Below are 55282 nucleotides of genomic sequence, written 5' to 3' on the forward strand. Positions count from 1 at the left end.
AGACCCGCGCCGTTCCCGTTTCGGCCACCCGCTGATACGGATGCCGCGGCACCAGTCTGCCGGGCCTCGCGGAGAGGCGAGGGATGAGCGACATTCCCGATTTCGACGCGGCCTTCCAGCGGCGTCTGGAGGACCTCTTCGTCTGGCGCCGGGATGTACGGTCCTTCCGGCGCGAACCGCTCGAGAGCGGCGCGCTCGATCGCCTCATCGGAATCGCCTGTCTCGCACCGTCGGTTGGGCTCAGCGAACCCTGGCGCTTCGTCGTCGTCGACGATGCCGAGCGCCGCCGCGCGATCCGGGATAGTTTTTTTCGTTCGAACGAGGCGGCCCTGGCGGCCCAGCCCGCCGATCTCGCACCGCTCTATGCGGCACTGAAACTGGCCGGGCTCGACGACGCCCCTTGCCAGCTGGCGATCTTCGCCGAGCGCGAGACGCTGCAGGGTCACGGCCTCGGCCGGGCCACCATGCCCGAGACCCTGGACTATTCCGCCGTAATGGCCGTGCACACGCTCTGGCTTGCGGCGCGGGCCGCCGGGATCGGCGTCGGATGGGTCTCCATTCTGGAACCCGGGATCGTGCAGGCCGCGCTCGATGTGCCGGAGACGTGGCGGCTCGTCGCCTATCTCTGCATCGGCTATCCGGCCCGCGACGAGGATGCCCCCCTTCTCGAACGGGCCGGCTGGGAGCAGCGTCGCCTGACGGCCGGCAAGGTCTTGAGGCGCTGAGCCGACCTGGACGGCGGGAATTGCCTAATCCGGCTCTTTGCGTCTATAGCCTCGCCATCGGGCAGAGCGACACCCTTGGAGGTCGCATGCCGTGCGTGGCCGGACGAGAGGTCCGGCCAGCCGACGGACAGGCCGCCCTCGAGGGCGGCCTTCGAATTTTCGGAGAGATGCCATGAGTGCTGTGAAGGAACTCAGGGCCGTGGCGCGTGACCGGGTCGGCAAGGGGGCCGCCCGGGCCGTGCGTCGAGGCGGCCAGATACCGGCGGTGATCTACGGGGGCGGCGCTGCGCCGGCTCCCGTGGCGCTCGACGCCAACGAGATGCGTCGGCTGATCTTCGCCGGACATTTTCTGACGACGATCTTCGAGGTCGACGTCGATGGCCGCAAGACGCGCGTCATCCCGCGCGATTATCACCTCGATCCCGTCAAGGACATGCCGATGCATGTCGACTTCCTGCGCGTGACCGCGGGCCAGACGCTGACGGTCGAAGTGCCCGTGCACTTCCTGAACGGCGACACGGCGCCCGGGATCAAGCGCGGCGGCGTGCTCAACATCGTGCGCCACACGATCGAGCTCGAAGCCCCGGCCGATGCCATTCCGGAATCGGTCGAGGTCGACCTCGCCGGGCTCGACATCGGTGATTCGGTCCATATCTCGAGCGTGAAGTTGCCCGACGGCGTCACCACCACCATCGACCGCGACTTCACCATCGCGACGATCGCGACGCCGGCCGGTCTCGGTGCCGAGGTCGAGGCCGAGGAAGCCGCCGTCAGCGAAGCCGCCAAGGCGGAATCGGAAGCCGCCAAGGAGGGCTGATCGGCGCCGGGCTTTGCCCGGCCCGACCTGCGCCTCTCCATGCGGCTCTTCGTCGGCCTCGGAAATCCCGGTTCCCGCTACGGTGGCAACCGGCACAATGTCGGCTTCATGGCCGTGGACGCGATCGCCCGTGCCCATGCCGCCCAGCCCTGGCGCCGACGCTTCCAGGGTCAGGCGGGCGAGGCATTGCTCGGCGGTGAGAAGGTCGTGCTGCTCAAGCCCGAGACCTTCATGAACGATTCCGGCCGGGCGGTCGGGGAGGCGCAGCGCTTCTTCAAGCTCACGCCGGCCGATACCGTCGTCTTCCATGACGAACTCGATCTCGCGCCCGGCAAGCTGCGGGTGAAGACGGGCGGCGGCAATGCCGGCCATAACGGCCTCCGGTCGATCACGGCGCTGTGCGGCAACGAATATCGGCGCGTGCGGATCGGCATCGGTCATCCGGGCCACAAGGACCTGGTCCACGGCTACGTGCTGCGGGACTTCGCGACGGACGAACAGCCCTGGCTCGACGATCTTCTCCGTGCGGTGGCCGACCATGCCGTCCTGCTCGCCGCCGGCGACGATCCGGGCTTTCAGAACAAGGTCCACCTCGCCATGGAGGCGAGAGGCTGGGGCGAGGCGAAGCGCGAGGCCAAGTGAGGCCCGCCGGGGCCGAGACGGCAATTCAGCTTTGACGCCGGCCACAGCGCCGCCGTCGGGATAGGGTGGGATCATGGGTTTCAAATGCGGGATCGTCGGGCTGCCGAATGTCGGCAAGTCGACGCTGTTCAACGCGCTGACGCAGACGGCGGCCGCGCAGGCCGCCAATTATCCCTTCTGCACGATCGAGCCGAATGTGGGCGAAGTTGCGGTGCCGGACCCGCGCCTCGACCAGCTGGCCGCGATCGCGGCCTCGAAGGAGATCATCCCGACGCGACTCACCTTCGTGGATATCGCTGGGCTCGTGCGCGGCGCCTCGAAGGGGGAGGGGCTCGGCAACCAGTTCCTGGCCACGATCCGCGAGCTCGATGCGGTCGCCCACGTGGTGCGCTGCTTCGAGGATGACGACATCACTCACGTCGAGGGTGCGATCGATCCCCTGGCCGACATCGAGACGATCGAGACCGAACTGATGCTGGCCGATCTCGACAGCCTCGAGCGTCGGGTGATCGCGCTCGAGAAACGCTCCCGCGGCGGCGACAAGGAGGCCAAGGAGAGCCTCGACCTCGTGCAGCGCTCGCTCGTGCTCCTGCGGGAGGGCCGGCCGGCCCGGCTCGTCGCCCGGAAACCCGAGGAGGAGCGCCTCTTCGCCACGCTCGGGCTCCTGACCGCGAAGCCGGTCCTCTACGTCTGCAATGTCGAGGAGGGAGCGGCCGATGCCGGCAACGCCCGTTCCGCGAAGGTGCTCGATCTCGCCGCCCGGGAAGGCGCGCGAGCCGTCGTCGTCTCGGCCAAGATCGAGAGCGAAATCGCCGTCCTGCCGCCCGCCGAGCAGCGCGAGTTCCTCGAGGCGGTCGGGCTGGAAGAGCCCGGGCTGAACCGCGTCATCCGAGCCGGCTACGACCTCCTCGGCCTCGTCACCTATTTCACCGTCGGGCCGAAGGAAGCCCGGGCCTGGACGATCACCAAGGGCACGCGCGCTCCGCGGGCGGCCGGCGTGATCCACACGGATTTCGAGAAGGGCTTCATCCGGGCCGAGACGATCGCCTACCCGGATTACGTCGCGCTGAAAGGCGAAGCCGGCGCCCGCGATGCCGGCAAGCTGCGGCTCGAGGGCAAGGACTACCTCGTCGCGGACGGCGACGTGCTGCATTTCCGCTTCGCGAACTGAGCCTCAGCCTGCTGGCAGAGCGAAGATCTCGCGAAGTTCGGCCACGCCGCGAAGCCGATGGCGGCCGAGGCTCACGGTAGCGCGGCCGCAGGAGCGGGCGAAAGGCTCCGACATCAGGATCGCGTGGCCGAGGGTCCCGCACAGGGTCTCGAGCCGCGCGGCCTCGTTCACGGCAGGCCCGATCACCGTGAAATCGAGCCGACTTCCGGCGCCGACATTGCCGTAGAAGACCTCGCCGCGATGCAGGCCGACCTTGAGGGCGAGAGACGGCGCATCGGGGTGGTGGCGATTGACCTTGTCGTTCTCCGCGATCGCGCGGCAGGCGGCGTTCAGCGCCTTGACGCAGGCGAGTTCCGGGTCGGCAGACAGATCGATCGGGAAGGCGGCCAGGATCCCGTCTCCCAGGAACTTCAACACCTCCCCGCCCTCCCGTTCGACGGGCTCGACCATGGCCGCGAGATGCTCGCCGAGACGCTCGATCAGCCCTTCCCCGCCCGTTTCGGAGGCGGCCGTGAACCCGGCGAGGTCGGCCATCATCAGGGCAGCCGGAACGCTCTCGCCTTTTCCGCGCCGGGTCTCGCCGTTGAGGATGCGCAGCCCGGCATCGTGGCCGAGATAGGCGCCGAGCACGTCCACGGTCATGTCGAACAGCGCAAGCCGGTAGGCCGCGAGCGCGAGCACCGGGACGAGCTCGTTCAGGAGGGCCAGGTCATCGTTGCCGAAACCCTCCGGGGCGTCGCTGCAGGCCGTGAGGGCAACGCCCTGGACGGCGAAGACCGCGCTCGCCCCGAAGGCGACGATGTGGGCCGCGTAATCCGTATGGCCCTCCTGCCGGAGCGCCTCCAGGAGACGGTACCCTTCCGTGCCGCCTTCGGCTGCGATCCGCCAGCGATGGCGCATCTTGCCGCTCTCGAGGAGGTGTTGCACCGGACTTCCGGCGAAGTCATTCGGGAAACGATCGTGCTCGATCGTCTCCCGAACAGCGTTTTCGCCGCGCCGCCAGGTCAAGTTGATGGCGCGCCATTCCGGGCTGATGGTCGGGAGCGCCATATACGCTCGCGACAGAGACAGGCCTCCGGCCGAGAGACGTTCGGCGAAGCCCTGCAGCAGTTCGGTCAGGCTGCCGCCCTGGAGCCCCTGGCCGACGATCCAGGACCGGATCTCGGCCACGAGGCCGTCGGTGGGGTCGCTCAAAACCCGCCGGGCCGCGTCGAGCCGCCCCGTTCGGAGAACAGGCCGGCGAGTCCATCGCGGCTCGCCGGAGCGACACCGCGCTCGGTGATGATGCCGGTCACGAGCCGGGCCGGCGTCACGTCGAAGGCAGGGTTCGCGGCAGGGCTGCCCGGGGCGGAGATCTGCACGGTCACGATCTCGCCCGTCTGGCTCCGGCCGGTCATGTGGGTGACTTCGTCGGCGCCACGTTCCTCGATCGGGATCTCGGCCACGCCGTCCTCGAGCGCCCAATCGATCGTCGACGAAGGCAGCGCCGCATAGAACGGCACACCGTTGTCATGCGCGGCCAGCGCCTTGAGATAGGTGCCGATCTTGTTCGCGACGTCGCCCGTGGCCGTGGTCCGGTCGGAGCCGACGATGCAGAGGTCGACCCGGCCATGCTGCATGAGGTGGCCGCCGGCATTGTCGGCCACGATCGTGTGGGGCACGCCGTGCTGGCCGAGCTCGAACGCGGTGAGCGCGGCGCCCTGGTTCCGCGGCCGGGTCTCGTCGACCCAGACATGCAGGGGCACGCCCTCGTCATGGGCGACGTAGACCGGCGCGAGCGCGGTGCCCCAATCCACGGCCGCGAGCCAGCCCGCGTTGCAATGGGTGAGGACGTTCACGGTTCGCCCGGTTCGCTCGTGCGCCGCCCGGATCAGGGCAGCGCCGTGCCGGCCGATGGCCTGGCAGGTCGCGACGTCTTCCTCGGCCATCTCGGCCGCGAGACGGGCGGCGGCGGCCACGCGGTCGTTCACCTCGGGGCGGCGCAGCTCCGCCGCCATGCGGTCCAGCGCCCAGCGCAGGTTCACGGCCGTCGGCCGCGTCGCGGCGAGCGTGTCGACAGCATGCGCGATCCCCTCGTCGGAGGCATCCTCCCGCATCGCGAGCGCGACCCCGTAGGCGGCCGTGACGCCGATCAGCGGCGCGCCCCGCACCACCATGGTCCGGATGGCCAGGGCCGCATCGTCGAGCGTCGCGAGAGGCCGGACGACGAAGTCGTGAGGCAGCCGCGTCTGGTCGATCACCTCGACGGTGTGACCGTCGTCGGCGAGCCAGATTGTGCGACGGGGTTGGCCGGCGACGTTCATGGGACTCTGCTACCGCCGTTGCGCTCCCGGCCGCTCACGGCCGGGGCCGGGCGAAGCGATCGAGCGTTGATGCGCCGTGGGCCGGGACATCGCGCACGTTCCGGGTGACTAGGGCCGCCATCCAGGCCAGGATCGCCCCGTGCGGCCGCAGCCTGGGTAACTCCGACACGAACTTGCCGCCGAGCAGGTACATCCCGCTACGCCGAGGGCTCGGGCCGACGTCGCCGGAAAGCGCCGCGAGGTGGCGTGGACAGCTCCGTCCGAGGTGCCTCGGCCAGAAGCAAGTCCTTGAGCGTCTTTCGGGTGAAGCGGTCGCCGAAGCGGGCCTTTGCATCTTGAACCGGGCAATCGGGCATGACGCACTCTTTCCCAACTCGTCAGCAACTAGTCTTCTGTCAGGCTGGACGCAACGAGTCAGGACCACGCGCGCGCCGGCTCTCAATGCCCCTCGAAGCTGATCAGGCTGCGCACCTCGACGCCGTCGGCCCGGAGCTTGTCGGCACCGCCCAGCTCGGGCAGGTCGATGACGAAACAGGCGGCCACGATCTCGGCGCCGATCTGGCGCAGCAGCTTGATCGCGGCGCCCGCCGTGCCGCCGGTCGCGATGAGGTCGTCGACCAGGATGACGCGCTCGCCCCGGACGAGCGCGTCGGCATGCATCTCGATCACGTCCTCGCCGTATTCGAGCAGGTAGGAGACCTGCACGGTCGTGTGGGGAAGCTTGCCCTTCTTGCGGATCGGCACGAAGCCGGCCGAGAGCTGATGCGCCACCGCGCCGCCCAGGATGAAGCCGCGGGCCTCGATCCCGGCGACCTTGTCGGCCTTGCCGCCCGCGAAGGGCTGGACGAGTTCGTCGACCGCCCGCCGGAAGGCGCCGGCATCCCCGAGCAGGGTCGTGATGTCCCGGAACATGATACCGGGCTTCGGATAATCCGGGATCGTGCGGACGATGTCCCGAAGGCTTCTCACCACATCTTGGCTCATGCGATTTCTCTCGGCCGGGAGGATAGACCGGCGACTGGGGGCCGCACCGTGCGGGCGGCGCGCAAAATCGGGGCCGCGGAGCCGTTCAGGCGACCGACGAAAGGGAGGGCGACAGCACCCGGCCGGCCACGGCGTCGAGCTTCGCGACGACGGCGGGATCGCGCGCGGCCGGCGCGGTCATCACGGCGTGTTCGAGCGCCCGGTGCGAGCCGGCCGGGCAGGGCTCGCGCTCGGCCGGGAGGTCGCGGGCGACGCGCGCAACGAGGCGGGCGGCGTTCCCGGCATTGGCACGCGCCACCGCGATCACGTCCGAGACCTCGACCGCGTCATGGGCCGGGTGCCAGCAATCGTAATCGGTCACCATGGCGACGGTCGCGTAGGTGATCTCGGCCTCGCGGGCGAGCTTCGCCTCCGGCATGTTGGTCATGCCGATGACGTCGTAGCCCGCCGCCCGGTAGGCCAGCGATTCCGCGAGCGAGGAGAATTGCGGCCCCTCCATGCAGACATAGGTGCCACCGCGATGCACCTCGATCCCCTCGGCCGCCGCCGCTTCGGCGAGGCGCTGCTGCAGTCGGGGCCCGACCGGATGCGCCATCGAGACATGGGCGACGCATCCCGCGCCGAAAAAGGAACTTTCGCGCCGGCAGGTCCTGTCCACGAATTGGTCGACGAGCACGAAACGTCCGGGCGGCAGCTCCTCCCGGAAGGAGCCACAAGCCGAGATCGCGACCAGGTCGGTCACGCCGGCCCGTTTCAGGACGTCGATATTGGCCCGGTAGTTGATGTCCGAGGGGGACAGCCGGTGCCCGCGTCCGTGCCTGGGCAGGAACACGACTCTGGTCGAGCCGATCCGGCCAATGCGGAGGAAGTCGGAGGGCTCGCCCCAGGGAGACGCGATCCGCTCCTCGGCAACGTCCTCAAGACCCGGCAGGTCATAGACGCCGGAGCCGCCGATCACGCCGAGTATGGCCTGGGTCATGTCACTCTCTCTTCGTCATGGCCGGGCTTGTTCCGGCCATCCCGCTCATAGCGGCGACGCGACATGATCGGGGGTGGCCGGAACAAGCCCGGCCATGGCGCATGACGGAGAGAAGGCTCAGCCCGTGGGCCCGAGCGGTGCCGTGCCGGGCAGGCCTTCGGCCTCGCCGCCGACCTTCGCCCAGACCTTCTTTTTCGCGTACCACATGCCGGCGGCGAAGACGGCGAGGAAGATCAGCACCATGAAGCCGATGCGCTTGCGAGCCTCAAGGCTCGGCTCGGCCGCCCACATCATGAAGGCCGAGACGTCGCGGGCATATTGATCGATCGTCTCCGGGACGGGCGACTTGCCATCCGGCCCCTTCGGGTATTCGACCTGCCCGTCAGCCGAAAGCGGCTTCGGCATGGCGATGACGTGGCCCGGGAAATACTTGTTGTAGTTGCCGCCCGCCGGCACCTCGAATCCCTGCGGCGGATCCTCGTACCCCATCAGGAGCGCCCGGATGTAGTCGACCCCGTGCTCCTGGTAGGCGAGGAACGGTAGCGCGTCGAAGACGAACCAGGGGAAGCCGCGCTCGAAGCCGCGCGCCTTGGCGAGGAGCTGCATCTGCGGCGGCGCCTTGCCGCCATTCGCGACCGCGGCCGCATTTTCGTTCGGGAAGCTCCAGGGGATGGTGTCCGAGGGCCGGGCCGGCCGCTCGAACATCTCGCCGGCATCGTTCGGGCCGTCCTGCACCTTGTACTCGGCGGCGAGCGCCGTGATCTGGGCGTTCGAGAATTGCGGGCCGCCATTCTGGGCCAGCGTCCGGAACGGGATCTTGAGCCAGTGGCAGCCCTGGCAGGATTCGCGGTACACCTTGAAGCCGCGCTGAAGTTGGGCCCTGTCGAAGGTGCCCGTGATGCCGGAGAAGGTCCATTTCTCGCGCGGCGGCTGCGGCGTCTCTTCCGCCGCACGGGCCATCGGGCTGCACGCCAGACCGAGGGCCAGGGTCGCTGCGACCGCGAACGCTCGTATCATCGTCATATGTCTCGGATCCACGCGCGTCACGGTCAGCCCTTGATCGACGGTTCGGCCGTCGCGCCGGCCGGCAGACCGGCTCCGCCCTTGCGACCGAGCACCGTCTCCAAGATCGAGGACGGCAACGGCTTCGGCGTTTCGAACAAACCGAGAAGAGGCAGGACGACGAGGAAGTGCAGGAAGTACCAGGCCGTGCAGATCCGGGCCGCGATCACGTAGCCACCTTCCGGGGGCTTGGCGCCGAGCCAGCCGAGCAGCACGCAGACGATGCAGAAGACCCAGAAGAACTGCCGGTAGAGCGGCCGGTAGCTGGCTGACCGTACCCGCGAGGTGTCGAGCCAGGGCAGAAAGGCCAGGATCACGATTGCGCCGCCCATGGCGAGCACGCCGCCGAGCTTGTCCGGGATGGCGCGCAGGATCGCGTAGAAGGGCAGGAAGTACCATTCGGGCACGATATGGGCCGGGGTCACGGACGGGTTCGCGGGCACGTAATTATCGGCGTGGCCGAGATAGTTCGGCACGTAGAACACCCACCAGGCGAAGAACATCATGAAGATGATCGTCGCGAACACGTCCTTGATCGTCGCGTAGGGGGTGAATGGCACGGCGTCGCGGCCGGACTGGATCGGCACGCCGGTCGGGTTGTTCTGACCCGTCACGTGCAAGGCCCAGACGTGGAGGACCACGACGCCCGCGATCATGAAAGGCAGCAGGTAATGCAGGGCGAAGAAGCGGTTCAGGGTCGGGTTGCCGACCGAATAGCCGCCCCAGAGGAGCGAGACGATCATGTCGCCGACGATCGGGATCGCCGAGAACAGGTTCGTGATGACGGTCGCGCCCCAAAAGGACATCTGGCCCCAGGGCAGGACATAGCCCATGAAGGCAGTCGCCATCATCAGCAACAGGATGATCACGCCAAGGATCCAGAGGATCTCGCGCGGCGCCTTGTAGGAGCCGTAATACATGCCCCGGAAAATGTGGATGTAGACCGCGATGAAGAACATCGAGGCGCCGTTGGCGTGCAGGTAGCGCAGCAGCCACCCGTAATTCACGTCGCGCATGATGTGCTCGACGGAATCGAAGGCCTTGGTCGCCTCCGGCACGTAATGCATCGCGAGCCAGATGCCGGTCACGATCTGCACGCCCAGCATGAAGATCAGAATGGCCCCGAAGGTCCAGAAATACGTCAGGTTGCGGGGAACCGGGAAGGCGATGAACGACGAATGGACGAGGCCGCCGATCGGCAGCCGACTTTCGAACCACTTCGCGAAGGCGCTCTTCGGGACGTAGGTGGTGGCATGCTCGCTCATGACGTCGCCTTGATTGTCTTCACGCGGCCTTCGCAGCAGTCTTTGTTTCCTCGCCGATCCTTACCTTGGTGTCGGAGACGAACGTATAGGGGGGAACCGGCAGGTTGATCGGTGCCGGCCCGCCCCGGACACGGCCGGACGTGTCGAAGATCGAGCCGTGGCAGGGGCAGAACCAGCCCTTGAATCGCTCGGTGTCCTGGTTCGGCACGCAACCGAGATGGGTGCAGTTGCCGTAGACGACGAGGAAATTCGCGTGGCCTGCCTTGACGCGGGCCGAGTCCGGCTGAGGGTCTGGCAGGGAGGCGAGATTGACATCCTCGGCGGCCTTGATCTCAGCGTCCGTGCGATGGCGAACGAAGATGATCTTGCCGCGCCAGAACACCTTCACGATCTGACCCGCGGCGATCGGGCCAAGGTCGACATCCACGGGCGCGCCGGCCGCGATGGTCTCGGCATCCGGCGACAGGGCGGCGACGAACGGCCACGCGGCGAAAGCCGCTCCAACCGCACCTGTCGCGCCCGTCGCGATGAGAAGGAAGTCGCGTCGCGTCGCGTGAGGGGCTGCGGCGGCGGTCGTGGCCAAAATTGACGCTCCAGACGGTCCGAACACGAGCTTCCCGCTGGACCGAATGGACCGCTCGGAAGCCTGAAAAAGGCATCTCCGTCAGACCACCCACCGGCATCGTGGCGCAATGCGACGGAGGGTCGCCCGGCGCGGTCTTTGGCATGGTTCAAAAGCAGTGTCCACGCCGGCGCCAGAGCGCGAGGCGAGTCTCGCACGGGTGTTGCCAGGACCGAACGCCGCGGTGTGCCGTCGTCGTCGCAGAGCCCGTTCTGGACGCCGCCCATCGGGCAGGGACGGCCGCTGCGATCGACCCTAGTATCGCTGCAGGGGCGGAATCGGCTCCCGCCCCTTGGACGATCCGTCAGTTGGCGACGGCCCCGGCGGCCTTCAGCACGGGGGTCCAGCGCGCGACCTCGGTCTCCACCAGCGTCTGCAAGGCCTGCGGACCCTGGCCCTTGGCGTCCGGGATCACGGCGCCGAGATCGAGGAGGCGCTTCCGCGTGGTCTCGTCGGCGAGCGCCGCCCTGAGCGCCGCGACGAGCTTCGCGTTGACATCGGCCGGAAGGCCCTTGGGGGCAAAGACCGCGTTCCAGGCAGACACCTCATAGGCCGGAAGGCCGGCCTCCTTCGTGGTCGGGACGTCGGGCAAAGCCGGCGAGCGCTCCGGCGTCGCGATGGCGTAGGCCTTGATGTTGCCGCCCGTGATCTGCGGGGCGACGTTGACGATCTGGTCCGTCATGAAATCGACCTGGCCGGACATGAGGTCGTTCAGGGCCGGGCCGGTGCCCCGATAGGCGACGAGCGTCGGCTTGATCCCGACCACCGAGTCGAAGAGGACGCCGGTCGAGTGCGAGACCGATCCGACGCCGGCCTGGGCCTGGTTCATCTTCTCGGAATTCTTCTTGAGGTGATCGAGGAAGCCCTTGAGGTCGGCGGCCGGAAAGTCCTTCCGGGCGACGATGACGATGGGCGTACCGGCCGCGAGGCCGATCGGGTCGAAGCTCTTGGCCGGGTCGTATTTGAGGTTGGGATAGAGGGCCGGGGCGGCGCCGTGCGTGCCCATGTGGCCCATCATCAACGTGTAGCCGTCCGGCGCGGCCTGCGCGCCCCGGATGATGCCGGTCGTGCCGCCTGCGCCGGCAACGTTCTCGATCACCACCTGCTGGCCCATCGTGCGGGACATGTGGTCCCCGACGATCCGGGCGATCACGTCCGTGGGTCCACCGGCCGCGAACGGGACGATCATGGTAACGGGGCGCGCGGGATAACCCTGGGCCAGCCCGGCACCCGCCATCGACACAAATCCGACGGCCGCAATCAACGCTCGCTTCAAACCCGTTCCTCCCGAATCATTCTCGCTTCAACGTGGGATGGATCGCGCGAGGAACAAGCCGCGCGGGGGCAATAATGCCTTCGTCTTTCGGGTAAGCCGTCAGGCTTCGGTAAAGACCTCGTCGCGGCTCTTCCGGATGGAGGGCAGGAGCGCGATCGCCAGCAGGACGATAGCGACGAGGAGGAGGCCGGCCGAGACCGGGCGCTCGATGAAGGTCATCATGTCGCCCCGCGAGATGATGAGCGCCCGCCGCAGGTTCTCCTCCATCAGCTTGCCGAGCACGAAGCCGAGAAGCATGGGCGCGGGCTCGAAGCCGAACTTGATCAAGGCGTACCCGACGACGCCGAAGCCCGCGATGAAAAACACGTCCGTCGGGAGCGAATTGATCGAATAGATCCCGATGCAGCAGAACATCAGGATGGCCGGGAACATCAGCCGATAGGGCACCTTGAGGAGCCTCACCCAGATCCCGATCAGCGGCAGGTTGATGATGAGCAGCATCAGGTTGCCGACCCACATCGACGCGATCATGCCCCAGAACAGGTTCGGGTTCTTGGTCATGACCTGCGGACCCGGCACGATGCCGTGGATGGTCATCGCGCCGACCATGAGCGCCATGACGGCGTTCGGCGGAATGCCGAGCGTCAGCAGCGGGATGAAGGAGGTCTGCGCGCCCGCATTGTTGGCGCTTTCGGGGCCGGCCACGCCCTCGATCGCGCCCTGGCCGAAGCGGCGCGGGTCCTTGGCCAGCTTCTTCTCGACCGTGTAGGACGCGAATGGCCCGAGCACGGCGCCGTTCCCGGGCAGGATACCCAGCGTCCCGCCGATGAAGGTCCCGCGAAGGATCGGCATGGCCGAATCCTTGAAGTCCTGCAGGTTGGGCAGAAGCCGCCCGATCGTCTGCTTCACGACGTCCCGCGTCTCGGTGTGATCGAGGTTGCGCAGGATCTCGGCGATGCCGAAGAGGCCCATGGCCAGGACCGCGAAGTCGATCCCGTCCGACAGGAATTGCAGACCGAAGGTCATGCGCTCCTGCCCGGTCTCGAGATCCGTCCCGACGGTCGACAGCAGGATGCCGAAGAAGATCATCGCGCCGGCCCGGAGGATCGAACCGCGCGCCAGCACGACGGCGAAGACGAGGCCCATCACCATGAGCGAGAAATATTCCGCCGGGCCGAAGATCAGCGCGAGCTTGGTCAAGGGCGCCCCGAGCGCCGCGATGGTCACCGTCGCCACGCACCCCGCGAAGAACGAGCCGATCGCCGCGATCCCGAGCGCGACGCCGGCCCGGCCTCGGCGGGCCATCTGGTGGCCGTCGAGCGTCGTCACCACCGACGTCGCCTCGCCCGGAATGTTGACCAGGATCGCCGTCGTCGAACCCCCGTATTGGGCGCCGTAATAGATGCCGGCCAGCATGATCAGCGCGCCGACCGGATCGAACTTGAAGGTGATCGGCAGCAGCATCGCGATCGACGCGACGGGGCCGACGCCGGGCAGGACCCCGATCAGCGTCCCGACCAGGCAGCCGACGAAGCACAGGAAGATGTTCATGGGCAGCGGTACGACGCCGATCCCTGGAAGATCGACCGGCACCATCGCGAAGACGACGCTGAAGCCGAGGCTCAGGTTGCTGATCAGATCGCCCATCGCACCATTCCGAACTCGCGAGGATGTCTTGGCTCGAGCATCAAACCTGGCCGGAATGCTCGTGCGCGACGACGTCGACCGGCTCGCGCGCCGGGTGGCGACGGTGCCCGACGAGCCAGACCAGGATCGCCGCCGCAAACAGCGCCGCGGAGGTCGCCCTGAGGCGATCGTCGCTCGACCAGCCGCTCGGATAGAGATCGGCGAAACGTTGCGGATACATCGGGATCGGCAGGTTCAGGGCATCGCCGAACAGCATCATGCAGGAGCCCGTCAGCGCCAGGGCCAGGATGAGGAGTTCCCGGGGGCGAACCTCGGGCGTGGCGAAGCCCGAGACGAAGATCGCGAGCGGTCCCGCGATCAGGAGGCCGAGGGTCGGGATGTTCACGAAGCCAAGATCGTAGCCCCGGATGGCGATACCGAAGGCCGTGATCGCAAGGACGACGACCCCCGGACCCCTGAGCGAATAGGGTTCCAGACGACTACCATGGCGAAGCAGGCCCGCCAGGACGAGGGCGATCCCGCAGAGCCCGACCGCGATGGCCAGCCAGCGGGGCAGCATCGCGGGCCCCATGGACCGGAGCGTCCCCTGCGGGAGGTCGCGCGTCAGCCAGATCGCGAAAGCCGCGAGCGCGACCAGGATGAGCCCTGAAACGAGGCTTTGCGGGCCGCGGATGGGACCCGGCGGCGAGCCGGTGCGGTCGGCATCTGCCGTCATCTCGTGCTCCTCCCGGCCGTCGTGCTGTGTTCAGCCCGCCTTGGCGCTGCGGGCATCCGGACGCTCTTGTGCACGATGTCTCAGCCCGATCAAGAGGAGCGGTCTCGCGCCCCGGCTATTCGAGCCGTGCTCCCGCGGCCTTGACGGCCGCTGCCCATTTCACGTGCTCCGCCCTGACGAAAGCCGTGAGCTCGTCCGGGCTCATGAGCTTGATGTCCCCGCCGAGATCGGCGAAGCGCGCTTTCAGCTCCGGCGTCTCCAGCACTTTCCGGACCTCGGCATTGAGCTTCGTGACGATCTCGGGCGGCGTGCCTTTCGGCGCGAACAGCGCGAACCAGCTCGTGGCGTCGAACCCCGCGAGGCCGCTCTCCTGCAGCGTCGGCACGTCCGGCAGCGCAGGCGAGCGCGTCGCCGATGTCACGGCGAGCGCCCGCAGGTTGCCGGCCTTCGCCTGCTCGATGCTGGACGGCAGGTTGTCGAACATGACGTCGACCTGACCGCCGACGAGATCGTTGATGGCCGGACCCGAGCCTCGATACGGAACATGCGGCATCTCGACCCCGGTCACCTGTTTGAACATCTCGCCCGAGAGGTGGATCGAGGTGCCGTTGCCGGAAGACGCCATGTTGAACTTCCTCGGCGTCGCCTTCGCCTCCGCGATGAAATCCTTGACCGTGGTCGCCTTCACGTTCTTCGGGTTCACGACCATCAGGTTCGGCACCCCGGCCGTGTAGGCGACCGCGGCGAAATCGGTGAGGGGGTCGAACGGCATGCGAGCGTAGAGGCTCGCATTGATGGCGTGGGTCCCGACCGTGCCCATGACGAGCGTGTAGCCGTCGGGCGCCGCTTTCGCGACGGCGTCCGCCCCGATATTGCCGCCGGCGCCGCCGCGGTTGTCGATGATGAATTGCTGGCCGAGGCTCTGGCTCAGCTTGTCTGCGACCAGACGGGCGAAGATGTCCGTCGTGCCGCCGGCCGCGAAGGGCACGATCACCCGCACGGGACGGCTCGGATAGGTTTGCGCCTCGGCCGCCAGCGAGGCGAGCAGCACCAATCCGCCCGCAATGATCGACACGACAGCCTTCATAAGGATCCTCCCTGGAGCGCCGCCGTCACGGACGCGGTGCTCGGTTCCGGCGACACTGGCGAATGGCATGCGCCGGCGCAATCCTACATTCGGCGGTCGCGCGCCCCGCGCCGCCTGCGCCAGCCCGCGACCGCGATCGGCACGAGGGCCACGATCCCGAGCGCGGTCAGCGTCGCGTAGATCCGTGGCGAGGCGAGGTCCGCGATGCTGGTGACACGACCGATCTCCTCGCCCAGGCTCACATAGACGAAGGTCCCGGGCATGCGCCCGATCAGCGTCGCGAGGACGAAAGTGCGGAGCGGCAGCCCGAAGAGGCCGGCCGCGACGTTGACGGCGAAGAAGGGGAAGACCGGAACGAGCCGCATCGCCAGCAGGTAGCCGAAGGCGTTGCGGCGGAGATCCGCCGAGATGGTTTCGTAGATCGGGCCGAGCCGGGCGCGGACGCGGTCGGCAAGGCTCGTCTGGGCCGAGAGCCGGGCCAGGCCGAAGACCACGACCGCGCCGGCCGTCGCCGCCAGCAGGATCGCGGGCGTGCCGACCCAGCGGCCGAACAGGAAGCCCGCGATCAGGCTCATCGGCGGGCCGACAGGCAGGGCAGACGAGATGATCGCGAAATAGACGGCCATGAAGAGGACGAGCGACAGGAGCGGCTGCGCCTCGACGACGCCCTTCAGGGCGTCGCGCCGCGCCAGGATCGCGTCGGGCTGCCACAGCTCGGAGCCGGCCACGAGATAGGCGGCAAGGCTGGCGACGAGCGGGATCGCGAGGAGCAGGAGAGGGCCGAAACGACGGATCACGCTGTTCGCGCCCCGCGGCGGTTTCGGACTGCGTCGCCTTCTACGCGGTCCGGTGACGGATCGGCAACGACGTTCCTCAACCGTTCCTGAGGCCCGGCCCGATATCAATGCGAGCGTCAAACGACAGGAGCGCTCATCATGGACCCGGCCACGTTCCCGCAGGCCGATCCGCTCCTGATGGCCGCGCTCGTTCTTGCCGCCTTCGGCACTGCCGCCGCCCTTCTCCTCCTCCGCAGCATCGGCCCGTTCCTCAACCTGACCTGGTCATCGCGATCCGGCAACGGTCCGGCGGATCATGCGCCCTCTTGTCTGCCGGAAGAGGCCGCCTGCCGGGTAATCCTCGACAACCTGCCCGACCCCGTCGTCCTCCGCGATCTCCGGGGCCGGATCGTCGGCGCCAATCGAAGCTACACGCGCCTGTCGGGCGGCCCGCATCCTGCGGCTGCGGCCGAGCCGGTGCGGGTTACGGAGGAGGCGCTCGAGACCTGCGAGGGCGGTCGCTGGATCTCCTGGTCCGAAACCCCGATCGAGATCGAGGGTCGCCGCCACCGGCTCCTCACCGGCCGGGAGGTAAGCGAGAGCGTTCGGGTCCGGCACCGGCTCGAAGAGGCGCGCGCCCGGGCGGAATCGGAGAGCGAGGCGAAGTCACGCCTCCTCGCGACCGTCAGTCACGAGTTCCGCACGCCGCTGAACGGGATCCTGGGCATGACCCGGCTCCTCGTCGAGACCGGGCTCAACGCGGAGCAGACGACCTACGCCAATGCGGTCCGCAGCTCGGCCGAGGCCTTCCTCACCTTGGTCGAGGAGATCCTCGACTTCTCGCAGATCGAGGCGGGCCGCATCGACTTGGCCGACGAGCCTTTCGAGATCGCGGCGCTGGTCCAGGGCATCGTGGAGCTGCTCGCGCCGCGTGCGCAGGGCAAGGGCACGAATATCGCGGCTTTCGTCGCGACCGACGTGCCCCGGACGGTGAGGGGTGACGCCGACCGGCTGCGGCAGGTCCTCTTCAACCTCGCCGGCAATGCCGTGAAATTCACGGCCGAGGGCGGGGTCGGGATCGCGGTGGAGCGCGGAGCCGGCGATCTGATCCGCATCGTGGTCGAGGATACGGGCCCGGGCATCGCGGCCGAGCGTGCTGCCATCGTGTTCGAGGAATTCGAGACCGGCGAACACCGCGGCTCGGGCGAAGCGGGGTCCGGCCTTGGTCTCGCGATCACCCGGCGCCTCGTCGACCGGATGGGCGGCCGGATGGAACTCGACAGCGTCGTCGGAGAAGGTTCGCGCTTCCGGGTCGAACTCGCGCTTCCGGCCGCCTCGGATGAGGACGGGCCGGCGCTGGCCAAGGCCGCCTCTTCGCAGCCGGAGCGGAGCCCTGGAGCGGTCCTCATCCTGTCCGGCTCTCCCTACGAGGGCCCTTATCTCGCTCGGACGCTTCGGGAGGCCGGGATCGAGGCCGTCGTGGTGACGGAGCTCGAACAGGCGCTCGCCCGGATGGCGGCACGCAGTTTCGCCGTCCTGATCGCGGACCACGCCTTGCCGGATACGGATGCCCGGGTGGCGGCGAGCGAGGCCCACCGGCACGGGATTGCGCGCAGCATCGTCCTCCTGTCCCCCTTCGAGCGGCGCGATGTGGGATCCCCGCACGCGGCCGGGTTCGACGCCTACCTGGTGAAGCCGGTGCGGCCCCGATCCCTGTTCGAGCAGCTCGGCCCGCGCGACCTCGCGCCGGTCGCGACCCGACCCGCTCCGGCGGCCACCGACGCTGCAACGTCGCGAGGACGCGCCGTCCGGATCCTTCTCGCCGAGGACAACGAAATCAACGCGCTCCTGGCTGTGAAGGCGCTGGAGCGGCTCGGCGCCCTCGTCGAATGGGCCCGCGATGGCCGGGAGGCCTGGGAACGGGCCGAGGCCGCCATGGCCGGCACGGACCTTCCATACGACCTCATCCTGATGGACGTTCGGATGCCCGGGCTCGACGGCATCGAGGTCACGCGCCGGATCCGGGCGCGAGAGGCCGAAGCCGGGCGTCCGCGCGGGCGCATCGTCGCCGTGACGGCGAGCCATGTCGGTGCGGCCGAGGCCGAATTGCGGCAGGCGGGTTTCGATAACGTCCTGGCGAAACCCTTCACCTTCGAGGACCTGGCCGCGGAACTCTCGAGCTGCGAGGCTGTCGCTCCGTTAGCCCAAGCGTCCTGACAAGGACCTTCCGTCACACGATTGTTCTGCCCCGTTGCGATAGGGAGCAGAGTTCGCCGGATTCGGGGTCCGCTGGACCAGGTCCGATCGGCTGGAGAATAGAGGTTATGCCGCAGACGAGGCGAGTGGACGCGGAGGGCGTCGCGGCTCGCTTGCCTGTGATCCCGCCGCTTGCAGGCGGTTCAGCATGGTGGACTCCGGGTATACGGGTACGGGGCACCTTCCCGACCAATCCGGCCGGGCCGCTCGGCCGGTCGGGTTCGCTCGAAGTCCGGCTCGCGACGAGCGCGAAAGAGATCCGGCGTGCGCAGCGGCTTCGCTACAAGGTCTTCTTTGAGGAAATGTCGGCCGTACCGGGGCCGCTCGCCCGCCTGTCGCGCCGCGACACCGACGCCTACGACCCGATCTGCGACCATCTCGTGGTCCTCGATCATGCCGTGCCGAGGAAACCGTTCCGGGCACCGAAGCCGAAGGTGGTCGGGACCTACCGCCTGCTGCGGCGCGACGTAGCGGATGCGCATGACGGCTTCTACTCGGCCGGCGAGTACGACATCGAGCCGCTGCTGGCCGCCCGGCCCGGCGCGCGGGTGCTGGAACTCGGCCGATCCTGCGTGCTCCAGCCCTACCGGACGCGGAAGACGGTCGAGCTCCTGTGGCAAGGTCTCTGGGCCTATGTCCAGGCGCACGACATCGACGTGATGATCGGCTGCGCGAGCCTCCCGGGCACCGATCCCCGCCGGCTTGCCTCCGAGTTGAGCTATCTCCACCACCACGCCCGCTCCCCCGAAGCGTGGCGGGTGCGGGCGCGGGCCGATCGGTTCACCCGGATGGATCTCGTCCCGCGCGACCTCCTGGACGCGAAGGCCGCCTTCAAGGCGCTGCCGCCGCTCGTGAAAGGCTATCTTCGCGTCGGCGCGACCTTCGGCGAGGGCGCCGTCGTGGATCTGGAATTCGGAACCACGGACGTGTTCGTGGTGATGCCGGTCGCGGCCATCCAGGGACGCTATGTCGACCATTTCGGCCCGGCCGCGAACCGGCGCGCCGCCTGATCCACATCACCCCTGCGCGGCCGGGTCTCCCGGTCGGAGTCCGCGCAAGCCTTCGCGGTAGGTCGGAAAGGCGAGAGCGACGCCGAGTTCGTCGCGAATGAGGCGGTTTCGGACGCGCTTGTTCTCGCCCCAGAAGCTTCGGGCCATCGGCGAGAGCTGAGTCTCGTCGAACGGCGTCTCCGGGGGCGGCGCCACGCCGGCGAGGTCGGCCGCGTATGTGATGACATCCTGCGGCGGAGCCGGCTCGTCGTCCGTCACGTTGTAGATCGCCCCGGCGCGCGGGCGGTCGAGCGACGCCTCGAGCACCGCCGCGATATCCTCGACATGGATGCGGTTGAAGATCTGACCGGGTTTCACGAGCCGCTGCGCGGTGCCGGCCGCGAGCTTGTCGAAGGCGCTCCGTCCCGGCCCGTAGATGCCGGCGAGGCGGAAGACCTGCACGGCCTTGCCGCTCTCGCGGCCGAGACCGAGCCAGGCCTCGTCCGCCGCGAGCCGCCAGCGCGAGCGCCGGCTGACCGGACGTGGCGGCGTGTCCTCGTCGATCCAGGCGCCGCCGTGGTCGCCGTAGACGCCGATCGTCGAAAGATAGCCGATCCAGCCGAGGCGCGGCGCCGCGGCGATCTCGCGCCGGAAACGCCGCAGCACCGGATCGCCGTCCTCGTCCGGCGGGATCGACACGAGGAGCGCGTCCGCCCGGGCGATGTCGGCCGCTAGCGCGTCCTCCTCGCCCGGTAAGAGCCGGACCGCGAGACCGTCTCGGGAGAGATCGCCGGCTTTGCTCCGAGACCGAACCGTGCCGACGATCGTTTCGAATCTCGGCCGGACGCGAGCGACGAAGGCCTGTGACGAATAGCCGAGGCCGAAGCAGAGAAGGTTCATCGGAATATCGTCGTCTCCGCCTTCAGGTCGCGTCCGCCGTATAGAAGTCGCAAGATCTCGACCTGCTCGGCATTCACTCGGAACGCGATGGTAACCCGCCGCCTGAAGCCGATGATCCTAAGACCCGGCAACAGGTCGCTCCGCGTCGTCCCTTGCTCCGGCACATCGGCGAGCCGTTCACACCGGTCTCGCAGACGTGTGACATAGCGGAGAGCGATAAGGGGCTGGCCGGTGCTTTCCGCGATGTACCGGTAGAGTTGGGCGAGGTCTGCGGATGCGGCAGGGTTCAGGATGACCCTAAGCGTCACGCCCGAGCCGCTTCATGTCCTCGCGGTAGAGCGCCTCAACTGCCGCAAAGGCTTCCGCGAGCGGCACGCCCGGGCGAGGATCGTCCAGCGCTTCCTGAAGCTTCTCTCGAAGCTTCGCGTCGAATGCCGAGTCATGGTAGTGGCGAGCGATGACAAGCGCGGCGTCCGCCTGCTCTTCCAATCGATCTCCGGCCCCATCTATCGCTGGCCCGGATTCGCCCGGCACCAGATCCGTCTCGATCTCGACCGCAAGTTTCGACGGCACCGTCGCATCTCCTGTGTGCCCCGACGCTACACCGACGCCGATGCCACGTGAACCGACAGCGAACAGGCTCGTCCACTCGTCGCGGACCTGCGGGTCCTGCTCCATCTCGCGTCGTGGGCGCCCAACCTCCTCGATGCGATCCGCCGAACAGAGCCGTCCGACCGCCCAGACGGCCATGGCCCGGACGAGCGGCGAGGGATCGTCGAGCAGCCGCTCCGCCTCTTCGGCCAGCGCCACTTCGCCGGAATTGCCGATCGCGATCAACACGTTGCGGATTACGCGGTCGCGGCCGGTCCGTTTCACCGGCGTGCCGGCGAAGCGGCTGCGGAACGCGGCATCGTCGAGCCGGGCCAGGTCGCGCAATGCCGGGGCGGAGAGGTCCTCTCGAAACGCCATGCGCGTGTCACGCGCCGTCTCTGCGAACTTGTTCCACGGGCAGATCGCGAGGCAATCGTCGCAGCCGAAGACGCGGTTTCCGATGGCCGGGCGGAACTCCACTGGAATGTGCCCCGCATGCTCGATCGTCAGGTAGGCGATGCAGCGCCGGGCATCGAGACGGTAGGGGGCGGGAAAGGCGTCGGTCGGGCAGATGTCGAGGCAGCGGGTGCAGGAGCCGCAATGGTCGGGCTCCGGCGCATCGGCCGGAAGCTCGGCCGTGGTGAAGATTGCGCCGAGCAGAAGCCAGGATCCGTGCTCGCGCGAAACCACGACCGAATGCTTGCCCGTCCAACCGAGCCCTGACGCGGCCGCGAGCGGCTTCTCCATCACGGGCGCGGTGTCGACGAAGACCTTCACGTCGGCGCCGCCGCGCTGCGCCAGGAGGCCGGCCACGTCCTTCAGCCGCCCCTTGATCACGTCGTGGTAATCGCGGCGCGCCGCGTAGGCGGCAACGAGGCCGCGGTCGCGTCGGGCCAGTCCCTCCAGCGGATTGCCGGGCGGCGCATAGCTGAGGCCCAGCATGACGATGCTGCTTACCTCGCCCCATAATTGCCGCGGGTCGGCGCGGCGGCCCGGATCCGCCTCCATCCAGCCCATCGAGCCGTGATGGCCTTCGCCGAGCCAGGCGGCGAGGCGCACTGCCGCTTCGGGTGTTGCGTCGGGCGTGGTCGTGCGGACGAGGTCGAAGCCGAGCGCATGGGCGCGCTCGACGACGACCCGCTTGAGGTCGGCGCCGGCTAGAAGTCGAGATCCGCGTAATGGCTGGGCGGCGTCATGCCGGGGACCCGGTCGGCCAGGAGCGAGCGGAAGGCCGGACGCGATTTCACTCGGGCGTACCATTCCTTGGCCAGTTCGTCCTCGTCCCATGGCACGTCGCCGAGGTAGTCCGCACAGGACAGATGGGCGGCCGCCGCGAGATCCGCATAGGTCATGTGGTCGCCCGCGAGCCAGTTCCGGTCGGCGCACAGGAAGCCGATATAGCGCAGGTGATAGCGCATGTTCGAGCGCGCCGCCCGAATCGCGCCGGCATCGGGTGCCTCGCCCGAGAAGCGCTTGATGATCTTCTCCGTGACGAGATAACCCGTGACCTCGTCGTAGAATTTGGAATTAAACCATTCGAGCAGGCGGCGAACCTCGACCCGGCCGGCCGGATCGCCGGGCAGGAGCCGCCGGCCGTTCATGCCGAGCCCGCGGGTCTCGTCGAGATATTCGGCGATCACCCCGGCGCCCGGGATGGCGATGTCGTTCTCGAGGAAGACCGGCGTCGTGCCAGAGGGGTTCATGCGGAGAAAGCCCTCCTCGCGCGCCCATGGCCGCTCCTCGGAGATCTCGGGCTCGAGGCCCATCTCGCCCATGGTGAGCCGGACGAAACGGGAATGCGGACAGAACGCGTAATGGTGGAGAATGGCCATATCGGAGTGGTTCTGGGCTCGGCTGAGGCGCGACTAAGGGGGCGGCGGGGTTAACGGCCGGTAACTGTACCGCACCGACGCCCGCCGCGCTTAACGTCCCGCTAACCATGCGGGCTTCATGGGGGGCAGCCGCCCGCAGCGGCCCGCGCCTTCATCGACTGGGCGCACGCGAAGCTGACAGGACGGACAGATGGGCGCGACGCAATGGTGGCAGGCCCTCTTCCTCGGCCTCGTCGAGGGCGCGACCGAGTTCCTGCCCGTGTCGTCGACCGGGCATCTGTTGCTCGTCCAGCATTTCTTCGGCCTCGACGGCGAGGCCGACAAGACCTTCGCGATCCTGGTCCAACTCGGCGCGATCCTGGCGATCCTGCTCGCCTATTTCACGCGGCTCCTGCGGATCGCCATCGATCTGCCGCGAAGTCCGACGGCGCGCCGCTTCGTGCTCGGGGTCCTGGTCGCCTTCCTGCCGGCGGCGGCGATCGGGGCCCTGGCCCACGGCTTCATCAAGGGCGTGCTGTTCAATCCCCTGATCGTGTGCGTGTCGCTCGTCGTCGGTGGGCTCGTTCTTCTGGTGGTTGACCAGTTGCCGTTGAAGCCGAAACATGACGATGCGACCGCATTTCCGCTGCCGATGTATCTGGCGATCGGATTCATCCAATGCCTCGCGATGATTCCGGGCGTATCCCGCTCGGGCGCGACCATCGTGGGCGCCATGCTGCTCGGGGCCGACAAGCGTTCGGCGGCCGAATTCTCCTTCTTCCTCGCCATGCCGACCATGGCGGGCGCCTTCGCCTACGACCTCCTGAAGAGCTACAAATTCCTCGCCGTGAACGATGTCGCGATGATCGCGATCGGCTTCGCGGCGGCATTTGGCGCCGGCCTCCTCGTGGTTAAGACGGCGCTCGACTACATCTCCCGCCACGGCTTCGCGCCCTTCGCCTGGTGGCGCATCCTGGTCGGCTCGGCCGGGCTCGCCGGGCTCTTCGTCTACGGCTGATCGGGTCGACCGCGGGTTGAACCCGGCGGGGTGCGGCCTTAACTGCGGTGCAGTGAGGCTCCCGGCCTCGGCGGGGACCGCTGACGCCCGATGCGCGCCTTTCTGGATTTCGAAAAACCCGTCGCCGAGCTCGAGGCCAAGGTCGAGGAATTGCGTGCGCTCGGCGAAGAGGGCGACGCCGTCTCGATCGCCGACGACATCGCCCGGCTTGAAGCCAAGGCGAATGCGGCCCTCAAGGAACTCTACGGCGCGCTCACGCCCTGGCAGAAGACGATGGTCGCGCGCCATCCGGACCGGCCGCGCTTCGTCGGCTATTGCCAGCGCCTCCTGACCGAGTTCACGCCGCTCGCGGGTGACCGCCGCTTCGGCGAGGACGAGGCGATCGTGGCCGGGTTCGGCCGCTTCCGCGGCGAACCGGTCTGCATCATCGGCCAGGAAAAGGGCCACACGACCGAGACCCGCATCCGGCACAATTTCGGCATGGCGAAGCCGGAAGGCTACCGGAAGGCCGTGCGGCTGATGGAGACGGCCGACCGGTTCGGGCTCCCGATCATCGCCTTCGTCGACACGGCCGGGGCCTATCCCGGGATCGAGGCGGAGGAGCGCGGGCAGGCCGAGGCGATCGCGCGCTCGACCGAGGCCTGCCTCGCGCTCGGCGTGCCGAATGTCGCGATCGTCATCGGGGAGGGCGGCTCGGGCGGCGCCATCGCGATCGCGACGGCGAACAAGGTCCTGATGTTGGAACACTCGGTCTACAGCGTGATCTCGCCCGAGGGCGCGGCCTCGATCCTCTGGCGCGATCCCACCCGCGCCCAGGACGCGGCCACGGCGATGAAGATCACGGCACAGGATCTGCTCCGGTTCGGTGTGATCGACACGATCGTGCCGGAACCGGCTGGCGGCGCCCACCGCGATCCCGACATCCTCGTCCAGCGAGCCGGCGATGCGATCGAGGCGGCTTTCGCAGGCCTTGCCGGGATGTCGCCCGAAGAGCTCCGCCAGCATCGGGCGGAAAAGTTCGAGGCGATCGGCCGAACGATCGGCTGACGACCTCTCAGGCCACCCGCTGGCGCTCCGGGCCCTCGGCTCCGCCATGGGCTACGACCCGGTTCCGGCCCGTCCTCTTGGCTTCGTAGAGCGCGCCGTCGGCCGCCTTCAGCAATTCGTCGATCGTCCTTGTCTCGGCGCCGAGCTGGGCGCAGCCGATGCTGACCGTGAACCCGACCGGGCTGCCGTCGACGGATGCCCGGATGGCGCTCGCGCCGCCCCTGAACAACTCCGCCAGGAGCTTCGCGCCCTCGACATCGATCGAGGGCAGCAGCACGGCGAATTCCTCGCCGCCCAGCCGGCCGACGAGATCGATCGACCGGAGGGTCGTTCGGAAATGCTGCCCGAGTTGCCGGAGCACCTCGTCGCCCCCGGCATGCCCGAAGGTGTCGTTCACCTGCTTGAAATGGTCGATGTCGACCATGAGGGCGGAGAGGGTGCTGCCAAACCGCTGGCAGCGCACGATCTCGGCCTCTGCAAGCTCGAAGAAGTGGGCCCGGTTCATCACACCGGTCAGCTTGTCGGTCGTCAGCAGCCGCCGGATCTCGTCGCCGCTCGTCTTCTGCTCGGTGACGTCGCGCAGCACCACGGAATAGCCGCTCACCTCGCCGGTCTGTTCTTCGAGCGCCGAGACGAGGCTCTGGCACCAGAACCGCGTGCCGTCCTTGCGCTTCCGCCAGCCCTCGTCGATGTGCCAGCCGTCGCGTCGCGCAAAATCGATCTGCTGCAGAGCCCGCCCTTGGATCGCCTCGGCGGGTGGGTAGAGCACGTTCAGCGTATGCCCCTGGATGTCCCGGGCCGAATGGCCGGTCAGGCGCTCGCCACTCTTGTTCCAGGACTGCACCCGGCCGTTGGCGTTGAGGGACAGGAGGGCGAAGTCGTTGACGCCCGACAGCATGATCGAGAACCAGGACTCGGCCTGCTGCAGTCGGCGCTCCTGGAGAACCTGCGCCGTCACGTCGTTCAGGACGCCCATGATCCGCTGGTTGTCGATCTTGATCAGCGAGCAGGCCAGGATCTGCGGCTCCGCGGAGTCGAGCGACCGAATATGGATGCGGCGGGCCTCGCAGATCGTTCCGCGCTCGCCCGCGAAGCTCGACACGAAATTCCGAAGATCGGGTGCGTGCGAGCCGAGCGCGTCGAACAGATTCGAGATCCCACCCGCGCCCGCCACCGGCAGCAGAAGCTGCGCCCCGAGCGGGTTCATCATCGAGATCGCGCCGCTCGGGTCGATCTCCAACAGGCCGACCGGCGCGACGTAAAGGAACGAGAGGAGGGCCTCGTAGTCGGCTTCCACGTTGGTGGCGTCTGACACAGAATCGAAAGACGGCATCAGCGCTGGATCAGGATGTAGCGGCGGGGGGAACCCGGGCTTTTCAGCATCCGCAGCTTCACCGGCGTCGGCCTCATGCGCAGCGTCAGCACGTAGTCGATCGTGGCGTCGAGTTCGCTTTCGTCGTCCATCCGCTGCGACACCATGAAGTTGTTCATGCAAGGTGCCACGGCGGTGAAGAAATGCTGCCCGACGACGCGTTCGGGCGACAATCCGGCGAGCCTCGACTCGGTTCTGTTGTAGGTATCGACGATGCCGTCCGGACTCAGGCCGATGATGCCGAACGTGGCCGCGTCGGCAGCCTCCGCCCCGGCCGTGTCCAGATCAGCAACCGTTACCGTGTCGAATTTCATCTCTGGCTCCTGAGTGATGTCTAAGCAAGCTTCGTGGAGGATCGGTGAATCGTCGCTGGCCAAGCGGGCTGCCTTAACCCTTCAACATTCGGGCCGCGACCGATACCCGCCAGGCGCGACGGCTCACATGCGGCCTGCAATGCTCTCCGCGACTGCAACGGTGCGGGCGGCCATCTCGGCATGCAGCCGCTCGACCATCCGGCCGTCGAGCGAGATGACGCCGCGGCCGGCATTTTCGGGACGCTCGAAGGCGGCGATGATCCCGCGCGCTGCCTCGATCTCCGCGGGGGACGGGGCAAAGGCCTCGTTTGCGGCTGCGATCTGGTTCGGATGGATCAGCGTCTTGCCGTCGAAGCCGATATCGCGCCCCTGTTCGCATTCGGCCCGGAATCCGTCCGCATCGGAGAGGTCGCTGTAGACACCGTCGATCGCGTCGAGGCCGTTGGCCCGGGCCGCCGCGAGCGCGGTGAGAAGCCACGGCAGCATGGTCCAGCGGCCCGGCACCATGCGGGCCCGGGTGTCCTTGGCAAGATCGTTCGTGCCGAGGACGAGGCAGGCGAGTCGTGCTCCGGGCCCGGACGCCGCGGCCGCGATGGCGTCGAGCCGCAGGATGGCGAGCGGCGTCTCGATCATCGCCCAGAGCCGAATGCGATCGGATGCGCCCGCGGCGGTGAGCCTGGCCTCGGCAGCCCTGATCGCGCCCGGATCCGACACTTTCGGCAGGAGGATCGCGTCCGGACCCGCTGCGATCGCGGCGGCGAGATCGTCCTCCGCCCAGGGCGTATCCGGTCCGTTGACCCGGACCACGACCTCGCGGGCACCGAAGCAGCCCGCCCGGACGGCCGTCGCGACCTGATTGCGCGCTTCGGCCTTCGCCTCGGGCGCGACCGAATCCTCGAGGTCGAGAATGATGGTGTCGGCCGGCAGGGCTTTGGCTTTTTCGATCGCACGCGCATTCGAGCCCGGCATGTAGAGCACGCTGCGGCGTGGCCGCATGGCGGTCATTGCGGATCCCTCGGCGGATCCCTCGGGGGCAGCACGGAAGAGGACGGGCCCGGGCCGCGCGCCGCCTCCAGCATGGCTCCGATCCTGTCCGCGAGCGCCGCCGACGTGAAGGGCTTGGTGATGACCGGGAGAGCCGGATCGAGCCGTCCCCCCGGCCGGGGATCGTCGGAGCCGTAGCCGGTCATGAACAGGACCGCCATGCCCGGGCGAATGCGGCGCGCAGCCTCCGCGAGCGCGCGGCCGTCGAGGCCGGGCAGGCCGATATCCGTGAACAGGAGGGCGACCGGCTCGTCTTCCACGATCCGGAGCGCGGCCGCGCCGTCGGCCGCCTCATGGACGACATAGCCGTCGTCCCGGAGCGTCTCCGCACTCGTACGGCGGACCTGCTCGTGATCGTCGACCACGAGCACGACCTCGCCGCCGGCCACACGCTCCCGGTCCGCTCCCGCGTTTGCGGCCTCGCCAGCAGCGCCAGCCTGCGGACGCATGCGGGGCAGGAACAGGCTGATGCGGGTGCCGGACCCCTCTTGGCTGTCGATCGCGACATCGCCCAGGGATTGCTTGACGAAGCCGTAGACCTGGGCGAGCCCGAGCCCGGTTCCGACGCCCGGCTGCTTCGTCGTGAAGAAGGGCTCGAAGGCGCGGCGAACGACCTCCGGCGTCATGCCGGATCCGGTATCGGCGACCACGATGCTCACGAAGTCGGTTCTCGACGGAGGTCCCGCGCCGCCCTGGTTGCGGGTCTCGATCGTCACGGTGCCGCCGCCCGGCATCGCATCCCGGGCGTTGACGACGAGGTTGAGGAGAGCCGCCTCGAGCTGGTTCGGGTCGGCGAAGGTCCGATCGACGTCCGGGGCGAGGTCGAAGGTGAGGGTCTTGTTCTCGCCAAGCGTCTGGCGGAAGAGATCGGCCATGCCGCGCACGAGCGCATTCACGTCGACGGCCTGCGGTTCGAGCGCCTGCCGGCGCGAGAAGGCGAGGAGGCGCTGCGTCAGGCCGGCGGCCCGCTCCGCTCCACCTCGCGCGCCTTCCACGTGACGTCGCAGCTTCTCGGCCTCGGGCGGCAGGCGACGGGACAGGAGGTCGAGATTGCCGATCACGACCGTGAGCAGGTTGTTGAAGTCATGCGCAACGCCTGAGGTGAGCTGGCCCATGGCTTCGAGCTTTTGAGACTGGCGAAGCTGCGCCTCGACCTCTTCCCGGCCCGTCACGGCCGTGGCCCGTTCCCTCACGGCCTGGGCGACCTCCTCATACGCTGCGAATTGCCGGGCAAGCGCGATCATCACGGAGAGGACGGCCAACGCGACCAGTGCGCCGGAGAGCCCGACGACGAGAGCCTGCCGACGCCACTCGCGAAGGATGTTGCCGAGCGTTCGGGAGGCCGTCGCCAGCACGGCAAATTCAGGAATGGACCGGCTCGCGACGATGCGGGCCTGCCCGTCGGACCCCGACGCAACTTCGAAGACGAGCGGTACACCCGGCGGTTGCTCGGTCCGGAAAGCCGGCTTTTCCGATCGGCTGCCGATGTCCAAGCTCGGGTGACGGACGAGCAGGGTCCCGTCCCGGTGCCAGAGCGCGAGCGCCGCACCCCGTCCGAGATCGAGCGAGGCGTAGAAGTCCCGAAAGTAGCGAAGCTCGACCGCACCATAGACGATCCCGATCAGCGCGCCCGTGGAGGTCGAAAACCGCCTGGCCAGATAGACGGTCCAGTCGCCCGTTCCCCGGTTCTGCACCGGCTCGCTGACGAAGCTCTCCGCCGCGCCGGCCCCCGTTTTCAGGGCGCTGAAATGCGCGCGGTCCGCCAGGTCGATCGGCGGGACGGGAAAGGCGCGGGAGAAGTTCACGACCCGGCCATCGTCCCCGACCAGGCTGATGGCGTTGAGCTGCGGCAGCCCGGAGACGCGGGCCCGCAGGGCGTCGTGGGTGCGCCGGTCGGACTTCTGCCTGCGGAAATCGTCAGGGGTCTCGATGCCCTCGGCCTTGAGCTCGTCGAGGACGCTGCCGAGGACGAGATCGACGCTCTGCAACGTGCGAGTGGCGGCTTCCGCCAGGACGGTGTTCAGATTGGCGAGGCCGCGGCGGGCGTCCTTCATCTCCCGCGCGCGCATCTCCAGCACGAGCAGGACGGTGGCGAGAAGGACGAGGCCGAAAACGACCGTCCCGACGGCCAGGACCGTCCGGAGCGGCCGGCTGGTGCGCCACCTCTCGACCCAGGTCCCGATGACCGTCATCGGGCTGCCACCGCTGGGACGGCGCGACCCGATCAGGTCCGTCGCCATCTGCCCCCCAGGAGGTTTACCTCCTGCCTCCTTGAATTCAGCGACAATCGTAGCCGGCCTGTGCCGAACAGGGAAGCTGAGCTGGGAGCGGCGTCAGGCCGCGACCGTCCGGCGATCGATATGCGACCGGTAGGAGATCGCCTCCGCCAGGTGGATACGCCGCACCAGCCTCTCGCCGTCGAGATCGGCCAGCGTGCGGGCCACCTTGAGGATTCGGTGGAAGCCTCGGGCCGAGAGCCGCATCGCGTCCGCGGCCTCACGGATCAGCCGCATCCCGTCCTCATCGGGCTTGGCGACCTCCTCCAGGACCGAGCCGGGGCAGGCGGCATTGCTGGTGACGCCATCGAGCCCGAGCGCGAGGTAGCGCCGTGCGCCGATCTCGCGCGCACGGGCCACCCGGGCCGCGACCTCGGTCGAGCCTTCCGAGGCCGGTGGCAGGATCAGGTCGGCGGCGGTGACGGCCGGGACCTCGATCGCGAGATCGATGCGGTCGAGAAGCGGGCCCGAGATGCGGGAGGCATATTGCGCCATGCAGCGGTCGTTCGGCTGGCGGCGGCAGGCATAGCCGGGCTCCGTCGCGTGGCCGCACCGGCATGGGTTCATGGCGGCCACGAGCTGCACCCGCGCCGGGTAGGTCGTGCGGTGGTTGGCGCGCGCGATCATCACCGAACCGGTCTCGAGCGGCTGCCGCAGCGCGTCGAGGACGCCGGGCTGGAACTCGGGCAGCTCGTCCAGGAAGAGCACGCCGTGATGGGCGAGCGAGATCTCGCCCGGCTTCGCATTGATGCCGCCGCCGACGAGCGCCGCCATCGAGGCGGAATGGTGCGGCGCCCGGAACGGCCGCCGGCTCGACAGCGCCCCATTCGCCAGCAGGCCGGCGACGGATTGCACCATCGAGATTTCGAGGAGCTCCTGCGGGCGGAGCGGCGGCAGGATCGAGGGCAGCCGGGCAGCCAGCATCGACTTCCCGGCTCCCGGCGGCCCCGACATCAGGAGGTTGTGGCCGCCGGCCGCCGCGATCTCGAGCGTGCGCTTGGCGCTTTCCTGTCCGCGGATGTCGCGCAGGTCCGGCAGCGGGCCCGAGGCCGGCGCCACGGCTGGTTCGGGACGGGCGAGCACCTGGTCGCCCTTGAAGTGGTTCGCGAGCTGGATGAGCGAGCGCGGCGCCAGGATGTCGGCGTCGCGCGAGGCCCAGGCGGCCTCGGGGCCGCAGGCGGCCGGGCAGATCAGCCCATGACCCCGGCCATTGGCGGCGATCGCGGCCGGGAGGACGCCCGCCACCGCCGTGATCGATCCGTCGAGCGCAAGTTCGCCCAGCACCGTGTAGCCCGCGAGCGCGTCCGACGGGATCGCCCCGATCGCCGCCATGATGCCGAGCGCGATCGGCAAGTCGTAATGCGAGCCCTCCTTCGGAAGGTCGGCCGGCGCGAGGTTCACGGTGATGCGCTTCGCCGGCAGGGCGAGGCCCGAGGCGAGCAGCGCCGCCCGCACCCGCTCCTTCGACTCGCCCACGGCCTTGTCCGGCAGGCCCACGAGCACGAAGGCCACATTGCCGGCCGAGATCTGCACCTGAACGTCGACCTCGCGCCCCTCGATTCCCTCGAAGGCGACGGTTGAGACGCGTGTGACCATGAGGGGGTTCCGGCAGCCGCACGCCAGAGTGTCGCGCGGGACCGGGCCCGTCAAGAACAAGCCGTGAACGAGGAGAGCAGGCGAATTCGTGCTGGATTGGAGGCGTCACGGAGAGACGGTGGAGCCATCCCAGGCCAGAACGGCACCGCTGTCCCGGGGCGTCGCGGCCTCGATCACCTCGAGCAGCCGGTCGGCGGCATCGTCCGGGGTGAACAAATGCTCGGCCGGAACGCCCGCCTGAAATGGACGGCTCAGCCCGGTATCGACCGTGCCCGGATGAAGCCCGATGCAGATCGCGTCCGGCCGGCTGCGCGCGAGTTCCACGGCGAGCGTGCGGATGAGCTGGTTCAGCGCCGCCTTGGAGGCCCGGTACCCGTACCAGCCGCCCAGGCGGTTGTCCCCGATTGACCCGACCCGGGCCGAGAGCGCCGCGAACACGGCCTTGCCGCCACGGGGCATGAGGGGCAGCAGGTGCTTGGCCACGAGCGCCGGCCCGATCGCGTTGACCCGGAAGCTCTCTGCGAGCCGGTCGGCATCGAGCTCGCGCCATGCCTTTTCGGGACGGAGCTCAGGCCCGTGGAGGAGCCCCGTCGCGACGATCGTGAGGCCGACCGGAATGCCCGCCGCGCCAATCCGGGCGGCGGTCGCCGCGATGCTGGCCTCGTTCGTGATGTCGAGCGTGCCGGCTCGGGTGCCGGGCCCGAGATCGGTGCCGCTCCTCGACAGGACATGGACCACCTCGAATCCAGCCTTCCGGACGAGATGGGAGACCAAGGCCCGCCCGATGCCCCCGGAGGCACCGACCACCACGGCACAGGACGGCGGAACGATGCTGAGGGTCATGGAGGCGAAGGCATCTCTGCAAGCCCGCCTTTGCACCGACGATCATTGCCCGGGACGGGCGAAATCCGACATGACGGCGAGAGAGGATCTATCCCATGCAACTCACCGGCATTCATCACCTCACCGCGATCACGGCCAGGCCCGCCGACAATCACGGCTTCTATACCGGCACGCTCGGGATGCGGCTCGTGAAGAAGACCGTGAACCAGGACGACGTCTCGGCCTACCATCTGTTCTACGCGGATGGAGAGGCCTCGCCCGGTTCGGACCTCACCTTCTTCGACTTCCGGGTCAGGCCGGAGCGGCGCGGCACCCACAGCATCACCCGGACGGGGCTCCGGGTCGCGGGCGAGGCGAGCCTGCGCTGGTGGGCCGAGAGGCTCGCATCCGAGGAGGTCCGGCACGGCGCCATCCACGAGCGCGACGGGCGGCTGACGCTCGACTTCGAGGATGCGGAAGGCCAGCGCCTCGCCCTCATCGACGATGGCGGCGCGGGTGACGCCTATGCCTGGGCGAAGAGCAGCGTGCCGGCCGAACACCAGATCCGAGGGCTCGGCCCGATCACGATGAGCGTGCCGAAAAGCGCCCCCACCGACATGGTCCTGCGCGATCTGATGGGGATGCGGCAGGTGCGCGACTATGACGGTCCGGATGCCACGAAGACGCTCGTCTACGAGATAGGGGATGGCGGGCCCGCGGCGGAACTCCACGTCGCGATCGAACCGGGCCTGCCGGTCGCGGAACAGGGCGCCGGCGCCGTGCACCACGTTGCCTTCCGGATCCCGGATCAGGATTACGGCGCCTGGGCGGACCGGCTCAAATCCGTCCGGAACCGGGTGCCGTCGAGCGGGCCGGTGGACCGCTTCTACTTCCGGAGCCTTTATTTCCGGGAGCCGAACGGCATCCTGTTCGAGATCGCGACCGACGGCCCAGGCTTCGCGGCCGACGAGCCCAAGGAGACGCTGGGCGAGCGGCTCGCGTTGCCGCCCTTCCTCGAACCCCGTCGGGCCGAGATCGAACGGGGCCTGAAGCCGCTCGCGACGATCCCGTAGGGGTCAGCCGACCACGTCGGTCGAGGGCCGATCGCTGCCCGGCGCCGTCTCATCGTGCCACCGGCCCTTTTCGTCCTGGTACTGGATCGCCTCCGTCTCGCCGGGCGCACGCTGCTCCTGCGCGACACGGTCCGCCGCCGCCCGCGCCGCGTCGTGGCTCGGGAAGGTCTCGGAAAACACGTCGCCGAGCTTGTAGGCCCAACCGCCGTCATGCTCGACGACCTTGTATGTCACGTCCGTCATGGCGATCCTCCCGGGTTGCGCGGTCTGAACGATGGGCGGGGACGCCGGTTCCGGTCTGGCGGTCAGGCGTCGCGCTTCAATCGGTACAGCGCCTCAAGAGCCTGGCGGGGCGTGAGTTCGTCGGGGTCGATCGCGGCCAGCGTCTCCCGGAGCGGGTCGGGAGGCGGGGGCGAAGCGGGCGGGTTCGTGGCCGGGCGCGCGGCCGCGAAGAGGGGCAGGTCGTCGAGGAGCGCGGCTTTCGGGCGCTCGCGGTCGCTGCGTTCGAGCTCGGTCAGGATCACCTTCGCGCGCGCCACCACGGCGGGAGGCAGGCCCGCGAGGCGGGCGACCTGGAGGCCGTAGCTCCGGTCGGCGGCGCCCGGCACGACCTCGTGCAGGAAGACGACGTCGCCCTCCCATTCCGTCACCCGCAAGGTCGCGTTCGAGAGGCGGGGGAGCCGGTCGGCGAGCGCCGTCAGCTCGTGGTAATGCGTGGCGAAGAGCGCGCGGCAGCGGTTTTGCTCGTGCAGATGCTCGATCGCCGCCCAGGCGATCGACAGCCCGTCGAAGGTCGCGGTGCCGCGTCCGATTTCGTCGAGGATGACCAGCGAGCGCTCGGTCGCCTGGTTCAGGATCGCGGCCGTCTCGACCATCTCGACCATGAAGGTCGAGCGACCGCGGGCGAGGTCGTCCGCCGCGCCGACGCGCGAGAACAGCCGGTCGACGATCCCGATCCGGGCCGAGCGGGCCGGCACGTAGGCGCCGATCTGGGCCAGGATCGCGATCAGCGCGGCCTGGCGCAGATAGGTCGACTTACCGCCCATATTCGGGCCCGTGACGAGAAGGATGCGGCCCGGCCCCGCCCCATCCCCCAGCCGGCAATCGTTGGCGATGAAGGGCGCGCCTCCCTCCCGCAAAGCCGCCTCGACCACCGGATGCCGGCCGCCCTCGATCGCGAAGGCGAGGTCGGTCCCGATCTCGGGTCGGGACCATGAGGCTGCGGCGGCGAGTTCGGCGAGCGCGGCCGTGACGTCCAGCGTCGCGAGCGCCTCGGCCGCGGCCGCGATGGAGGGCGCGTGGGCCGTGGCGGCGGCCGCGAGGCGCTCGAAATGCCCGAGTTCGATCGCGAGCGCGCGCTCGCCGGCGGAGGCGATCTTCGCCTCGAGTTCGCCGAGTTCCAGCGTCGTGAACCGCATGGCTCCGGCCATCGACTGGCGATGCACGAAGGTCTGCCGCAACTCGCCACGCAGGAAATCCTCGCCGGCCGCGCTCGGCACCTCGATGAAATAGCCGATCTGGTTGTTGTGCTTGACCCGGAGCGTCCGGCAGGCGGTCTCGGCGGCGTAGCGCGTTTGCAGGGCGGCCACGACCCTGCGGGAATCCTGCGCGAGCGTCCGGGCTTCGTCGAGCGCCGCGTCGAAACCCTCCCGCACGAAGCCGCCATCGCGGCGGTTCAGCGGCAGCGTGTCCCCGAGCGCGTCCGTGAGGGCTTGGCCGAAAGCCGGGTCGAGGCTGCGTAGCGAGGCCGTCGCCGCTTCGATCTCGGCCGGCGCCTCGCCCAAGGCGCCGAGCGCCGTCGCGACCGCCGCGGCAGCCGCGAGCCCGTCGCGCACGCAGGCAAGGTCGCGCGGTCCGCCGCGGCCGAGGGTCAGCCGCGCGAGGGCCCGGGTGAAATCCGGAACGCCGCCCAGCATGTGGCGCAATTCGGCCCGGAGATCGCTCGCCTCCAACATGAGCGCGACCGCGTCGTGACGCTGCCGGATCGCCGCGATGTCGGTCAGCGGACCGGAGAGGCGCTCGACGAGGAGCCGGATCCCGCCCGCCGTCACGGTCCGGTCGATCGCCTGGAGCAGGCTCCCGGCGCGCTCGCCGCCGAGCGTGCGGACGAGTTCGAGGTTGGCGCGCGTGGCCGGGTCGATCAGGAGCTTCGTCCCGCCCGCCTCGCGGGTCGGCGGCGAGAGCGCGGGCCGGCTGCCATATTGCGTGCGGAGCACATAGGCGAGGGCGGAGCCTGCGGCCGCGATCTCGGCCCGGGTGAAGGTGCCGAAACTGTCGAGCGTCGCGACCCCAAAGAACTCCTTCAGCCGGCGCTCGGCCGAGTTCGGGTCGAGGCCGTCGCGGGCCACGGGCGTCAGCGCGGACCGGCATTCGCGCCAGAGCGCCTTAAGGTCGGGATCGTCGTGGATCGTGTCCGGCAGCACGATCTCGCGCGGATCGAGCCGGGCGAGCTCGGCCGCGAGCCCACCGCCATCCGTCTCGGAAACGGCGAACCGGCCGGTCGAGAGGTCGAGGCTCGCGACCCCGTAGCACCAGGCCGAGTCCGAGATGCGCCGGCGCGCGACCCCCGCGAGGAGGTTCGGCCGGGCCGGGTCGAGAAGGCGCTCCTCTGTCAGCGTGCCGGGCGTGACGAGCCGGACCACGTCGCGGCGGACCACGGACTTGCCGCCGCGCTTGCGGGCCTCCGCCGGATCCTCCGTCTGCTCGCACACGGCCACCCGGTGGCCGGCGCCGATCAGGCGGGCGAGCGCGTCCTCGCCCCGTTCCAGCGGCACCCCGCACATCGGGATGTCCTGGCCGAGATGCTTTCCGCGTTTCGTGAGCACGATGCCGAGCGCCCGGCTCGCAAGCTCCGCATCCTCGAAGAAGAGTTCGTAGAAATCACCCATCCGGTAGAACAGGAGACAGCCCGGATTGGCGGCTTTGATCTCGATATACTGCGCCATCATCGGCGTCGCGGGCGCCGCGGGCGTCGCGGGCGCCGGTGCCGCCTCGGCCGTGGGCCGGCTTGGCGATGCGCCGGTCTCGCTCAGGTCTGGGGTGACGCCGCTCTCCATCCTCTCCGGTTATCAGAGTAGCCGGCACGAGGCATCCGGCGCGGGGCGAGACTCGAGGTCCAGGTGCTCCCGGCGGAGCTGAGCATCCTACCGGCTGGTTTGGAACACCATGCTGGCGACCGAGTAGGGGCCGACACGAGTCCGGCCCGGCAGCGTGCCGGGCCGGATGTCATGTATGAGTACGACCCGGCAAGGTGCCGGGCCGGGTTTCGTTCAGCGTCAGACCGCCGGGTAGACGCGCGTGCGTCCACCGCTCCGCATCCCGCCGACCTCTTCGCCCGCGAGGGGCGCTCCGGTGCCGAGGCCCGTGGTGGTGGAGGCGGCAGCGCCGACAGGGCCGCCCGAGAGGGAGCCGGTCGTGCCCGGCGCGTAATCGGTGCCGGTGTCCCGTCCGGTCCAGCCTTCCGACTTCCAGCTGGCCTCACGCTGGTTCATGTCGACCGTGCCCTCGTCGTCGAGGATGTCGACGACCTTCGCATAATGCGCGTCGTCGGCCCGTACGGTCAGGAGCGTGCCGCCGCGCCGGATGCCTTCCGCGTAGGAATGCGCGCCGGCTTCGTCGATGCCGGCACCCGTCAAGGCGCCGACGATGCCCCCCGTGGCCGCGCCGACACCGGCACCGACCAGCGTCGAGGCGAGCCAACCCGCCGCCACGACCGGGCCGAGGCCCGGGATGGCGAGAAGCCCGAGGCCCGCCAGCAACCCGGCGCCTGCGCCGAGCGCGGTGCCGACGCTGGCGCCGGTCCCCGTACCCGTCTCGGCCGACGGATGGTCCCGGCCCGTGACGCCCGTGCCGGAGGTCGTGCCGGACGCAGTGTCGAAGCGGGACCGCTCGGTCTCGTCATTCGAAACGAGGCTGATGTTGTCGTGCGGGATGCCGGCCGTCTCGAGCCGGGTGACCGCTGCGGTCGCGTCGGCGTAGCGGTCGAACATGGCAGTGACTGTTCTGGTCGTCATTGGAAATTCCTTTGATGTGCCGGATCGGCAGAGATGTCAGACCTCGATCGGAGCTGTTCGGCTCAGCCGGCCGCGATGTTGCCCTTGTAGTCGAAGCCGACCGACACGCTCTTGCCGTCCCGCATCGCCTTGCCGCGCCAGATGCCGTCGCCATCCTTGGCGAGATCCGTGACGTTGCTGAAACCGGCCCCTTCAAGGCGGGACTTGACTTGGCCTTCCGTGAAGCTGTTCGCGCCCTTTTCCAGAGCGGTCATCGCCACGAGGGCGGCGGTCCCGGATGCGTTCACGCTCGAGGGCGCGTTGCCGCCGGTGCTGACGGCCGGGTTCGACGAGCCGGTCGGACCGCCGGTGCCGGGCGAAGCCGGACGGGTTCCGGCGGGTGGGCTGCCGGCCGGCGGCATGGTGGTGGTCTGAGCCAGCGCCGAGCCGGCCAGAATGACCGAAGCAGCAAGAATCGAGAGAGAGGCGCGCATTCTATTTCCCCATTGATCAAGGCCGAGCCGACGGAAGAACAATCGCAGCATCTCGGGACCATTACGCCGAGTTGCCACAATATTGGCCATCCGACAGGCAGTCAGCCTCTCGAACAGGCAAACGAGCGTTGCCGAGTTACGTTCCGTCCCGGGTCAAATAAGCCGTCTACTCGCGCACGGATCGACCGGTCGACGAGGGCTCGCGCCGTCGTGCAGGCCCCCGCTAGGCCCGGAGGTCGTCCCCGAGCGGTCGGCGCGACCGGCGCCCAGGAATGCCTTGAGCGGAGGCATCCTGCTCCCTAGGGTCGGGCTCGAGGAAACAAAGGCCCCGAACACATGAACGACAAGACCCCGATCCGCCGCACGCGGCCGACCTTCACCGACCAGGAGGCCCTTCAATTCCATGCGGTGGGCCGGGCTGGGAAGCTGGAGGTGGTGGCCACGAAGCCGATGGCGACGCAGCGGGATTTGTCCCTCGCGTATTCACCGGGCGTCGCCGTGCCGGTCCTGGCGATCGCGGAGAACCCGGCACTCGCCTACGAATACACGACCAAGGGCAACATGGTCGCGGTCGTCTCGAACGGCACCGCGATCCTCGGCCTCGGCAACCGGGGCGCGCTCGCCTCGAAACCCGTGATGGAGGGCAAGGCCGTCCTCTTCAAACGCTTCGCCGACATCGATTCCTTCGACATCGAGGTCGCGACCGAGGATGCCGAGGAGGTCATCAACTGCGTCCGCTACCTGCATCCCTGTTTCGGCGGCATCAATCTCGAGGACATCAAGGCCCCGGAATGCTTCATCATCGAGGAGCGGCTGAAGGAGCTGATGCCGATCCCGGTCTTCCACGACGACCAGCACGGGACGGCGATCATCGCGGCGGCAGGGCTCATCAACGCCTTCCATCTCACCGGCCGCGACATGAAGGAGGCGAAGCTCGTCATCAACGGCGCGGGCGCGGCCGGCATCGCCTCGGTCGAGCTTCTCAAGGCCATCGGCTTCTCGCCGAACAACGTCATCCTCTGCGACACGAAGGGCGTCGTCTATCGCGGCCGGACCGAGGGCATGAACCAGTGGAAGTCGGGCCACGCGGTCGAGACCTCCGCCCGCAGCCTCGCCGACGCCATGGAGGGCGCGGACGCGGTCTTCGGGCTTTCCGCCAAGGGCGCCTTCACGGCCGACATGATCCGGTCGATGGCCGCGAACCCGATCATCTTCGCGATGGCCAATCCCGATCCCGAGATCACGCCCGAGGAGGTCGCGCTGATCCGGGGCGATGCCATCATGGCGACGGGCCGGTCCGATTATCCGAACCAGATCAACAACGTGCTGGGCTTCCCCTACATCTTCCGGGGCGCGCTCGACGTGCGGGCGACGACGATCAACATGGAGATGAAGATCGCGGCCGCGCAGGCGCTCGCGACGCTGGCCCGCGAGGATGTGCCGGACGAGGTCGCGGCCGCCTACCAGGGCTCGCGGCCCCGGTTCGGGCGCGAATACATCATCCCAGTGCCCTTCGACCCGCGCCTGATCTCGACGATCCCGCCCGCCGTCGCGCATGCCGCCGTCGAGACCGGCGTCGCGGGACGACCGGTCCCGGAGAATTACGAGGGGGTGCTGCAGGCGCGCCGCGACCCGACCGCGGGGGTCCTGGCCCGCGTCTTCGAGCGGGTGCGGAAATTCCCGAAGCGGGTCGTCTTCGCCGAGGGCGAGGAGGAGCAGGTCATCCGGGCCGCCATGAGTTTCGTGAACCAGGGTCTCGGCACCGCGATCCTGGTCGGGCGCGAAGACGCGGTTCGGGGCGCGGCGGAAGCGGCCGGGATCGACATCGACCGGGCCGGGATCGAGATCCACAATGCCCGCCTGTCGCGCCGCAACAGCGCCTATGCGCAATACCTGTACTCCCGCCTTCAGCGGCAGGGCTTCCTGTTCCGCGACTGCCAGCGCCTCATCAACCAGGACCGCAACCATTTCGCGGCCGCCATGGTGGAACTCGGCGACGCCGACGCGATGGTGACCGGCGTCACTCGCAACTTCTCGGTCGCGCTCGACGATGTGCGCCGCGTGATCGACCAGAAGCCCGGGCATCGGGTCATCGGCGTCTCGCTCTGCCTCACCAGGGGCCGCACGGTATTGGTGGCGGACACCGCCATCACCGAGATGCCGGACGCGGCGGCCTTGGCCGAGATCGCCGTCGAGGCGGCGGGCGTCGCGCGCCGGCTCGGCATGGAGCCGCGGCTCGCGCTGCTCGCCTTTTCGACCTTCGGACATCCCGAGGGCGAGCGTTCCCGGCACGTACGAGAGGCCGTGAAGATCCTGGACGCGATGCGGGTCGATTTCGAATATGACGGCGACATGGCGGCCGACGTGGCGCTCAATCCCGACCACATGGCCGCCTATCCGTTCTGCCGCCTCACCGGCCCGGCGAACGTGCTCGTCATGCCGGCCTTCCACTCGGCCTCGATCTCGACCCGGATGCTGCAGGAGCTCGGCGGCGCGACGGTGATCGGGCCGCTGATCGTCGGGCTCGACAAGCCGGTCCAGATCGTCGCGCTGGGCGCGACCGACACGGACCTCGTCCGGATGGCCGCGCTCGCGAGCTATCACATCGGCGGGTGAGCGGGGCCGCGCCGCGCGGGGCCGGTCCGCCGCATGTTAAAGGGCGGAACATGCGGCATCGTCCGAAGTTGGACCTTCAACGCAGCAGCCCGCTGCGCCGGAAGGATCCGACCATGAGCAGCACGACCGACAAGATCTCGGGCCTCGCCAACGAGGCAGCCGGCAACATCAAGCAGGGAGCCGGCAAGCTGGTCGGCGACACCAAGATGCAGGCCGAAGGCAAGGCTCAGGAAGTGAAGGGCGAAGCCCAGCAGACGGTGGGCGATGCCAAGGGCGCCGTGAAGGACGCGGCGAAGAAGCTCTGAGGGCGGCTGACCGGGCCCTGTCGGCTCGGTCGTGAACAGGTCGGGCGGCTCAGCCGAGCCGCTCGATCTCCTCCAGCCGGCTCACCGTGACGTCCAGATCGTTCACGAGTCCGTTGGACAGAGAATAGACCCACCCATGCACGGCGAGGTCCTGACCTCGCGCCCAAGCATCCTGGACGAAGACGTCGGAGGCGACGTTCCGGACCTGCCGGATCACGTTCAGCTCGCAGAGCCGGTCGAGCCGCGGGCGACCGTCCGGGATCACTTCGAGTTCTGCCCGATGCGCGTGGGCGACCTCGCGGATGGGATGCAGCCAATGGTCGACGAGCCCGCGACGCTGGCCGTCCACCGCCGCCGCGACGCCGCCGCAGCCGTAATGCCCCACCACCATGATGTGCTTCACCTTGATCACGTCCACGGCGAATTGCAGCACGGAGAGGTAGTTTGCGTCCTGGGGTGGGGCGAGATTCGCCACGTTGCGATGTACGAAGAGTTCGCCCGGGTCGAGGTCGACGATCTCGTTCGCCGGCACGCGGCTGTCGGAGCAGCCGATCCACAGATATTCCGGCGCCTGCTGGCCTTCGAGCCGGCGGAAAAAGCCGGGATCGGCGCCGACCTTGCGCTCGGCCCAGGCACGATTGTTCGACTTCAGGTGGTCCAGCATGGCGGTCACGACGTTGTGTGCGGTGCGACATGCGGGATGCGCTAAGCCGAGTCAATTTTGGCGCCCAGGCTTGGCCGGAATAGGTGGCCCGGCTTGGCTTCCTGCTTCATTCACCTGCCGGAGGATCTGTCTTTGACATCACGCCATCTCATCGTTGGGGCGGCCTTGGGGGCCGGCCTCCTGGCCAGCACGTTGACGATCGCTCAGTCCGCTCCGACCCGCGTGCGCGGCGTCATCACCTCGCTGTCGGGCGGAACGCTGACGGTCGCGTCCCGCGAAGGCCCGACACTCTCGATCATGCTCGCGGAGAACGCCCGCGTCGTCGCGGTCGCCCGGGCGACGCTCGCCGATATCAGGCCGGGCACCTTCGTGGGGGTAGCCGCCATGCCGCGGCCCGACGGGACGCAACTCGCGATCGAGGTGCTGATCTTCCCCGAGGCCATGCGGGGTGCCGGCGAAGGTCACCGGCCGTGGGACCTCTTGCCGGAGAGCACCATGACGAACGCGACCGTTGCCGAGACGGTCACGAAGACGGATGGTCCGACGCTGACGCTCACCTACAAGGACGGCCAGAAGATCATCACGGTGCCGCCCGAGGCCCCGATCGTCACCTTCATCCCGGCCGACCGTGGCGATCTGAAGCCGGGCGCCCGCATCTTCTCGACCGTGACGAAGACCGAGGCGGGCGCGTTGACGGCCGCCAGCGTCACGGTCGGCAAGGATGGCGTCGATCCGCCGATGTGAGCGGAGCGTCGGATCAGGTCTTGTCGTCGAGGTCCAACATGCTCTCGTAGTCGCGGGCGCCATGCACGACGCGGACGATCTCGATATACCGTTCGGAGATCCGGTAGAGGATGAGGTAATCCCGGTATGACCGCCTCCGGAGACCGCTTCGTTCACGGCCCGGCAGGACGGGAAACGCCGGCGGCGCATCCACCAATGCGAGGATGCGCCCACGCAATTCGACGATGAAGCTGATGGCCCGGCCCGGATTGCGCTCGGCGATGTAATCGCAGATCCGCTCGAGGTCGGCCTCCGCCTCCGCGGAGAGGATCACCGTCAGCATGTCAGGCGGACCGGTACTTGACCTCCAGCCTGTCGAGCACCTCGGAAGCCGGTCGGGAACGACCGGCGTCCAAGTCCGCCAACCCGCGCTGAATGCCTGCGTTCAGAGCGGCGAAACGAGCTTCCCGCTCCTGAACCAGGCGAACACCCTCTCGGAGAATTTCGCTCTTGGAATTGTAGCGACCTTGCTTAACCAGGTCCGCGACATACGCCTCGAGGGCGCTGCCAAGTTCGACACTGAGCGACATCGACCTCTCCGACAAAGCCGATAACAATTATCGGCTCGGGTCAACGCAGGCAACGCGCCTCACGGCTTCAGCCGGTATCCCGTCCGGAACATCCAGGTCACGATCGCCGCGCAGAGCGCCAGGAAGGCGAGGGTCATGGCGAGGCTGATCTCGACACCGACATCGGCCGTCCCGAAGAAGCTCCAGCGGAACCCGCTGACCAGGTAGAGCACCGGATTGAACAGGGAGACCGTGCGCCAGAAGGGCGGCAGCATGTCGATCGAATAGAAGCTGCCGCCCAGGAAGGTGAGCGGGGTGATGATCAGGAGCGGGATCAGCTGCAGTTTTTCGAAATTGTCCGCCCAGATTCCGATCAGAAAGCCGAACAGGCTGAAGGTCACTGAGGTGAGGACCAGGAAGGCCACCATCCAGACCGGATGCGCGATCCCGAACGGCACGAACAGGCGCGCGGTCGCCAGGATGATGAGCCCGAGGATGATCGATTTCGTGGCCGCCGCCGCGACGTAGCTTCCGGTCAGCTCGAGCGCCGAGACCGGCGCCGAGAGATGCTCGAAGATCGTGCCGGTGAATTTCGGAAAGTAGATCGCGAAGGAGGCGTTCGACACGCTCTGGGTCAGGAGCGACAGCATGAGAAGGCCCGGCACCAGGAAAGCCCCGTAGCTGACCCCGTCGACCTCGGCCATCCGGCTGCCGATGGCGGAGCCGAAAACCACGAAATAGAGCGAGGTCGAGAGAACGGGCGAGATCACGCTCTGCAGGAGCGTGCGCCTCATGCGGGCCATCTCGAAGACGTAGATGGCCCGGATCGCGTGCGGGTTCACGGACGGTTCTCCACCAGCTTCACGAAGATCTCCTCGAGCGAACTCTGCTCCGTCCTGAGGTCGGCGACCGCGATCCCGGTTGCGGCCAGGCTCTCCAGCAGGGCCGCGATCCCGGTCTCCTGGCCCTGAGGTCCATAGGTGTAGACGAGCTGCCGTCCGTCAGGAGAGAGGGTGAGGCCGGTCTCGGGGAGGCCCGGAGGCAAAGCCGGCAGAGGGTGGGCGAGATGCATCGTCAGCTTCTTCGTGCCGAGCTTCCGCATCAGCTCGGCCTTCTCCTCGACCAGGATCAGTTCGCCCCGGCTGATCACCCCGATCCGGTCGGCCATCTGCTCCGCCTCGTCGATATAGTGGGTGGTGAGCACGATCGTGACGCCGGAGGCCCGAAGCTCGCGCACGATCTGCCACATGTCGCGCCGGAGCTCGACATCGACCCCGGCGGTCGGCTCGTCGAGGAACAGGATCTGGGGCTCGTGCGAGAGGGCTTTGGCGATCAGCACGCGCCTTTTCATGCCGCCGGACAGCGTCATGATGCGCTGGTCCCGCTTTTCCCAGAGCGAGAGGTCCCGCAGGGTCTTCTCGATGAAGGCCGGGTTCGGCGGCTTCCCGAACAGCCCGCGGCTGAAGCTCACCGTCGCCCAGACCGACTCGAAGGCGTCCGTCGAGAGTTCCTGCGGCACGAGGCCGATCCGGGACCGCGCGGCCCGGTAGTCCCGCACGATGTCGTGGCCGTCCGCCAGCACCGTTCCGGTCGTCGCCGACACCGTCCCGCAGACGATGCCGATCAGGGTCGTCTTGCCGGCGCCGTTCGGCCCGAGCAGCGCGAAGATCTCGCCCCGGCGGATCTCCAGATCGACGCTCTTCAGGGCCTGGAAGCCGGACGCATAGGTCTTCGACAGGTTATGGATCGACAGGGCAGGCTGCATCGGACCGGATTCGCGGGATGGGGGCAGAGCCATGCTCCGCTTTCCCGGGCGGGTCCAGCGGCGAGGAGCTCACCGATACGCAATCAAAGCCGCGGGCAAGATGATTGCCGATGGGCTATCATGTTGCCCGACGACGCTCTCGCCAGGATGCCGGCCGTGCCGAAAGGCCCCACCACACCTCCTCCTCCGGCCGACCCCTGCGATCCCGCGGACACCTTCCGGCAGGCCCGGCAGGCCCGCCGACTCGAACTCGTCGAGGATTATGTCGAGCTGATCGCGGACCTGATCGACGAGACCGGCGAGGCCCGCCAGGTCGACATCGCCCAGCGCCTCGGGGTGGCGCAGCCGACCGTCGCCAAGATGCTGAAGCGTCTCGTTGCCGGGGGCCTCGTGCTGCAGCGGCCCTATCGGGGCGTGTTCCTGACGCCCTCCGGGCAGGAACTCGCCGAGATGAGCCGAAGCCGCCATCAGATCGTCGAGGCCTTCTTGCGCGCGGTCGGCGTCAGCCCGGACACGGCTCGCATCGACGCCGAGGGCATCGAGCATCACGCCAGCGACGAGACCCTCGAAGTGTTCCGCGCCTTCGTCGCCCGGATGACCTGACCGGCGCACGGCCCCGCTCCTTCACGGTGCGCGGGGGCCGCCGAGTTCGGCCGTTGCCGGGCTCTCGGCGATCTGGCGCAAGTTCGCGAGCCCGGCCTCGAAGTCGCCGCCGACCATGCGGTCCATGTTGAAGAACAGGTGGATGATCTTGGCGAAGTAGGGAACCTCGCCCCGCATCACCCAGGTCACTTCGGTGCCGCCCGAGACGGGCTCGAGCAGGAACTCGACCTGATTTTGCGCCTCGAACGGTTTCAGCATGTCGAGCTTCATGGCGACCCGTCGCGGCGCCGTCACGTCGGTGAGCTCGATCCGGCCCGCGCCGACATTCTTGTCGCCCTCCCACTCGTAGATCGACCCCGGCCCTTCCGCCGGACCGCGATAGCCGCGCTTCATGCCCGGATCCTTGCGCTCATAGGGCGACCAGGGCTGCCAGCGCCGAAGGTCGGCGATGAGGGGAAAGATCCTGTCCGGCGAGGCCGCGATCGTCGCCTGGCGACGGACCTGGAAGGTATCGGGCCTCGTCGCCGCGAGAGCGAGGACGGCGACGATGCCGGCCCCGATCAGCAGGAGGATGAGAGTGATCACGGTTCTGGTCATGGAACGGTCCTGCGCATGCGTGGCGACTGGCCCGAGGACGTCCGTGCACACAGCGCCCCGACAATCTCGTCCGCGAGAATTCGATCGAGGAGCGTCCAGGCTGCCCGCGCGAGAACCCGTCAGCTCACCTGGAGGCGTCCGGTGATCGCGTTCTCGTACAGCCCGGCGAGCGTCGCCTCGTCCAGCGGGCGCGGATTGCCGCCGCAGGAGGGATCCCGGGCCGCCATCGGGGCGAGCCTCGCGACCGTATCGAGGCCGATCCCGAGCGCGTCGAGGCTCGCCGGGATGCCGATCTCGGCGCGGAGCTGCAGCACCCAGTCGAGCACGGCCTGGAAGGAGGGGTTCAGCAGGTCGAGATAGCGGGCCAGCGCCGCCATCCTGTCCTCGATGGCAGGGCGGTTGAAGGCGAGCACGTAGGGCATCACGACCGCGATGGTCATCCCGTGATGCGTGTCGAATATCGCGCCGCACGGATGGGCGAGCGAGTGCATGGCACCGAGCCCCTTCTGGAAGGCGATCGCGCCCATCGAGGACGCCGCCATCATGTGCGAGCGCGCGGCGATGTCGGACCCGTCCCGCACGGCGACGGGCAGCCAGTCCTTGACGAGCCGGATCGATTCCAGCGCCACGCCTTGCGCGATCGGGTGATAGAGCGGGCTGCAGAAGGATTCGAGGCTGTGCGACAGCGCATCCATCCCGACCGCCGCCGTGATCTTCGGCGGCAATCCGAGGGTCAGCTCCGGATCGGCGATCACGATGGCCGGCATCATCTTCGGATGGAAGATGATCTTCTTCGTGTGATCCGATTCGTCCGTGATGACGGAGGCTCGGCCGACCTCGGACCCCGTGCCGGAGGTGGTCGGGACCGCGACCACGGGCGCCATGCCCGACGTATCGACGCGATCGGACCAGGCCTCGCGATCCTCGAAATCGAACATCGGCCGGGTCTGCCCGACCATCAGGGCGACGGCCTTGGCGGCGTCGAGCCCAGAGCCGCCGCCGAAGGCGACGACCCCGTCATGGCGGCCGGTCCGGTAGGCTGCGACCCCGGCCTCGATATCGCTTCCGACCGGATTCGGGCGGATCCCGCCGAAGAGGCCGCATTCCAGCCCCGCCGCCCGGCAGCTCTCGATTGCCGCGGCCACCATCGGCAGCTTCGCGAGCCCGGCATCGGTGACGAGAAGCGGCCTCGTCATCCCGAGCGACCGGCAGGCTTCCGGCAATTCGGCGATGCGGCCGGCGCCGAAGCGGATCGCCGTCGGATAGCTCCAGTTGCCGCGAAGGTTCATGGCGTCTCGTGACATCGGCAATCCCGGCCCCTCAGATGATCTCGAAATAGCGCTTCAGCTCCCAATCGGAGACGTGGCGCATGAACTGGCGCTCCTCCCACTCCCGGGTCGCGGCGAAATGGTCGACGAAGACGCCGCCGAACAGGATGCGGGCTTCGGGAGAGGTGCGGAGCCGGGCGGCGGCCTCGGTCAGGGTGCGGGGGAGTTGGAGCTGGTCGGGAGCCGGCTGCAGATAGGCGTTGCCGGTCGCGGGCGCCTCGGGCTCGATCCGGTGCTCGACGCCCCAGAGCCCGGCTCCGAGCATCGCGGCGACCGCCAGATAGGGATTCGCGTCGGCGCCCGGGATGCGGAACTCCACCCGCTGGGACTTGGCACTACCCATGATCGCCCGGATCGCGACGGTGCGGTTGTCGATGCCCCAGGTCGCGGCCGTCGGCGCCCAATAGCCCGGGACGAGGCGGCGATACGAGTTGACGGTCGGGGCGACCATGGCCGTCAGCGACGGCGCGAGCCGCTGCAGGCCGCCGATGAAATGGCGCATCGTCGGCGCGATGCCGTCCGGTGCGCCCTCGTCACGGAAGAGGGGTTCGCCGTCGCGCTGCAGCGAGAGATGGACATGGCCGCCCTGCCCGGCGAAGGCCGGGTCCCATTTCGCCATGAAGCTCGCGTAGAGCCCGTTCCGCTGGGCGAAGACCTTGGCGACGGTCTTGAACAAGGCCGCCTTGTCGGCCGCCTCGAGTACCCCGTCGACCCGGATCGCGGCTTCGATCGCACCGGGGCCGGTCTCCTCGTGCAGGCCCTCGAGCGGCAGATCCATCGCGTCGCAGAGGTCGAGCAGGCCGCGATAGAAGGTCGTGTTCACCGAATTGCGAATGACCGAGTAGCCGAAATTGCCGGCCCCGTGCGGGCGCAAGCCGCGATAGCCCTTTGCGGCCAGCGTCTCCGCGCTCTCCTCGACGGCCAGGAATTCGTATTCACAGGCGGCGAGCGCCGTGAATCCCATCGCCTCGGCCCTGCCGATCACGCCGCGGAGAATGGCACGGGGGCAGATCTGCTCATGCTCGCCGGCGAACTCGCCGAGAACCAGGATCGTGTTCTCCTCGAAGGGAAGCTCGCGCCAGCTTCGGGGAAGAAGCCGCACGGGGGCGTCGCCGTAGCCCCTGTGCCAGCCCGTGACCGCGGTGTTGTCGTAGAGCTGGTCGTCGACGTCCCAGCCGAGGACCACGTCGCAGAAGCCGAAGCCGCCGTCGAGCGCGGACAGGAACTTGTCGCGCGCCATGTACTTGCCGCGCATCACGCCGTCGATGTCGAACAGGCCGACCTTCACGTGCCGGATGCCGCGCGTCTCGATCAGAGCCCTGAGCTCGTCGGCGCCCCCGGCGGCATTCCTGTCCATGTCGCTCCCACGGCGGATCGTGTCGCCACGACGTTCTGCATGAGACGGGCCCGCCTGCAAGACGCGTGCAGCGATGCTCAGAGCTGCGGCGTCACATGCGCCCGCACGTTCCGATCGACCGCCCTGACGTCATCCTCCGCGCACGGCGATCCAGATGACATGGCGCGCGCCCTTACCGACGTCGCGGGCTCGCACGCGGGCCTCTTCGACCGCGAAGCCGCTCCTGCGCAGCCGCTCCGTGAAGCGCGGGGCAGGGCCCGAGGACCAGACCGAGAGAAGTCCGCCGGGATGCAGGGCCGCCCGAGCCGCGGCAAGGCCGGCGAGGCTGTAGAGCGCGTCATTGGCGTCGCGGGTCAGGCCTTCCGGCCCGTTGTCGACGTCGAGGAGGATCGCGTCGTAGCGCGTCCGGTCGGCCCGCATGAGCGCTCCAACGTCGCCCTCCCGGATGGTGACGCGGCGATCGTCCAGGCTTCCCGCAAACAAGCCGGCGAGCGGGCCCTTGGCCCAGGCCACCACCGCCGGCACGAGTTCGGCGACCACGACCCTGGCCTCGGGCCCGAGATCCCGGAGGGCGGCCCGCAGGGTGAAGCCCATTCCGAGCCCGCCGATGAGGATGCGAGGGCGCTGTCGGTCTCGCAGACGCGCGCAGGACAGCGTCGCCAAGGCTTCCTCGGATCCGCTCAAGCGGGAGTTCATTAATTCCTCGCGGCCGAGCATGATCGAGAAGTCGGCACCCCGCTGCATCAGCCGAAGTTCGTCGCCGCCGCCCGGCACATCCGCCCGGTCGAGCTGAAGCCAGGGATTCACGCTCGCGGACCCGCACCGTCAGGGAAGGTCGAGATCGAGCAACAGGCCGGGCATGTCATGCCGAACAACGCCGGCGCCCGGGTCCGATCGTCAAGCCCGGCGCGCGTGCCCGGTCAGCGAAGCGGCATGCTGCGTCGATGAACTGCCGGTCAGGCGACCCCTTGCAGTTGAAGGCCATGACCGTTCGGGCGCTGGGCCTGAACGCGGTCTCGCTCGCCGAGCAGGCGCTCGTATTCGCGCTCCGCGCAACCGTAGCTGCCGTTGGCCGCGATTTCGAGTTTGGAGCGGTCGAGGATGCGGATGCATCCGCGCTTCGCCCGGATCGCGCCGTCGCCTTCGAGTTCGTGCGTCGCGACCGTCACGCCGGGCCGCCGCACACCGAGCACCACGGCAAGTGCCTCATGCGTGATCAGCACCTGATCGCTCTCCACCCGGTCCTGGCACATGACCAGCCACCGCGCGAGGCGCTCCCGGACGGTGTTGCGGGCATTGGCAAGGGAGGTCTGCGAAATCTGCGTCATCCAGCACTGACCGAAGCGGAGCAGAACGGAACGGAGTTCGGCTTTCGCCCCGATGTCCCGAAGGAGTGTGGCCGAGGGCACACGCAGGGCCTCTCCAGCCACCTGCACGACGGCTCGGTTGGGCGAGCGATCGGACTCGAAGAGCAGCGGCAGCGACGTCATGCCCTCGCGGCCGACCATCCCGATCTCACCTTCTCCGAGCCCAGAACTGGCCATGACCGAAATCACGCCGTCGTTCGGAAAATAGGTATGCCGATAGGGTGCGAACGGCTCCTGCAGAACCTGCCCCGGCGACAGCGTCACGACCTCGAACTCGCCCGAGAGGTCCGCCTGGATGCGGACCGGGAGTGCTTTCAGGAGGCGGTTCGTGGTCGTCAACATTCGATGCATCCGTTGTATCGGGCAGAGGTTGAACCTTCGCCGGAGGTCTCACCCCCACTTATGTTGGGATCGTACAAAATATCCGAGCCATCCAATGCCCGCCTGCATTCCCGACACGCGGGAGGTGAAGATCAATCCTGGTTATACGATCCGATTCGTCCCAAATGAATCGCGAGTCGGGTGATCAAAACCTCGTGATACGGACTCACGAAGCCTTCGCGCAGCGGCCGGAGCCAAGCTAAGCTTGGCCTTACCCGCAAAGGGCTAAGCTTGCCTCACGCATATTCAGGGCTTGCCTCTCGCGTTCGATGCGAGGGGGAAACCTATCGTCGGTTGCGGCGCCGCGAGGAAAGTGAGGCGCTAAATGGAAAAAGGCCCGAGCTGACTGGCTCGGGCCTTTTCTGCGTCGGTGAGGCAAAGCTCGCTTCGTGTTTACGCCTTCTTGCGGCCGCGCTTCGGCTTTTCGGCCGGCTCCGGCTCAGGCTTGCGGCGCTGACCGAGGCCGATAGACCTCGCCATGTCCGAGCGTTGCTTGGCGTAGTTCGGGGCCACCATCGGGTAGTCGCGGGGCAGGCTCCACTTGGTGCGATACTGGTCAGGCGTCAGGCCTCGTCCGGTCAGGTGCCGGCGCAAGGTCTTGTACTGCCGCCCATCTTCCAGGCTGATCAGGTAATCGTCCGTGACGGTTTTCTTGATCGAGATATGCGGGGTCGGCTTCGCAGCCTCGGGCTGAGGCGCCGGCCGTCCCAGCCCGACGAGGGCCGTGTGGATCGATGCAATCAGACCGGGAAGATCCGCGGTCTGGACAGAGTTGTTCGCCAGATAAGCCGAGGCCAGACCGGCAGTCAGATCGATGAGGGACGATGCGTCCAATGTAGCTTCGGTCGACAAAGTTTAGGTCTCCTGTTGATTCTTTGTCTTGATGATATTCGAGCGCGAAGGTCAAGTGGAGCAGGACTGACTCGTATCTCGTTCGATTGTTCCCGCTTCCGGCAGATGAGGCCGAGGCTGATTGTTTGATGAGATCGAGGCCCACGACGCGGGTCATGTCCTCGCAACCGTCGCTACCTTTCCGGAACCGAAGGCCTCCGAGCTCGGTTGAATGTGGCATCGGGGCGAGGGGTAGCGCGATGTCGCCACGCAATTCAGCGAGACGAAGTCTGGCGGACGAGGTGTTCTTCCGGGAAGTCGAGATCCTGGAAGATATGCTGATGTCCGTAGCTGTCAGCGCGCCGGAGGCCGAGATGCCCAAGATGAACGTTCGAGCGCCGCCGTCGCATCCTTGGCGCAAAGCTCTTGCGTTCGGCAGCCTCCTGGTTGCCGCTGGCATTCTGGCGAGCCAGACCGCTTTCTGATCGGCTGCTTCCTGAATGGCCCGAAACGTTCGTTTTAACGAACGTTTCGTTGACAGCCGGGTTGCGATGCGGAAAGTCGGCGGCTGGCGGTGTAGCCGTCGGGAGCCCAGTTCATCCGCATGGCAGCCATGGACCGCATCGACAAGGCGATCCTGCGTATTCTGCAGGAGGACGGCTCCGTGCCGATCGCGACGATCGCCGAGCGAGTCGGCCTCTCCCAGACGCCGTGCTGGAAGCGCATCCGGCGGCTCGAGACGACGGGCGTGATCACGCGGCGCGTCGCCATCCTGGACCCGGAAAAGCTCGGCCTCGGGATCACGGTCTTCGTCTCGATCCAGAGCCCCGACCATTCGGAGGCATGGCTCGCCCGCTTCGCCGAGAGCGTCGCGGCGATGCCGGAGGTGATGGAATTTTACAGGATGGCGGGCGACGTAGATTACATGCTGCGCGTCGTCGTGGCCGACATGCCGGCCTACGACGCCTTCTACAAGCGGCTGATCGGGGTCGTCAGCCTGAAGACGGTCACGTCTCGTTTCGCCATGGAGCGGATCAAGTCCGAAACCGCCTACGTCATCGCCTGAGCGTCGCGGGCGAAGTCAGGCCGGAGCCGCTGCCGCAGGCTCAGCCGTCGCCCGGATCGCGGCGTCGGGGGTCCGGCCTGTCTGACCGAGCGCGGCGCCGATCAGGATCACGACCGGACTGTGGTCCGGCAGCGACACGCCCCTGGCCAGTTCCGCCAGGGTGGTGGCGAGGTGCGACTGGGTCGGCCGCGACGCGTCGCTGACGGCCAGGACCGGCGTCGTCGCCGGAAGGCCACGGCCGAGCAGGCGCTCCGCCAGCCGGCCGGCGGTCCGCCGGCCCATATAGACGACGAGGGTCGAGCGGGGATCGGCGAGGGCCGCCTCGTCGAGATCGGCCGGGAGGTCGCCCCGTCGGTCGTGCGCGGTGATGAACTGGACGCGGCCGGCATGGTCGCGATGGGTCAGAGACAGGTCGAGCGAGGCCGCGGCCGCGCTCGCGCTCGTCACGCCGGGCACGATCCGGACCGGTATCCCGGCCGCCCGGCAGGCCTCAACCTCCTCGCCGGTCCGGCCGAAGAAGGCCGGATCGCCGCCTTTCAACCGAACGACGCGCTCGCCCGCGAGCGCGAGATCTACCAGGAGGGCGGAGATGTCCTCCTGGCGGCAGGCGGCGCCGTGGCCTTCCTTGCCGACATGGACCCGCCGCGCCTCGCGCCGCCCGAGTTCGAGCACGGCCGGCGTGACCAGACGGTCGTAGACGATGACGTCGGCCGCCTGGAGTTCGCGCATCGCCTTCAGGGTGAGAAGCTCCGGATCGCCCGGGCCTGCCCCGACGATCACGACCTCGCCGACGCGCCCGGGCCCGCCGGCCCGGCCGATCTCGCCGGCCCAGAACTCAAGCGCGTCGCGCTGCTCCGCTTCCGGCTTCGCCGAGGTGAGGGCCGCATCCGCGAACCGTTCCCAGAAGGCCCGGCGCTCGGCGCGGCCCGGCAGGAGCGTCTTGAGCCGGTCGCGGAAGGCTTGCGCCGTGCGCGCCCATGAGGCGACTGCCGCCGGCAGCACGGCCTCGATCCGCCGCCGGATCGCCTGGCCGAGGATCGGGGCTGCCCCGTCCGTCATGATGCCGACGACGACCGGCGAGCGGTTGACGATGGTTCCGAACTGGAAGTCGCAGAAACGCGGCTTGTCGATGACATTCACCGGAACGCCCCGCGTCCGGGCCGCGGCCGCGAGCCGAGCGGCCTCGTCGGCCTCCTCGATATCGGCGACGACCAGCGCAACGTCTTCGAGGTCGCCCTCGTGCCAGGCGCGGCGGACGAGAGCGAGCCTCGGATTCTCGGTCGCGAGCTGTTCGAGTTCGGCATTCGGGGCTTCGCCGATCATGACGAGCCGCGCACCGGCGGCCAGCAGCAGCTCCGCTTTCCAGACCACCGGCTCGCCGCCGCCGATCACCAGCACCGGGCGATCCCTGAGGTCGAAGAAGACCGGCAGCTTCGCCAGCGCCGAGAGGCGGGGAGGGCGGGTAGCGCTCGGAGACAGGACAGCATTCATCGCGAGATCACGTCGCAAAGACCGCGCCGGACCGCATGGGACCCGGCGAGCGATAGCATCGAACGGAGTATTACGCTCACGCGGCCGCCTTCAGCGCGCCGGTCGCGTCGTGGAAATGCCGGCCCGCATCGGTGCGGGCGATGTAGCCGGCCCGGATGACGAAATCGCCGAAGCGCTCGCCCGGCCGGCGGGTCCGCGCATAGGCGGCGAAGAGCGGGTCGAGCGCGGCCAGGATGCCGTCCTGGTCGACATCCTCGGCATAGAGTTTCGACAGGCGTGAGCCGTCAAAGGCCGCCCCGAGATACAGGTGGTAGCGGCCCGGGCCGCGCCCGACGAAGCCGATCTCGGCGATATAGGGACGGGCGCAGCCATTCGGGCAGCCGGTCATCCGGAGCGTGATCTCGTCGTCGCCGAGGCCGTGCGACGCCATCCTGGCTTCGAGAAGCGTGATGAGATCGGGCAGGTATCGCTCGCTCTCGGCCAGCGCGAGGCCGCAGGTCGGCAGCGCGACGCAGGCCATGGCGTTGCGGCGGACCGGGCCGGCGGAGGCCGTGAGCCCGTATTCGGCGACGAGCGCCTCGATCTCGGCCCGCTTCTCGGGCGCGACATTCGCCACGATGACGTTCTGATTGCCGGTGAGCCGGAACTCGCCGTCATGGATCTCGGCGATGCGCCGGAGACCCGACAGCATCCGGGGCCCGCCCTCTGCATCCTTGATGCGGCCGTTCTCGATGAAGAGCGTCAGGTTCTGGCGGCCGCCCTCGCCCTCGCTCCAACCGTAGCGATCGCCGTTGTCGGTGAAGCTGAAGGGACGAGGCTCGGCAAAGCTTCGTCCGACCCGCTTCTCGACCTCGGCCCGGAAGGCGGCGAGGCCGTGCCGCTCGATCGTGTATTTCAGGCGCGCCGCCTTGCGGTTGGTGCGGTCGCCCCAGTCTCGCTGCACCGTCATCACGGCCTCCGCGACCCGCACGGCCCAGTCCGGTTCGCAGAACAGCATCACATCCGCGAGGCGCGGGAAGGTCTCGGGCTCACCGTGCGTCATGCCCATGCCGCCGCCGACTGTGACATTCCAGCCCTCGAGCGTGCCGCGCTCGTCCAGGATGGCGATGAAGCCGAGATCGTGGGCGAAGATGTCGACCTCGTTCGAGGGCGGCACCGCCACGACCGTCTTGAACTTTCGCGGCAGGTAGGTGCGGCCGTAGACGGGCTCGTCCTCCTCGGCCCCGACGACGCGCTCGCCGTCGAGCCAGATCTCGCGCCAGGCGCCGGTCTTCGGCAGGAGCTCGTCCGAAATCCGGCGGCCGAGGTCCAGCGCCGCCCGGTGGGCGCCCGTCTGGACCGGGTTCGTGGCTGCGAGCACGTTGCGGTTGACGTCGCCGCAGGCCGCGATCGTGTCGAGCAACGCGCCGTCGATCGCCCGCATCGCCCGTTTCAGGTTCGACTTGATGACGCCGTGATACTGGAAGGTCTGCCGCGTCGTCGCTCGCAGCGTGCCGTTCGCATAGGTGCGGGCGATGTCGTCGAGGATCAGCCATTGCTGCGGCGAGACGACGCCGCCCGGGATGCGCAGCCGGATCATGAAGGAGAAGGCCTTCTCCATCTTCTTCTTCGTGCGCTCGGCCCGCAGGTCGCGGTCGTCCTGCAGATACATGCCGTGGAACTTGACGAGCTGTCCGTCATCCTCGGAGATCGCACCGGTCGCGTTCCGGAGGAGGCCTTCGGCCAGGGTGCCGCGCAGGAGGCCCGAGGCCTCCTTGATGTGCTCGTTCCGGGCGCGCTTGTCTTCGGGTGTATCGGTGGGCATCGGATCTCGCTTCGGGATCTAGTCTCGCTCATACCGGCGCAAGCCGGTATCCAGCCGCGCTCTGGGCCCCGGCTTTCGCCGGGGTGAGCGGTCGGCTCAGTACACGTCCTGGAGGTAACGCTTGTCGCGCTCCAAACGACGCACGGCGT

The 55282-nt window shown here is 68.5% G+C and carries 53 protein-coding genes and 2 pseudogenes (1 of these 55 cut by a window edge); 15 read left to right on the forward strand and 40 right to left on the reverse strand.

Features of this window, described 5'->3' with window-relative positions:
• The first annotated feature begins 83 nt into the window (after positions 1-83).
• The 4 genes from bluB (at position 84) to ychF (ending at position 3355) form a co-directional block, all read left to right on the forward strand.
• Positions 84-725 (forward strand): 5,6-dimethylbenzimidazole synthase, encoded by a 642-nt coding sequence (bluB, locus tag ACFE87_RS05680; protein WP_375458646.1) that lies wholly within the window; start codon positions 84-86, stop codon positions 723-725.
• A gap of 172 nt (positions 726-897) precedes the next feature.
• Entirely contained in the window at positions 898-1542 is a 645-nt protein-coding gene (locus ACFE87_RS05685; RefSeq protein ID WP_375458647.1) for a 50S ribosomal protein L25/general stress protein Ctc, read from the forward strand.
• Between the two features lie 39 nt (positions 1543-1581).
• The gene (gene pth / locus ACFE87_RS05690; RefSeq protein ID WP_375458648.1) at positions 1582-2184 is read left to right on the forward strand and encodes an aminoacyl-tRNA hydrolase; all 603 of its coding nucleotides are present in this window, start codon (positions 1582-1584) and stop codon (positions 2182-2184) included.
• A gap of 73 nt (positions 2185-2257) precedes the next feature.
• Complete coding sequence (ychF, locus tag ACFE87_RS05695; RefSeq protein ID WP_375458649.1) at positions 2258-3355, forward strand: redox-regulated ATPase YchF; 1098 nt, start codon at positions 2258-2260, stop codon at positions 3353-3355.
• A gap of 3 nt (positions 3356-3358) precedes the next feature.
• Here the strand turns inward: ychF and ACFE87_RS05700 are convergent, their stop codons facing one another.
• The 12 genes from ACFE87_RS05700 to ACFE87_RS05755 form a co-directional block, all read right to left on the reverse strand.
• Complete coding sequence (locus ACFE87_RS05700) at positions 3359-4549, reverse strand: adenylate/guanylate cyclase domain-containing protein (RefSeq protein WP_375458650.1); 1191 nt, start codon at positions 4547-4549, stop codon at positions 3359-3361.
• Complete coding sequence (gene mtnA / locus ACFE87_RS05705) at positions 4546-5658, reverse strand: S-methyl-5-thioribose-1-phosphate isomerase (protein ID WP_375458651.1); 1113 nt, start codon at positions 5656-5658, stop codon at positions 4546-4548. Before mtnA ends, ACFE87_RS05700 begins: the two co-directional genes overlap by 4 nt.
• A 438-nt stretch (positions 5659-6096) precedes the next feature.
• Positions 6097-6642 carry an adenine phosphoribosyltransferase gene (locus ACFE87_RS05710; protein WP_375458652.1) on the reverse strand — a complete coding sequence of 182 codons (546 nt, stop codon included), beginning with the start codon at positions 6640-6642 and terminating at the stop codon, positions 6097-6099.
• An 85-nt stretch (positions 6643-6727) separates the two neighbouring features.
• Positions 6728-7621: an S-methyl-5'-thioadenosine phosphorylase gene (locus ACFE87_RS05715; RefSeq protein ID WP_375458653.1), complete on the reverse strand. Its 894-nt coding sequence runs from the start codon at positions 7619-7621 to the stop codon at positions 6728-6730.
• 117 nt (positions 7622-7738) lie between these two features.
• Entirely contained in the window at positions 7739-8638 is a 900-nt protein-coding gene (locus ACFE87_RS05720) for a cytochrome c1 (protein ID WP_375458707.1), read from the reverse strand.
• A gap of 32 nt (positions 8639-8670) precedes the next feature.
• Positions 8671-9948, reverse strand: coding sequence for a cytochrome bc complex cytochrome b subunit (locus ACFE87_RS05725; RefSeq protein ID WP_375458654.1), 1278 nt, complete (start codon positions 9946-9948; stop codon positions 8671-8673).
• Positions 9949-9967: 19 nt separating this feature from the next.
• The gene (gene petA / locus ACFE87_RS05730; RefSeq protein ID WP_375458655.1) at positions 9968-10531 is read right to left on the reverse strand and encodes a ubiquinol-cytochrome c reductase iron-sulfur subunit; all 564 of its coding nucleotides are present in this window, start codon (positions 10529-10531) and stop codon (positions 9968-9970) included.
• A 343-nt stretch (positions 10532-10874) separates the two neighbouring features.
• Positions 10875-11807, reverse strand: a complete 933-nt coding sequence (locus tag ACFE87_RS05735; RefSeq protein ID WP_375458656.1) for a tripartite tricarboxylate transporter substrate-binding protein — start codon at positions 11805-11807, stop codon at positions 10875-10877.
• A 138-nt stretch (positions 11808-11945) separates the two neighbouring features.
• Entirely contained in the window at positions 11946-13493 is a 1548-nt protein-coding gene (locus ACFE87_RS05740; RefSeq protein WP_375458657.1) for a tripartite tricarboxylate transporter permease, read from the reverse strand.
• Between the two features lie 40 nt (positions 13494-13533).
• Positions 13534-14208 carry a tripartite tricarboxylate transporter TctB family protein gene (locus ACFE87_RS05745; RefSeq protein ID WP_375458658.1) on the reverse strand — a complete coding sequence of 225 codons (675 nt, stop codon included), beginning with the start codon at positions 14206-14208 and terminating at the stop codon, positions 13534-13536.
• Between the two features lie 115 nt (positions 14209-14323).
• Positions 14324-15295 (reverse strand): Bug family tripartite tricarboxylate transporter substrate binding protein, encoded by a 972-nt coding sequence (locus tag ACFE87_RS05750; protein ID WP_375458659.1) that lies wholly within the window; start codon positions 15293-15295, stop codon positions 14324-14326.
• 83 nt (positions 15296-15378) lie between these two features.
• Positions 15379-16092, reverse strand: a complete 714-nt coding sequence (locus tag ACFE87_RS05755; protein ID WP_375458660.1) for a TVP38/TMEM64 family protein — start codon at positions 16090-16092, stop codon at positions 15379-15381.
• A 138-nt stretch (positions 16093-16230) separates the two neighbouring features.
• Between ACFE87_RS05755 and ACFE87_RS05760 the strand changes: the two genes are divergently transcribed.
• Complete coding sequence (locus ACFE87_RS05760; RefSeq protein ID WP_375458661.1) at positions 16231-18288, forward strand: response regulator; 2058 nt, start codon at positions 16231-16233, stop codon at positions 18286-18288.
• A 107-nt stretch (positions 18289-18395) separates the two neighbouring features.
• Positions 18396-19337 (forward strand): GNAT family N-acetyltransferase, encoded by a 942-nt coding sequence (locus tag ACFE87_RS05765; RefSeq protein ID WP_375458662.1) that lies wholly within the window; start codon positions 18396-18398, stop codon positions 19335-19337.
• A gap of 6 nt (positions 19338-19343) precedes the next feature.
• Here the strand turns inward: ACFE87_RS05765 and ACFE87_RS05770 are convergent, their stop codons facing one another.
• From ACFE87_RS05770 to ACFE87_RS05785, 4 genes and pseudogenes are all read right to left on the reverse strand, one after another.
• Complete coding sequence (locus ACFE87_RS05770) at positions 19344-20216, reverse strand: SDR family oxidoreductase (RefSeq protein WP_375458663.1); 873 nt, start codon at positions 20214-20216, stop codon at positions 19344-19346.
• Positions 20213-20524, reverse strand: a complete 312-nt coding sequence (locus tag ACFE87_RS05775) for a type II toxin-antitoxin system RelE/ParE family toxin (protein WP_375458664.1) — start codon at positions 20522-20524, stop codon at positions 20213-20215. The genes ACFE87_RS05770 and ACFE87_RS05775 overlap by 4 nt, the downstream gene beginning before the upstream one ends.
• A 331-nt stretch (positions 20525-20855) precedes the next feature.
• Positions 20856-22067, reverse strand: a pseudogene (gene queG / locus ACFE87_RS05780) (tRNA epoxyqueuosine(34) reductase QueG); the annotation flags it as partial.
• The gene (locus tag ACFE87_RS05785) at positions 21965-22639 is read right to left on the reverse strand and encodes a glutathione S-transferase family protein (RefSeq protein WP_375458665.1); all 675 of its coding nucleotides are present in this window, start codon (positions 22637-22639) and stop codon (positions 21965-21967) included. The gene ACFE87_RS05785 and the pseudogene queG, both read right to left, overlap by 103 nt.
• Positions 22640-22829: 190 nt before the next feature.
• Between ACFE87_RS05785 and ACFE87_RS05790 the strand changes: the two genes are divergently transcribed.
• Together ACFE87_RS05790 and ACFE87_RS05795 are read left to right on the forward strand one after the other, a co-directional pair.
• Positions 22830-23636, forward strand: coding sequence for an undecaprenyl-diphosphate phosphatase (locus tag ACFE87_RS05790; RefSeq protein WP_375458666.1), 807 nt, complete (start codon positions 22830-22832; stop codon positions 23634-23636).
• A gap of 90 nt (positions 23637-23726) precedes the next feature.
• On the forward strand, positions 23727-24683 hold the full coding sequence (locus tag ACFE87_RS05795; RefSeq protein WP_375458667.1) for an acetyl-CoA carboxylase carboxyltransferase subunit alpha: 957 nt from the start codon (positions 23727-23729) through the stop codon (positions 24681-24683).
• A gap of 7 nt (positions 24684-24690) precedes the next feature.
• On the opposite strand, the gene ACFE87_RS05800 is transcribed toward ACFE87_RS05795, so the two are convergent.
• From ACFE87_RS05800 to ACFE87_RS05825, 6 genes are all read right to left on the reverse strand, one after another.
• Entirely contained in the window at positions 24691-25998 is a 1308-nt protein-coding gene (locus ACFE87_RS05800; RefSeq protein WP_375458668.1) for a diguanylate cyclase, read from the reverse strand.
• 17 nt (positions 25999-26015) lie between these two features.
• Positions 26016-26369, reverse strand: coding sequence for a PAS domain-containing protein (locus ACFE87_RS05805; protein ID WP_375458669.1), 354 nt, complete (start codon positions 26367-26369; stop codon positions 26016-26018).
• A 123-nt stretch (positions 26370-26492) separates the two neighbouring features.
• Positions 26493-27374: an HpcH/HpaI aldolase/citrate lyase family protein gene (locus tag ACFE87_RS05810; RefSeq protein WP_375458670.1), complete on the reverse strand. Its 882-nt coding sequence runs from the start codon at positions 27372-27374 to the stop codon at positions 26493-26495.
• Complete coding sequence (locus ACFE87_RS05815; RefSeq protein WP_375458671.1) at positions 27371-29605, reverse strand: ATP-binding protein; 2235 nt, start codon at positions 29603-29605, stop codon at positions 27371-27373. The genes ACFE87_RS05810 and ACFE87_RS05815 overlap by 4 nt, the downstream gene beginning before the upstream one ends.
• A 141-nt stretch (positions 29606-29746) precedes the next feature.
• Entirely contained in the window at positions 29747-31285 is a 1539-nt protein-coding gene (locus ACFE87_RS05820) for a YifB family Mg chelatase-like AAA ATPase (protein ID WP_375458672.1), read from the reverse strand.
• A gap of 105 nt (positions 31286-31390) precedes the next feature.
• On the reverse strand, positions 31391-32128 hold the full coding sequence (locus ACFE87_RS05825) for an SDR family NAD(P)-dependent oxidoreductase (protein ID WP_375458673.1): 738 nt from the start codon (positions 32126-32128) through the stop codon (positions 31391-31393).
• A 95-nt stretch (positions 32129-32223) separates the two neighbouring features.
• Between ACFE87_RS05825 and ACFE87_RS05830 the strand changes: the two genes are divergently transcribed.
• On the forward strand, positions 32224-33180 hold the full coding sequence (locus ACFE87_RS05830) for a ring-cleaving dioxygenase (protein ID WP_375458674.1): 957 nt from the start codon (positions 32224-32226) through the stop codon (positions 33178-33180).
• Positions 33181-33183: 3 nt separating this feature from the next.
• Here the strand turns inward: ACFE87_RS05830 and ACFE87_RS05835 are convergent, their stop codons facing one another.
• The 4 genes from ACFE87_RS05835 to ACFE87_RS05850 all read right to left on the reverse strand — a co-directional run bounded on the left by ACFE87_RS05835 (position 33184) and on the right by ACFE87_RS05850 (position 37666).
• Positions 33184-33423 carry a DUF2188 domain-containing protein gene (locus ACFE87_RS05835; RefSeq protein ID WP_375458675.1) on the reverse strand — a complete coding sequence of 80 codons (240 nt, stop codon included), beginning with the start codon at positions 33421-33423 and terminating at the stop codon, positions 33184-33186.
• 62 nt (positions 33424-33485) lie between these two features.
• Entirely contained in the window at positions 33486-36236 is a 2751-nt protein-coding gene (mutS, locus tag ACFE87_RS05840; RefSeq protein WP_375458676.1) for a DNA mismatch repair protein MutS, read from the reverse strand.
• Between the two features lie 219 nt (positions 36237-36455).
• Complete coding sequence (locus ACFE87_RS05845) at positions 36456-37193, reverse strand: hypothetical protein (protein WP_375458677.1); 738 nt, start codon at positions 37191-37193, stop codon at positions 36456-36458.
• A gap of 62 nt (positions 37194-37255) precedes the next feature.
• Complete coding sequence (locus tag ACFE87_RS05850) at positions 37256-37666, reverse strand: hypothetical protein (protein ID WP_375458678.1); 411 nt, start codon at positions 37664-37666, stop codon at positions 37256-37258.
• Between the two features lie 336 nt (positions 37667-38002).
• Here ACFE87_RS05850 and ACFE87_RS05855 point away from each other — a divergent pair, with 336 nt between their 5' ends.
• Both ACFE87_RS05855 and ACFE87_RS05860 read left to right on the forward strand, forming a co-directional pair.
• Positions 38003-40282, forward strand: a complete 2280-nt coding sequence (locus ACFE87_RS05855) for an NADP-dependent malic enzyme (RefSeq protein WP_375458679.1) — start codon at positions 38003-38005, stop codon at positions 40280-40282.
• Positions 40283-40395: 113 nt separating this feature from the next.
• Positions 40396-40587, forward strand: coding sequence for a CsbD family protein (locus ACFE87_RS05860; RefSeq protein WP_375458680.1), 192 nt, complete (start codon positions 40396-40398; stop codon positions 40585-40587).
• Positions 40588-40636: 49 nt separating this feature from the next.
• On the opposite strand, the gene ACFE87_RS05865 is transcribed toward ACFE87_RS05860, so the two are convergent.
• Positions 40637-41251: a carbonic anhydrase gene (locus ACFE87_RS05865; protein ID WP_375458681.1), complete on the reverse strand. Its 615-nt coding sequence runs from the start codon at positions 41249-41251 to the stop codon at positions 40637-40639.
• Positions 41252-41383: 132 nt separating this feature from the next.
• Between ACFE87_RS05865 and ACFE87_RS05870 the strand changes: the two genes are divergently transcribed.
• Entirely contained in the window at positions 41384-41995 is a 612-nt protein-coding gene (locus ACFE87_RS05870; protein ID WP_375458682.1) for a hypothetical protein, read from the forward strand.
• A 13-nt stretch (positions 41996-42008) separates the two neighbouring features.
• Here the strand turns inward: ACFE87_RS05870 and ACFE87_RS05875 are convergent, their stop codons facing one another.
• From ACFE87_RS05875 to ACFE87_RS05890, 4 genes are read right to left on the reverse strand one after another with little or no spacing between them, the layout of a single operon-like run.
• Positions 42009-42317, reverse strand: a complete 309-nt coding sequence (locus ACFE87_RS05875) for a type II toxin-antitoxin system RelE/ParE family toxin (RefSeq protein ID WP_375458683.1) — start codon at positions 42315-42317, stop codon at positions 42009-42011.
• A 1-nt stretch (position 42318) separates the two neighbouring features.
• Positions 42319-42564, reverse strand: a complete 246-nt coding sequence (locus ACFE87_RS05880) for a type II toxin-antitoxin system ParD family antitoxin (RefSeq protein ID WP_375458684.1) — start codon at positions 42562-42564, stop codon at positions 42319-42321.
• 59 nt (positions 42565-42623) lie between these two features.
• Positions 42624-43385, reverse strand: a complete 762-nt coding sequence (locus tag ACFE87_RS05885) for an ABC transporter permease (RefSeq protein WP_375458685.1) — start codon at positions 43383-43385, stop codon at positions 42624-42626.
• Complete coding sequence (locus ACFE87_RS05890; RefSeq protein ID WP_375458708.1) at positions 43382-44308, reverse strand: ABC transporter ATP-binding protein; 927 nt, start codon at positions 44306-44308, stop codon at positions 43382-43384. The genes ACFE87_RS05885 and ACFE87_RS05890 overlap by 4 nt, the downstream gene beginning before the upstream one ends.
• Positions 44309-44428: 120 nt before the next feature.
• Between ACFE87_RS05890 and mntR the strand changes: the two genes are divergently transcribed.
• Positions 44429-44911, forward strand: coding sequence for a manganese-binding transcriptional regulator MntR (mntR, locus tag ACFE87_RS05895; RefSeq protein ID WP_375458686.1), 483 nt, complete (start codon positions 44429-44431; stop codon positions 44909-44911).
• 21 nt (positions 44912-44932) lie between these two features.
• Here the strand turns inward: mntR and ACFE87_RS05900 are convergent, their stop codons facing one another.
• The 6 genes from ACFE87_RS05900 to ACFE87_RS05925 form a co-directional block, all read right to left on the reverse strand.
• On the reverse strand, positions 44933-45508 hold the full coding sequence (locus ACFE87_RS05900; protein WP_375458687.1) for an SRPBCC family protein: 576 nt from the start codon (positions 45506-45508) through the stop codon (positions 44933-44935).
• Between the two features lie 119 nt (positions 45509-45627).
• Positions 45628-46797, reverse strand: coding sequence for an iron-containing alcohol dehydrogenase (locus ACFE87_RS05905; protein WP_375458688.1), 1170 nt, complete (start codon positions 46795-46797; stop codon positions 45628-45630).
• A gap of 31 nt (positions 46798-46828) precedes the next feature.
• Complete coding sequence (locus tag ACFE87_RS05910; protein WP_375458689.1) at positions 46829-48193, reverse strand: glutamine synthetase family protein; 1365 nt, start codon at positions 48191-48193, stop codon at positions 46829-46831.
• 129 nt (positions 48194-48322) lie between these two features.
• On the reverse strand, positions 48323-49000 hold the full coding sequence (locus ACFE87_RS05915; protein ID WP_375458690.1) for a hypothetical protein: 678 nt from the start codon (positions 48998-49000) through the stop codon (positions 48323-48325).
• Between the two features lie 149 nt (positions 49001-49149).
• Positions 49150-49902 carry a Crp/Fnr family transcriptional regulator gene (locus ACFE87_RS05920; protein ID WP_375458691.1) on the reverse strand — a complete coding sequence of 251 codons (753 nt, stop codon included), beginning with the start codon at positions 49900-49902 and terminating at the stop codon, positions 49150-49152.
• Between the two features lie 432 nt (positions 49903-50334).
• Positions 50335-50793: a MucR family transcriptional regulator gene (locus ACFE87_RS05925; protein ID WP_375458692.1), complete on the reverse strand. Its 459-nt coding sequence runs from the start codon at positions 50791-50793 to the stop codon at positions 50335-50337.
• A 239-nt stretch (positions 50794-51032) separates the two neighbouring features.
• Here ACFE87_RS05925 and ACFE87_RS05930 point away from each other — a divergent pair, with 239 nt between their 5' ends.
• Both ACFE87_RS05930 and ACFE87_RS05935 read left to right on the forward strand, forming a co-directional pair.
• Positions 51033-51257 (forward strand): hypothetical protein, encoded by a 225-nt coding sequence (locus ACFE87_RS05930; protein ID WP_375458693.1) that lies wholly within the window; start codon positions 51033-51035, stop codon positions 51255-51257.
• A 128-nt stretch (positions 51258-51385) separates the two neighbouring features.
• Positions 51386-51838: an Lrp/AsnC family transcriptional regulator gene (locus tag ACFE87_RS05935; protein ID WP_375458709.1), complete on the forward strand. Its 453-nt coding sequence runs from the start codon at positions 51386-51388 to the stop codon at positions 51836-51838.
• Positions 51839-51853: 15 nt separating this feature from the next.
• Here the strand turns inward: ACFE87_RS05935 and cysG are convergent, their stop codons facing one another.
• The 3 genes and pseudogenes from cysG to ACFE87_RS05950 all read right to left on the reverse strand — a co-directional run.
• Positions 51854-53329: a siroheme synthase CysG gene (cysG, locus tag ACFE87_RS05940; protein WP_375458694.1), complete on the reverse strand. Its 1476-nt coding sequence runs from the start codon at positions 53327-53329 to the stop codon at positions 51854-51856.
• A gap of 76 nt (positions 53330-53405) precedes the next feature.
• A pseudogene (locus tag ACFE87_RS05945) lies at positions 53406-55112 on the reverse strand (NADPH-dependent assimilatory sulfite reductase hemoprotein subunit); the annotation flags it as partial.
• Positions 55113-55229: 117 nt separating this feature from the next.
• Positions 55230-55282: the final stretch of a sulfite reductase flavoprotein subunit alpha gene (locus tag ACFE87_RS05950; RefSeq protein ID WP_375458695.1), read on the reverse strand. It continues 1714 nt past the right edge of the window; the window shows 53 of its 1767 coding nt (coding positions 1715-1767); its start codon lies beyond the right edge, outside the window — the gene reads right to left on this strand; it ends in the stop codon at positions 55230-55232.

Origin of the sequence: uncultured Enterovirga sp., assembly GCF_964242715.1 — a bacterium.
Classification (GTDB): Bacteria; Pseudomonadota; Alphaproteobacteria; order Rhizobiales; family Beijerinckiaceae; genus Enterovirga.

What these genes read in the sequence shown, in the direction of transcription:
- ACFE87_RS05750 (WP_375458659.1), bottom strand. Translation starts at nt 15,295, where the DNA reads ATGAAGGCTGTCGTGTCGATCATTGCGGGCGGATTGGTGCTGCTCGCC.
- ACFE87_RS05765 (WP_375458662.1), top strand. Translation starts at nt 18,396, where the DNA reads ATGCCGCAGACGAGGCGAGTGGACGCGGAGGGCGTCGCGGCTCGCTTG.
- ACFE87_RS05865 (WP_375458681.1), bottom strand. Translation starts at nt 41,251, where the DNA reads ATGCTGGACCACCTGAAGTCGAACAATCGTGCCTGGGCCGAGCGCAAG.
- ACFE87_RS05740 (WP_375458657.1), bottom strand. Translation starts at nt 13,493, where the DNA reads ATGGGCGATCTGATCAGCAACCTGAGCCTCGGCTTCAGCGTCGTCTTC.
- ACFE87_RS05735 (WP_375458656.1), bottom strand. Translation starts at nt 11,807, where the DNA reads ATGGCGGGTGCCGGGCTGGCCCAGGGTTATCCCGCGCGCCCCGTTACC.
- ACFE87_RS05905 (WP_375458688.1), bottom strand. Translation starts at nt 46,797, where the DNA reads ATGAACCTTCGCGGCAACTGGAGCTATCCGACGGCGATCCGCTTCGGC.
- ACFE87_RS05810 (WP_375458670.1), bottom strand. Translation starts at nt 27,374, where the DNA reads ATGACCGCCATGCGGCCACGCCGCAGCGTGCTCTACATGCCGGGCTCG.
- ACFE87_RS05860 (WP_375458680.1), top strand. Translation starts at nt 40,396, where the DNA reads ATGAGCAGCACGACCGACAAGATCTCGGGCCTCGCCAACGAGGCAGCC.
- ACFE87_RS05710 (WP_375458652.1), bottom strand. Translation starts at nt 6,642, where the DNA reads ATGAGCCAAGATGTGGTGAGAAGCCTTCGGGACATCGTCCGCACGATC.
- ACFE87_RS05890 (WP_375458708.1), bottom strand. Translation starts at nt 44,308, where the DNA reads ATGCAGCCTGCCCTGTCGATCCATAACCTGTCGAAGACCTATGCGTCC.
- ACFE87_RS05785 (WP_375458665.1), bottom strand. Translation starts at nt 22,639, where the DNA reads ATGGCCATTCTCCACCATTACGCGTTCTGTCCGCATTCCCGTTTCGTC.
- ACFE87_RS05830 (WP_375458674.1), top strand. Translation starts at nt 32,224, where the DNA reads ATGCAACTCACCGGCATTCATCACCTCACCGCGATCACGGCCAGGCCC.
- bluB (WP_375458646.1), top strand. Translation starts at nt 84, where the DNA reads ATGAGCGACATTCCCGATTTCGACGCGGCCTTCCAGCGGCGTCTGGAG.
- ACFE87_RS05880 (WP_375458684.1), bottom strand. Translation starts at nt 42,564, where the DNA reads ATGTCGCTCAGTGTCGAACTTGGCAGCGCCCTCGAGGCGTATGTCGCG.
- ACFE87_RS05815 (WP_375458671.1), bottom strand. Translation starts at nt 29,605, where the DNA reads ATGACGGTCATCGGGACCTGGGTCGAGAGGTGGCGCACCAGCCGGCCG.
- ACFE87_RS05850 (WP_375458678.1), bottom strand. Translation starts at nt 37,666, where the DNA reads ATGCGCGCCTCTCTCTCGATTCTTGCTGCTTCGGTCATTCTGGCCGGC.
- ACFE87_RS05820 (WP_375458672.1), bottom strand. Translation starts at nt 31,285, where the DNA reads ATGGTCACACGCGTCTCAACCGTCGCCTTCGAGGGAATCGAGGGGCGC.
- mutS (WP_375458676.1), bottom strand. Translation starts at nt 36,236, where the DNA reads ATGGAGAGCGGCGTCACCCCAGACCTGAGCGAGACCGGCGCATCGCCA.
- mtnA (WP_375458651.1), bottom strand. Translation starts at nt 5,658, where the DNA reads ATGAACGTCGCCGGCCAACCCCGTCGCACAATCTGGCTCGCCGACGAC.
- ACFE87_RS05725 (WP_375458654.1), bottom strand. Translation starts at nt 9,948, where the DNA reads ATGAGCGAGCATGCCACCACCTACGTCCCGAAGAGCGCCTTCGCGAAG.
- ychF (WP_375458649.1), top strand. Translation starts at nt 2,258, where the DNA reads ATGGGTTTCAAATGCGGGATCGTCGGGCTGCCGAATGTCGGCAAGTCG.
- ACFE87_RS05790 (WP_375458666.1), top strand. Translation starts at nt 22,830, where the DNA reads ATGGGCGCGACGCAATGGTGGCAGGCCCTCTTCCTCGGCCTCGTCGAG.
- ACFE87_RS05835 (WP_375458675.1), bottom strand. Translation starts at nt 33,423, where the DNA reads ATGACGGACGTGACATACAAGGTCGTCGAGCATGACGGCGGTTGGGCC.
- pth (WP_375458648.1), top strand. Translation starts at nt 1,582, where the DNA reads ATGCGGCTCTTCGTCGGCCTCGGAAATCCCGGTTCCCGCTACGGTGGC.
- ACFE87_RS05795 (WP_375458667.1), top strand. Translation starts at nt 23,727, where the DNA reads ATGCGCGCCTTTCTGGATTTCGAAAAACCCGTCGCCGAGCTCGAGGCC.
- ACFE87_RS05930 (WP_375458693.1), top strand. Translation starts at nt 51,033, where the DNA reads ATGTCGCCACGCAATTCAGCGAGACGAAGTCTGGCGGACGAGGTGTTC.
- ACFE87_RS05685 (WP_375458647.1), top strand. Translation starts at nt 898, where the DNA reads ATGAGTGCTGTGAAGGAACTCAGGGCCGTGGCGCGTGACCGGGTCGGC.
- ACFE87_RS05715 (WP_375458653.1), bottom strand. Translation starts at nt 7,621, where the DNA reads ATGACCCAGGCCATACTCGGCGTGATCGGCGGCTCCGGCGTCTATGAC.
- cysG (WP_375458694.1), bottom strand. Translation starts at nt 53,329, where the DNA reads ATGAATGCTGTCCTGTCTCCGAGCGCTACCCGCCCTCCCCGCCTCTCG.
- ACFE87_RS05805 (WP_375458669.1), bottom strand. Translation starts at nt 26,369, where the DNA reads ATGAAATTCGACACGGTAACGGTTGCTGATCTGGACACGGCCGGGGCG.
- ACFE87_RS05760 (WP_375458661.1), top strand. Translation starts at nt 16,231, where the DNA reads ATGGACCCGGCCACGTTCCCGCAGGCCGATCCGCTCCTGATGGCCGCG.
- ACFE87_RS05825 (WP_375458673.1), bottom strand. Translation starts at nt 32,128, where the DNA reads ATGACCCTCAGCATCGTTCCGCCGTCCTGTGCCGTGGTGGTCGGTGCC.
- ACFE87_RS05875 (WP_375458683.1), bottom strand. Translation starts at nt 42,317, where the DNA reads ATGCTGACGGTGATCCTCTCCGCGGAGGCGGAGGCCGACCTCGAGCGG.
- ACFE87_RS05845 (WP_375458677.1), bottom strand. Translation starts at nt 37,193, where the DNA reads ATGACGACCAGAACAGTCACTGCCATGTTCGACCGCTACGCCGACGCG.
- ACFE87_RS05935 (WP_375458709.1), top strand. Translation starts at nt 51,386, where the DNA reads ATGGACCGCATCGACAAGGCGATCCTGCGTATTCTGCAGGAGGACGGC.
- ACFE87_RS05900 (WP_375458687.1), bottom strand. Translation starts at nt 45,508, where the DNA reads ATGACCAGAACCGTGATCACTCTCATCCTCCTGCTGATCGGGGCCGGC.
- ACFE87_RS05720 (WP_375458707.1), bottom strand. Translation starts at nt 8,638, where the DNA reads ATGATACGAGCGTTCGCGGTCGCAGCGACCCTGGCCCTCGGTCTGGCG.
- ACFE87_RS05920 (WP_375458691.1), bottom strand. Translation starts at nt 49,902, where the DNA reads ATGTTGACGACCACGAACCGCCTCCTGAAAGCACTCCCGGTCCGCATC.
- ACFE87_RS05770 (WP_375458663.1), bottom strand. Translation starts at nt 20,216, where the DNA reads ATGAACCTTCTCTGCTTCGGCCTCGGCTATTCGTCACAGGCCTTCGTC.
- ACFE87_RS05745 (WP_375458658.1), bottom strand. Translation starts at nt 14,208, where the DNA reads ATGACGGCAGATGCCGACCGCACCGGCTCGCCGCCGGGTCCCATCCGC.
- mntR (WP_375458686.1), top strand. Translation starts at nt 44,429, where the DNA reads ATGTTGCCCGACGACGCTCTCGCCAGGATGCCGGCCGTGCCGAAAGGC.
- ACFE87_RS05910 (WP_375458689.1), bottom strand. Translation starts at nt 48,193, where the DNA reads ATGGACAGGAATGCCGCCGGGGGCGCCGACGAGCTCAGGGCTCTGATC.
- ACFE87_RS05855 (WP_375458679.1), top strand. Translation starts at nt 38,003, where the DNA reads ATGAACGACAAGACCCCGATCCGCCGCACGCGGCCGACCTTCACCGAC.